This is a genomic window from Pseudomonas sp. 05N36, from assembly GCF_056397385.1.
In genome coordinates, this window is sequence record NZ_JBFTNH010000027.1 from 1 (window position 1) to 57,671 (window position 57,671).

General features: G+C 58.7%; 48 protein-coding genes and 1 pseudogene (1 of these 49 running past the window's edge). 18 read left to right on the top strand and 31 right to left on the bottom strand.

Features of this window, described 5'->3' with window-relative positions; all coding sequences use genetic code 11:
• Positions 1–135: pseudogene (locus AC1DIH_RS25675) on the top strand (IS110 family transposase); the annotation flags it as partial.
• Positions 136–259: 124 nt separating this feature from the next.
• Here the strand turns inward: AC1DIH_RS25675 and AC1DIH_RS25680 are convergent.
• From AC1DIH_RS25680 to AC1DIH_RS25695, 4 genes are all read right to left on the bottom strand, one after another.
• Positions 260–988: a dienelactone hydrolase family protein gene (locus AC1DIH_RS25680; RefSeq protein WP_477773760.1), complete on the bottom strand. Its 729-nt coding sequence runs from the start codon at positions 986–988 to the stop codon at positions 260–262.
• Positions 989–1,054: 66 nt separating this feature from the next.
• Positions 1,055–2,959 (bottom strand): molecular chaperone HtpG, encoded by a 1,905-nt coding sequence (htpG, locus tag AC1DIH_RS25685; RefSeq protein WP_477773761.1) that lies wholly within the window; start codon positions 2,957–2,959, stop codon positions 1,055–1,057.
• 89 nt (positions 2,960–3,048) lie between these two features.
• Positions 3,049–3,501 (bottom strand): PaaI family thioesterase, encoded by a 453-nt coding sequence (locus AC1DIH_RS25690; protein ID WP_477773762.1) that lies wholly within the window; start codon positions 3,499–3,501, stop codon positions 3,049–3,051.
• Entirely contained in the window at positions 3,498–3,974 is a 477-nt protein-coding gene (locus AC1DIH_RS25695; protein ID WP_477773763.1) for a PaaI family thioesterase, read from the bottom strand. The genes AC1DIH_RS25690 and AC1DIH_RS25695 overlap by 4 nt, the downstream gene beginning before the upstream one ends.
• Before the next feature lie 160 nt (positions 3,975–4,134).
• Between AC1DIH_RS25695 and AC1DIH_RS25700 the strand changes: the two genes are divergently transcribed.
• Positions 4,135–4,374: a hypothetical protein gene (locus AC1DIH_RS25700; protein ID WP_103319052.1), complete on the top strand. Its 240-nt coding sequence runs from the start codon at positions 4,135–4,137 to the stop codon at positions 4,372–4,374.
• Between the two features lie 66 nt (positions 4,375–4,440).
• On the opposite strand, the gene AC1DIH_RS25705 is transcribed toward AC1DIH_RS25700, so the two are convergent.
• The 12 genes from AC1DIH_RS25705 to sdhC all read right to left on the bottom strand — a co-directional run bounded on the left by AC1DIH_RS25705 (position 4,441) and on the right by sdhC (position 18,938).
• Entirely contained in the window at positions 4,441–4,842 is a 402-nt protein-coding gene (locus AC1DIH_RS25705) for an MAPEG family protein (RefSeq protein ID WP_477773764.1), read from the bottom strand.
• Positions 4,842–5,579 carry a DUF599 domain-containing protein gene (locus AC1DIH_RS25710; RefSeq protein WP_103319047.1) on the bottom strand — a complete coding sequence of 246 codons (738 nt, stop codon included), beginning with the start codon at positions 5,577–5,579 and terminating at the stop codon, positions 4,842–4,844. The genes AC1DIH_RS25705 and AC1DIH_RS25710 overlap by 1 nt, the downstream gene beginning before the upstream one ends.
• Positions 5,580–5,812: 233 nt before the next feature.
• The gene (brnQ, locus tag AC1DIH_RS25715) at positions 5,813–7,126 is read right to left on the bottom strand and encodes a branched-chain amino acid transport system II carrier protein (RefSeq protein ID WP_477773765.1); all 1,314 of its coding nucleotides are present in this window, start codon (positions 7,124–7,126) and stop codon (positions 5,813–5,815) included.
• A gap of 431 nt (positions 7,127–7,557) precedes the next feature.
• Positions 7,558–8,439 (bottom strand): succinate--CoA ligase subunit alpha, encoded by an 882-nt coding sequence (gene sucD / locus AC1DIH_RS25720; protein ID WP_017127973.1) that lies wholly within the window; start codon positions 8,437–8,439, stop codon positions 7,558–7,560.
• Positions 8,439–9,605 carry an ADP-forming succinate--CoA ligase subunit beta gene (gene sucC / locus AC1DIH_RS25725; RefSeq protein ID WP_007919879.1) on the bottom strand — a complete coding sequence of 389 codons (1,167 nt, stop codon included), beginning with the start codon at positions 9,603–9,605 and terminating at the stop codon, positions 8,439–8,441. Before sucC ends, sucD begins: the two co-directional genes overlap by 1 nt.
• A gap of 196 nt (positions 9,606–9,801) precedes the next feature.
• Positions 9,802–11,238, bottom strand: coding sequence for a dihydrolipoyl dehydrogenase (gene lpdA, locus AC1DIH_RS25730; RefSeq protein WP_019692318.1), 1,437 nt, complete (start codon positions 11,236–11,238; stop codon positions 9,802–9,804).
• A gap of 111 nt (positions 11,239–11,349) precedes the next feature.
• Positions 11,350–12,570, bottom strand: a complete 1,221-nt coding sequence (gene odhB, locus AC1DIH_RS25735) for a 2-oxoglutarate dehydrogenase complex dihydrolipoyllysine-residue succinyltransferase (RefSeq protein WP_477773766.1) — start codon at positions 12,568–12,570, stop codon at positions 11,350–11,352.
• 42 nt (positions 12,571–12,612) lie between these two features.
• Positions 12,613–15,444, bottom strand: a complete 2,832-nt coding sequence (locus AC1DIH_RS25740; RefSeq protein ID WP_477773767.1) for a 2-oxoglutarate dehydrogenase E1 component — start codon at positions 15,442–15,444, stop codon at positions 12,613–12,615.
• 262 nt (positions 15,445–15,706) lie between these two features.
• Positions 15,707–16,411, bottom strand: coding sequence for a succinate dehydrogenase iron-sulfur subunit (locus tag AC1DIH_RS25745; RefSeq protein WP_019692321.1), 705 nt, complete (start codon positions 16,409–16,411; stop codon positions 15,707–15,709).
• A gap of 11 nt (positions 16,412–16,422) precedes the next feature.
• Positions 16,423–18,198, bottom strand: a complete 1,776-nt coding sequence (gene sdhA, locus AC1DIH_RS25750; protein ID WP_427547163.1) for a succinate dehydrogenase flavoprotein subunit — start codon at positions 18,196–18,198, stop codon at positions 16,423–16,425.
• 3 nt (positions 18,199–18,201) lie between these two features.
• Positions 18,202–18,570, bottom strand: coding sequence for a succinate dehydrogenase, hydrophobic membrane anchor protein (sdhD, locus tag AC1DIH_RS25755; RefSeq protein WP_019692323.1), 369 nt, complete (start codon positions 18,568–18,570; stop codon positions 18,202–18,204).
• Complete coding sequence (gene sdhC / locus AC1DIH_RS25760) at positions 18,564–18,938, bottom strand: succinate dehydrogenase, cytochrome b556 subunit (RefSeq protein WP_081013689.1); 375 nt, start codon at positions 18,936–18,938, stop codon at positions 18,564–18,566. Before sdhC ends, sdhD begins: the two co-directional genes overlap by 7 nt.
• Positions 18,939–19,301: 363 nt before the next feature.
• On the opposite strand from sdhC, the gene gltA reads away from it, so the two are divergent.
• Entirely contained in the window at positions 19,302–20,591 is a 1,290-nt protein-coding gene (gene gltA, locus AC1DIH_RS25765; protein ID WP_019692325.1) for a citrate synthase, read from the top strand.
• A gap of 335 nt (positions 20,592–20,926) precedes the next feature.
• On the opposite strand, the gene AC1DIH_RS25770 is transcribed toward gltA, so the two are convergent.
• The 3 genes from AC1DIH_RS25770 to AC1DIH_RS25780 form a co-directional block, all read right to left on the bottom strand.
• Positions 20,927–22,585 carry a cation acetate symporter gene (locus tag AC1DIH_RS25770; RefSeq protein ID WP_477773768.1) on the bottom strand — a complete coding sequence of 553 codons (1,659 nt, stop codon included), beginning with the start codon at positions 22,583–22,585 and terminating at the stop codon, positions 20,927–20,929.
• A complete protein-coding gene (locus AC1DIH_RS25775) occupies positions 22,582–22,893 on the bottom strand; it encodes a DUF485 domain-containing protein (protein WP_123585369.1) in 312 nt (103 codons plus the stop codon). Before AC1DIH_RS25775 ends, AC1DIH_RS25770 begins: the two co-directional genes overlap by 4 nt.
• Before the next feature lie 226 nt (positions 22,894–23,119).
• Entirely contained in the window at positions 23,120–23,971 is an 852-nt protein-coding gene (locus tag AC1DIH_RS25780; protein ID WP_477773769.1) for a glycine betaine ABC transporter substrate-binding protein, read from the bottom strand.
• A gap of 288 nt (positions 23,972–24,259) precedes the next feature.
• Between AC1DIH_RS25780 and AC1DIH_RS25785 the strand changes: the two genes are divergently transcribed.
• Positions 24,260–25,855: a glycoside hydrolase family 17 protein gene (locus tag AC1DIH_RS25785; protein WP_477773770.1), complete on the top strand. Its 1,596-nt coding sequence runs from the start codon at positions 24,260–24,262 to the stop codon at positions 25,853–25,855.
• Positions 25,856–25,952: 97 nt separating this feature from the next.
• On the opposite strand, the gene AC1DIH_RS25790 is transcribed toward AC1DIH_RS25785, so the two are convergent.
• Positions 25,953–26,321: a hypothetical protein gene (locus AC1DIH_RS25790; protein WP_477773771.1), complete on the bottom strand. Its 369-nt coding sequence runs from the start codon at positions 26,319–26,321 to the stop codon at positions 25,953–25,955.
• A gap of 223 nt (positions 26,322–26,544) precedes the next feature.
• Between AC1DIH_RS25790 and AC1DIH_RS25795 the strand changes: the two genes are divergently transcribed.
• Positions 26,545–27,843 (top strand): serine/threonine protein kinase, encoded by a 1,299-nt coding sequence (locus AC1DIH_RS25795; RefSeq protein WP_477773772.1) that lies wholly within the window; start codon positions 26,545–26,547, stop codon positions 27,841–27,843.
• Positions 27,836–28,627 carry an MlaA family lipoprotein gene (locus AC1DIH_RS25800; protein ID WP_477773773.1) on the top strand — a complete coding sequence of 264 codons (792 nt, stop codon included), beginning with the start codon at positions 27,836–27,838 and terminating at the stop codon, positions 28,625–28,627. The genes AC1DIH_RS25795 and AC1DIH_RS25800 overlap by 8 nt, the downstream gene beginning before the upstream one ends.
• Positions 28,628–28,691: 64 nt before the next feature.
• Here the strand turns inward: AC1DIH_RS25800 and AC1DIH_RS25805 are convergent, their stop codons facing one another.
• The 6 genes from AC1DIH_RS25805 to AC1DIH_RS25830 form a co-directional block, all read right to left on the bottom strand.
• A complete protein-coding gene (locus AC1DIH_RS25805) occupies positions 28,692–29,561 on the bottom strand; it encodes a YncE family protein (protein WP_477773774.1) in 870 nt (289 codons plus the stop codon).
• A gap of 354 nt (positions 29,562–29,915) precedes the next feature.
• The gene (locus tag AC1DIH_RS25810) at positions 29,916–30,830 is read right to left on the bottom strand and encodes a DUF808 domain-containing protein (RefSeq protein ID WP_477773775.1); all 915 of its coding nucleotides are present in this window, start codon (positions 30,828–30,830) and stop codon (positions 29,916–29,918) included.
• A gap of 72 nt (positions 30,831–30,902) precedes the next feature.
• Positions 30,903–32,333: an efflux transporter outer membrane subunit gene (locus AC1DIH_RS25815; protein WP_477773799.1), complete on the bottom strand. Its 1,431-nt coding sequence runs from the start codon at positions 32,331–32,333 to the stop codon at positions 30,903–30,905.
• Positions 32,334–32,461: 128 nt separating this feature from the next.
• Positions 32,462–35,566, bottom strand: coding sequence for an efflux RND transporter permease subunit (locus AC1DIH_RS25820; protein ID WP_477773776.1), 3,105 nt, complete (start codon positions 35,564–35,566; stop codon positions 32,462–32,464).
• A gap of 5 nt (positions 35,567–35,571) precedes the next feature.
• Positions 35,572–38,637: an efflux RND transporter permease subunit gene (locus AC1DIH_RS25825; RefSeq protein ID WP_477773800.1), complete on the bottom strand. Its 3,066-nt coding sequence runs from the start codon at positions 38,635–38,637 to the stop codon at positions 35,572–35,574.
• A gap of 13 nt (positions 38,638–38,650) precedes the next feature.
• On the bottom strand, positions 38,651–39,778 hold the full coding sequence (locus AC1DIH_RS25830) for an efflux RND transporter periplasmic adaptor subunit (RefSeq protein WP_477773777.1): 1,128 nt from the start codon (positions 39,776–39,778) through the stop codon (positions 38,651–38,653).
• Between the two features lie 261 nt (positions 39,779–40,039).
• Here AC1DIH_RS25830 and AC1DIH_RS25835 point away from each other — a divergent pair, with 261 nt between their 5' ends.
• Entirely contained in the window at positions 40,040–40,648 is a 609-nt protein-coding gene (locus AC1DIH_RS25835) for a TetR/AcrR family transcriptional regulator (RefSeq protein ID WP_103319032.1), read from the top strand.
• Between the two features lie 109 nt (positions 40,649–40,757).
• On the opposite strand, the gene AC1DIH_RS25840 is transcribed toward AC1DIH_RS25835, so the two are convergent.
• Both AC1DIH_RS25840 and AC1DIH_RS25845 read right to left on the bottom strand, forming a co-directional pair.
• Positions 40,758–41,216 carry an REP-associated tyrosine transposase gene (locus AC1DIH_RS25840; RefSeq protein WP_477773778.1) on the bottom strand — a complete coding sequence of 153 codons (459 nt, stop codon included), beginning with the start codon at positions 41,214–41,216 and terminating at the stop codon, positions 40,758–40,760.
• 194 nt (positions 41,217–41,410) lie between these two features.
• Positions 41,411–41,851 carry a GlcG/HbpS family heme-binding protein gene (locus tag AC1DIH_RS25845; protein WP_477773779.1) on the bottom strand — a complete coding sequence of 147 codons (441 nt, stop codon included), beginning with the start codon at positions 41,849–41,851 and terminating at the stop codon, positions 41,411–41,413.
• A 268-nt stretch (positions 41,852–42,119) separates the two neighbouring features.
• Between AC1DIH_RS25845 and gcl the strand changes: the two genes are divergently transcribed.
• From gcl to AC1DIH_RS25885, 8 genes are all read left to right on the top strand, one after another.
• Positions 42,120–43,895 (top strand): glyoxylate carboligase, encoded by a 1,776-nt coding sequence (gcl, locus tag AC1DIH_RS25850; RefSeq protein WP_477773780.1) that lies wholly within the window; start codon positions 42,120–42,122, stop codon positions 43,893–43,895.
• 145 nt (positions 43,896–44,040) lie between these two features.
• Positions 44,041–44,823 (top strand): hydroxypyruvate isomerase, encoded by a 783-nt coding sequence (gene hyi, locus AC1DIH_RS25855; protein ID WP_429540308.1) that lies wholly within the window; start codon positions 44,041–44,043, stop codon positions 44,821–44,823.
• Between the two features lie 152 nt (positions 44,824–44,975).
• Positions 44,976–45,866 carry a 2-hydroxy-3-oxopropionate reductase gene (locus AC1DIH_RS25860; protein ID WP_477773781.1) on the top strand — a complete coding sequence of 297 codons (891 nt, stop codon included), beginning with the start codon at positions 44,976–44,978 and terminating at the stop codon, positions 45,864–45,866.
• Positions 45,867–46,015: 149 nt separating this feature from the next.
• The gene (locus AC1DIH_RS25865) at positions 46,016–47,296 is read left to right on the top strand and encodes a glycerate kinase type-2 family protein (protein WP_477773782.1); all 1,281 of its coding nucleotides are present in this window, start codon (positions 46,016–46,018) and stop codon (positions 47,294–47,296) included.
• Positions 47,286–48,701 (top strand): pyruvate kinase, encoded by a 1,416-nt coding sequence (gene pyk / locus AC1DIH_RS25870; protein ID WP_477773783.1) that lies wholly within the window; start codon positions 47,286–47,288, stop codon positions 48,699–48,701. The genes AC1DIH_RS25865 and pyk overlap by 11 nt, the downstream gene beginning before the upstream one ends.
• A gap of 150 nt (positions 48,702–48,851) precedes the next feature.
• Positions 48,852–49,772, top strand: coding sequence for an urea transporter (locus AC1DIH_RS25875; protein ID WP_477773784.1), 921 nt, complete (start codon positions 48,852–48,854; stop codon positions 49,770–49,772).
• A 21-nt stretch (positions 49,773–49,793) separates the two neighbouring features.
• Positions 49,794–50,618: an ion transporter gene (locus AC1DIH_RS25880; protein WP_477773785.1), complete on the top strand. Its 825-nt coding sequence runs from the start codon at positions 49,794–49,796 to the stop codon at positions 50,616–50,618.
• An 89-nt stretch (positions 50,619–50,707) separates the two neighbouring features.
• Complete coding sequence (locus tag AC1DIH_RS25885) at positions 50,708–51,706, top strand: sulfate ABC transporter substrate-binding protein (RefSeq protein WP_477773786.1); 999 nt, start codon at positions 50,708–50,710, stop codon at positions 51,704–51,706.
• A 62-nt stretch (positions 51,707–51,768) separates the two neighbouring features.
• On the opposite strand, the gene AC1DIH_RS25890 is transcribed toward AC1DIH_RS25885, so the two are convergent.
• From AC1DIH_RS25890 to AC1DIH_RS25900, 3 genes are all read right to left on the bottom strand, one after another.
• On the bottom strand, positions 51,769–52,398 hold the full coding sequence (locus tag AC1DIH_RS25890; protein ID WP_477773787.1) for a hypothetical protein: 630 nt from the start codon (positions 52,396–52,398) through the stop codon (positions 51,769–51,771).
• Between the two features lie 212 nt (positions 52,399–52,610).
• Positions 52,611–52,946: a ComEA family DNA-binding protein gene (locus AC1DIH_RS25895; RefSeq protein ID WP_477773788.1), complete on the bottom strand. Its 336-nt coding sequence runs from the start codon at positions 52,944–52,946 to the stop codon at positions 52,611–52,613.
• A 114-nt stretch (positions 52,947–53,060) separates the two neighbouring features.
• On the bottom strand, positions 53,061–55,055 hold the full coding sequence (locus AC1DIH_RS25900; RefSeq protein ID WP_477773789.1) for a polysaccharide biosynthesis protein: 1,995 nt from the start codon (positions 55,053–55,055) through the stop codon (positions 53,061–53,063).
• 327 nt (positions 55,056–55,382) lie between these two features.
• Here AC1DIH_RS25900 and cysC point away from each other — a divergent pair, with 327 nt between their 5' ends.
• The 3 genes from cysC to AC1DIH_RS25915 form a co-directional block, all read left to right on the top strand.
• Positions 55,383–55,976 (top strand): adenylyl-sulfate kinase, encoded by a 594-nt coding sequence (gene cysC, locus AC1DIH_RS25905; RefSeq protein WP_477773790.1) that lies wholly within the window; start codon positions 55,383–55,385, stop codon positions 55,974–55,976.
• Positions 55,973–57,355 (top strand): FAD/NAD(P)-binding protein, encoded by a 1,383-nt coding sequence (locus tag AC1DIH_RS25910; RefSeq protein WP_477773791.1) that lies wholly within the window; start codon positions 55,973–55,975, stop codon positions 57,353–57,355. Before cysC ends, AC1DIH_RS25910 begins: the two co-directional genes overlap by 4 nt.
• A gap of 192 nt (positions 57,356–57,547) precedes the next feature.
• Positions 57,548–57,671, top strand: the start of a protein-coding gene (locus AC1DIH_RS25915; RefSeq protein ID WP_477773792.1) for an SGNH/GDSL hydrolase family protein. 641 nt of this gene lie beyond the right edge of the window; only the first 124 of its 765 coding nucleotides appear in the window; it begins with the start codon at positions 57,548–57,550; its stop codon lies beyond the right edge, outside the window.

Genomic DNA, 57,671 nt, shown 5'->3' on the forward strand with positions numbered 1-57,671 from the left:
CTGGCCAGAGGTTTCAAGAAGACTCAGGCCCTGGTAATCCTTGCCCGCAAACTCGCCCGGGTGGCGTTCGCCCTGATGAAAAACCAGAGCGAATACCGACCGAATCGACCGCTGCAGGGTTGTCCTGCAACATAGAATCTCCCACATTAGATCGGCAGTGAACTCAGAATGTGTGTGCGCTGCGATTCAGTGTGGGAGCGGGCTTGCTCGCGAAGAGGCCCTCCCAGGCACCGAAACAACCAGTGCCTGAAACACAGCGTTAGCCGTTGAACACTTCATCCAGCAAGTTATGCATCGACACAAAGGCCCGCTTGGCGGTTTTGGCGTCGTACATCATCATGCCCGGCACATTGGCGTGCGGGTCGGTAAAGGAATGCACCGCGCCGCCGTAGCTGAGCAACTGCCAATCCACGCCCGCAGCGTTCATTTCAGCTTCGAAGGCCGGCAACTGCTCTTTCGCAACCAATGGATCGGATGCACCGTGCAGCACCAGCACCGAGCCTTTGATATTTTTCGCATCGGCGGGGTTCGGTGTGTCCAGCGTACCGTGGAACGACACGGCAGCCTTGAGCGGCGCGCCGGTACGGGCCAGCTCCAGAGCACAGCAACCGCCGAAGCAGAAACCGAACGCTGCCAGCTTCGAAGCATCGACCGCTGCTTCACCCTGGCTCTGCAACGCGGCAAATGCCGCCTGCATGCGCTTGCGCAGCAGCGCACGATCATTCTTCAGCGGCATCATCGCCGCGCCCGCCTCGTCGCCATTCTGCGGACGAATCGCCTGCCCATACAGGTCGGCAATCAACACCACATACCCCTTGGCGGCAACCTCCTGGGCAATCTTCTCGGCCCCGGCGCTGACCCCCATCCAGTTCGGCGCCATCAGCAAGCCCGGACGCGGGCCTGTGTGGCCGGCGTCGAACGCCAGGCGACCTTCGTAAGACTGACCCTCAATCTGATAGACCACGGAACGCACAGTAACTTGGCTCATGACTCACTCCCGTAAAGAAACGCCAGAATGAAAAAACCCGCCGAAGCGGGTTTTTCTACAACTCAGTTAAACCGACAGTTCAACCAGCAGCTTGTTCAGGCGGCGCACATAGGCGGCCGGGTCTTTCAAGCTGTCGCCGGCAGCCAGGGCCGCCTGATCGAAGAGGATGTGCGACAGGTCGCCAAAACGCTCTTCGCTCTGCTCGCCGTCGAGTTTTTCGATCAGCGGGTGAGCCGGGTTGAATTCGAAGATCGGCTTGGAATCCGGAACCTTCTGACCGCTGGCTTCGAGGATCTGACGCATTTGCAGGCCCAGGTCCTGCTCACCGATCGCCAGAATCGCCGGCGAATCGGTCAGACGGTGGGAAACCCGCACTTCGCTGACGGTTTCACCCAAAGCAGTCTTGATCCGCTCAACCAGGCCTTCTTTGCTCTTGGCGACTTCTTCTGCGGCTTTCTTGTCCTCTGCCGAGTCCAGGTTGCCCAGGTCCAGGTCACCGCGTGCCACGTCGACAAAGCTCTTGCCGTCGAAGTCGTTGAGGTAGCTCATCAGCCACTCGTCGATGCGGTCGGTCAACAGCAGCACTTCGATGCCTTTCTTGCGGAAGACTTCCAGGTGCGGGCTGTTCTTGACCTGTGCATAAGTTTCACCGGTCAGGTAGTAGATCTTGTCCTGACCTTCCTTGGCGCGAGCCAGGTATTCGGCCAGCGAGACCACTTGCTCGCCCTCTTCACCCTGGGTGGAGGCGAAACGCAGCAGGCCAGCGATTTTCTCTTTGTTGGCGAAATCTTCAGCCGGGCCTTCTTTCATGACCTGACCGAAGTTTTTCCAGAAGCCCTTGTATTGCTCAGGCTCGTTCTTCGCCAGTTTTTCCAGCATGTCCAGAACGCGCTTGGTCAGCGCCGACTTCATCGAATCGATGATCGGGTCTTTCTGCAGGATTTCACGCGAGACGTTCAGCGACAGGTCGTTGGAGTCGACCACGCCTTTGATGAAACGCAGGTACAGCGGCAGGAACGACTCAGCCTGGTCCATGACGAACACACGCTGCACGTAGAGCTTCAGGCCACGTGGCGCTTCACGCTGATACAGGTCGAACGGAGCACGGGCCGGCACGTAAAGCAGCGAGTTGTACTCCAGCTTGCCTTCGACCTTGTTGTGGCTCCAGCTCAGCGGGTTCTCGAAATCGTGAGCGATGTGCTTGTAGAACTCCTGGTATTCCTCGTCTTTGACTTCGGTACGCGGACGGGTCCAAAGAGCACTGGCGCGGTTGACGGTTTCCCATTCAACGGCTGGTTTCTCTTCGCCTTCGGCGGCTGCCACTTCTTTCGGCAGCTCGATCGGCAAAGCGATGTGATCGGAGTATTTCTTGATGATGTTGCGCAGACGCCAGCCATCGGCGAACTCGTCTTCAGCGGACTTCAGATGCAGGACGATGCGAGTACCGCGGTCTTCCTTGTCGATGGTGGCGACGTCGAATTCGCCTTCACCCTTGGACGACCAGTGCACGCCTTCGCTGGCAGCGAGGCCGGCACGGCGGCTGAACACGTCAACTTTATCGGCAACGATAAAGGCAGAGTAGAAACCCACGCCGAACTGGCCGATCAGGTGCGAGTCTTTCTTCTGATCGCCGGACAGGTGTTTCATGAAATCGGCTGTGCCGGATTTGGCGATGGTGCCCAGGTGGGTCACGACATCGTCACGGCTCATGCCGATACCGTTGTCTTCGAGGGTGACGGTTTTCGCGTCCTTGTCGAAGCTCACGCGGATTTTCAGTTCGGCGCCACCTTCCAGCCACTCAGGCTTGGACAGGGCTTCGAAACGTAATTTGTCGACAGCGTCGGAGGCGTTGGAGATCAGTTCGCGAAGGAAAATTTCCTTGTTGGAATACAGCGAATGGATCATCAGGTGCAGCAGTTGCTTCACCTCGGTCTGGAAGCCCAGGGTTTCCTTTTGAGTTTCCACGCTCATGGTCATCAAACTCCGATTGGATGGCAGTGGCCGCACCCTGAAGGGGTGACGGCGGGATGTCATCAGAGTTGGGGGCTATGCCGAGGATTTCAAGGGCTTGGCGTTTCTTCAATCTTGAAATGCGCACGCGCCGTGGCAATCGGCTCGGTTTGAGTGCTCTGCCACGCGGTTATCGCAACGTTGGCGACCCGCCGCCCCTGACGGCACACCTGGCATTTGGCGTAGGTGTCACGAAACTGCCCGGCACGCAGATAATCGAGGGAGAAGTCGATGATCTTCGGCACACCGGGGGAACCGGTAAAGATCAGCAAATGCAGGGCCGCCGCCAGTTCCATGAAGCCTGCAATCACCCCGCCATGAATTGCTGGCAGCAAAGGGTTGCCAATATTGTCCTTGTTCGCCGGCAAACGAAAAAGCAGTTCGTCACCCAGTCGCGAGCACTCGACGCCGATCAGCTTGGCGTAGGGAATCAGCTGCAGCAGCGAGGCGTAATCGCCACGCTCGTGAGCCTGCTGCAATTGCTCTTTGAAGTTATCAGTCATTTCGTCCCACCACTGATGACGCCACCAAAACCCTTGGTGCCTTTGACACCTTTGCCCATGCGCATGAAGGTCCCGACTACGTGGGCGATCGGCTTTTGCGGGTCATCCTGGTAAGCAAATCCGCGCGTGAAGATCACATCGGTCGTCACCCGGTAGCACTGGGCAAAACCATGCACTTCTTTATGCGGCTCGGCCGGGTGCATGTAGTCGATACGCAGATCCAGGGTCGGGCAAACCTCGAACTCCGGCAAAACACAGAGCGTTGCCATGCCGCACGCGGTGTCCATCAACGAGGTGATGGCCCCGCCATGAATCACACCGGTTTGCGGATTACCGACGATCTGCGGGCTGTACGGCAACGTGATTGTCAGCCCGTCATTGCTCGCGCTGTGCACACGCAACCCGAGCACCTGGCAATGCCTCAGCGCCGATAAAAACCGCGTCGCTCGCTCGAAAATGGGGTTGTCGATCATTCGGTAAAGGCTCTTTTTAGTGGTGTTGCATAGCAGGATAGGGACTAAGAAAAAGTTCCCTCCTAGATAAATCTTATATATCTGTAGGAAACATGGAACTTAACCCACGGTGGTGCGTTCGAAAGGGCAAGTAGATATTTTCCACCAGGAGAAACACCCCATGCGTAAGACTTTAGCTATTGCCTTGATGTTGACCGCTTCCCTCGGCATCGCTGCCTGCGGTAAAAAACCCGAGGACAAAGCTCAAGAAGCCACCCAAAAAATTGAACAAGCCCAGCAAAAAATTGGTGAAGCTCAGGATAAAGTGAACGACGCAGCGAAAGAAGCCGCTGATGCTGCCAAAGCTCAGGTAGATTCGAGCAAGACAGCTGCTGAACAAGCCGCACCTAAAACCAACTAATCGGTTTTAGAGCAGCAAAAATAAAGCCCGCCAAGTGCGGGCTTTATTGTGTTCGCCGCTAAAGCGTTAGAGCAACACCGCGCGAAAAGTCGGACTAACCATCAGCAGCAGCGAACAGACAAAGCCGACAAACCACACCAGGCTTCGTTGCCAGGCCAGGTCTGCCCAGTAGCACAACAAGTAGATCACCCGGGCAATCACAAAGATGATTGCCAACCCGTCAATCAGCCACCCCGCCGTTTGCGTGGTGTGCGCCATCAACACCCCGACCGCAAACAACAGGAAGGCCTCGAAACTGTTCTGATGCGCGACCAGTGCGCGAGCGCCGAAGCCTGTGAGCTGTACTTGTTGCGCGCGCGGCAGGTGATTGTTGTAACCACCCTGCTCTTTCATGGCCTTGGCCACCGGTATGCGGGCGATGAAAATCAGCAAGGCACTGATAAACACGCACCAGAACGGGATACTCATCAGGCTACCTCTTTGATCGCCTCAGGCAATGGCGCCTCTGTAGGGGTATAGACCATTACGTCGAGCACGTCGGAGTGAAACTCCCGGCGATACAACACCAGCACCACCCCCGCGCTCATCAACATGAACAGCCACGGGCTGACGAACCAGGCGAGCATGGTCATGCCGAAGTAATAGGAGCGCAGGCCGAAGTTGAACTGGTTGGCCGCCATCGAGATCACCCGCGCGGCACGCGAAGCGAAGGCCTTGCGCTCCTGCTCGGACACGTGGCGCTCACCGATCATCGGCGCCGAGCCGATCAGGATCGCCGCGAAGTTGTATTGGCGCATGCACCAACTGAAGGTGAAGAAGGCGTAGACGAACACCAGCGCCAGGCACAGCAGCTTGATTTCCGACATGCCTTGGGAAGCCTGTTGAACCATCGGAATGTCCGCCAGCAACGACAGCGCCCGCTCAGAGGAGCCCAGCACCGTGAGAATACCGGCGAGGATGATCAAGGTACTCGAGGCGAAGAACGAGGCGTTACGCTCCAGGTTGCCCACCACACTGGCGTCAGCAATGCGGTTGTCGCGCAGCAGCATGCGGCGCATCCAGTCTTCGCGATACAAGTGCAGCACGCTGGCCAGGCACGCGGTATCGCGGCCCTTCCAGATAGCGTAACGGGTATAACCGCCCCAGCAGATAACAAACCAGAGCGCGGCAAGAATGTGGATCAGATTGGTGTGGATGAACGACATGCGTATCCCTGTGGTGTAAGTATGGACGACCGGAACCTGTGGGAGCGGGCTTGCTCGCGAAAGCGGACTTTCAGTCAACATCACTATTGAATGTTATGCCCCCTTCGCGAGCAAGCCCGCACACATTTGATCTCCGTATGGCATTAATATCAGCCAATAAAAATGCCCCATATCGATTGATACGGGGCATTTCTATTGTTGCTCAACGCCCGCTTGTGGCGGGCCTTGAAGCGTCAGGCCAGGGCTTCGCTGCGCTTGCCCAGCAAGCGGTCGCACGCACATGCAACCACCAGGGTAAAGAAGCAAGGCACCAGCCATGCCAGACCTTGCTCAGCCAGCGGCAAGTGTGCCAATTGAGTCGGCATCCAGTCCGCCAGACCCGCGCCTTTAAGCGCGTCGATCATGCCGAACAGGAACGACACCAGCATCACCGGGCCAACGATGCGACCTTGCTCCAGCCAGAAATCCTTGCAGAAGCTCAGCGCCACCAAGACGATGCAAGGCGGGTAAATCGCGGTCAGTACCGGGATCGAGAATGCGATCAGCTTGGTCAGGCCCAGGTTGGACACCAGCAGCGAGAACGCCGCCAGGATGATCACCAGTGTCTTGTAGGACAGTGGCAGCACGCGACTGAAGTATTCGGCGCAAGCACAGGTCAGACCGACTGCCGTCACCAGGCAGGCCAGGGAAATCAGCACCGCGAGGAAGCCGCTGCCCAGGGAACCGAAAGTGTGTTGCACATACGCGTGCAACACCGCTGCGCCATTGGTAGCGCCGACGGCCACTTCATGGCTACCCGAACCCAGGCGGAACAGGCTCACGTACACCAGCGCCAGACCGACACCGGCAATCAGCCCGGCGATGATCGCGTAACGCGTGATCAGGACTGGAGACTCAACGCCGCGAGAACGAATGGCGTTGACGATCACGATGCCGAACACCAGAGCACCAAGGGTATCCATGGTCAGGTAACCATTGATGAACCCCTGGGAGAACGGTGCCGCCACGTACTCAGGTGTGGCGGTGCCGATGTCACCCGCCGGCAAGGCGAACGCGGCGATGCCGAGCACGGCCAGCGCGATGATCTTCAGTGGCGCGAGGAAACGGCCCACGGTGTCCAGCAGACGGCCCGGGTACAGCGAGATGAAGAACACCAGCAGGAAGTAAACCGAGCTGTAGAGCAGCAGCGCCAGCGGGCTTTCGCCGGTCAGCGGCGCCAGGCCCACTTCGAAGGACACGGTCGCGGTCCGCGGGGTGGCGAACAGCGGGCCCACAGCGAGGTAGCACGCGGCCGCCAGCACACCACCGGCGATTTTGCCGATCGGGCTGCTCAAAGAGTCCATGGCGCCACCGACCTTGGCCAGCGCGACAACGGTGATCACCGGCAAACCGACGGCAGTGATCAGAAAGCCCAGCGCCGCCATCCAGACATTAGGCCCGGACTGCAAACCGACGATAGGCGGGAAGATGATGTTACCGGCCCCGACGAACAGGGCAAACGTCATGAAGCCGAGTGCCAGGATGTCCTGGCCTTTCAACACTTTCATTAAGGAAATACCACACTACTGAATCGGAATTTAGAGAGGGATTTCCCTTATGGGTGAGGGAAATGCTGTCGGTCCGTATAGGACTGACCCGTTTAGCGCGCAGCGTCCTTGTGGGCAGCAAACGCAAAATGGCGGCTAGCGTAACTAATTTGTCTGACAAACGCACTATTACAGGGCGAACTATCCGATGCGCGACATATCCATGTCGTGTTTTTGCATCTGAATGGTTGTCGACTGTCAGTAAGCCATCGCGAGCAGGCTCGCTCCCACGAGGGACTTTCTGTGTGAATAGGATGTGTGGGCACTCGAGATAAATGTGGGAGCGAGCCTGCTCGCGATGGGGCCCTCACCGACACCACAGAAACGTCAGAAACGACAAAGGCCACCCGAAGGTGGCCTTTGTCTGGTGGAGCGTCAGCTAAGCGCGAGGCTTACTTGACAGCCCAGCCAGTCAGCTCGGCCAGGGCCTTGCCGATGTCTGCCAGCGAACGCACGGTTTTAACGCCTGCGTCTTGCAGAGCAGCGAATTTCTCGTCTGCAGTGCCTTTGCCGCCAGAGATGATTGCGCCAGCATGGCCCATGCGCTTGCCCGGAGGAGCAGTCACACCAGCGATGTAGGAAACAACCGGCTTGGTCACGTGTGCCTTGATGTAGGCAGCCGCTTCTTCTTCAGCCGAACCGCCGATCTCACCGATCATGACGATCGCTTCGGTCTTCGGGTCTTCCTGGAACAGTTTCAGGATGTCGATGAAGTTCGAACCCGGGATCGGGTCACCACCGATGCCGACGCAAGTCGACTGACCGAAACCGGCGTCAGTAGTCTGCTTCACAGCTTCGTAGGTCAGGGTGCCGGAACGCGAAACGATACCGACCTTGCCTGGCAAGTGAATGTGACCTGGCATGATGCCGATCTTGCATTCGCCTGGAGTGATCACGCCTGGGCAGTTAGGGCCGATCAGGATCACGCCCAGTTCGTCGCACTTGACCTTGGCATCCAGCATATCCAGGGTAGGAATGCCTTCAGTGATGCAAACGATCAGCTTGATGCCGCCGAATGCTGCTTCCAGGATCGAGTCCTTGCAGAAAGGAGCTGGAACGTAGATCACGCTGGCGGTGGCGCCAGTGGCAGCTACAGCATCTTTCACGGTGTTGAACACTGGCAGACCCAGGTGCTCGGTGCCGCCTTTGCCTGGAGTCACGCCGCCAACCATCTTGGTGCCGTACTCGATGGCTTGCTGGGTGTGGAAACTACCTTGCGAACCGGTAATACCCTGGCAGATAACTTTGGTGTCTTTATTGATCAGGACGCTCATTATTTGCCCTCCGCAGCTTTAACGACTTGTTGAGCAGCGTCGGTCAGGCTGGTAGCAGCGATGATGTTCAAACCGCTTTCTGCCAGTACTTTAGCGCCCAGCTCAGCGTTGTTGCCTTCAAGGCGAACAACAACCGGGATTTTCACGCCGACTTCTTTCACAGCGCCGATGATGCCTTCGGCAATCATGTCGCAGCGAACGATGCCGCCGAAGATGTTGACCAATACTGCAGCGACGTTAGTGTCGGACAGGATGATCTTGAACGCTTCGGTAACGCGTTCTTTGGTAGCACCGCCGCCCACGTCGAGGAAGTTGGCTGGTTTGCCGCCATGCAGGTTGACGATGTCCATGGTACCCATGGCCAGGCCAGCACCGTTGACCATGCAACCGATGTTGCCTTCCAGCGCTACGTAGTTCAGTTCGAACTTGGCAGCGTGCGCTTCGCGCGGATCGTCTTGCGACGGATCGTGGAAAGTCTTCAGCTTAGGCTGACGGTACATGGCGTTGGCGTCGATGTTGATCTTCGCGTCCAGGCAGTGCAGATCGCCGTCAGCCTTGATCACCAGCGGGTTCACTTCCAGCAGAGCCAGGTCGTGATCCTTGAACAGTTTGGCCAGACCTACGAAGATCTTGGCGAACTGAGCAACTTGCTTGCCTTCCAGACCCAGCTGGAATGCCAGCTCGCGACCCTGGAATGGCTGAGCGCCAACCAGTGGATCGATAGTGGCCTTGAGGATTTTCTCAGGGGTGTCGTGAGCGATTTTCTCGATGTCCACGCCACCTTCGGTGGAAGCCATGAACACGATGCGACGGCTCGAACGGTCAACGACAGCGCCCAGGTACAGCTCTTTAGCGATATCAGTGCACGATTCAACCAGGATCTTGGTGACTGGCTGACCATTGGCATCAGTCTGGTAAGTCACCAGACGCTTGCCCAACCACTGTTGAGCGAATGCTTTAGCGTCTTCTTTGCTGCGAACCAGCTTGACGCCGCCCGCTTTACCGCGACCACCGGCGTGAACCTGGGCTTTGACAACCCACTCGCTGCCGCCGATTTTGTCGCAAGCTTCTGCTGCTGCTTCCGGGGTGTCTACCGCGTAACCGGTCGATACTGGCAGGCCGTACTCAGCGAACAGCTGCTTACCCTGATACTCGTGAAGATTCATGCTTATTACCGTCTTCGTTAGGTACTGCGCATTCGGTGCTGCACTCATTCAAGTGCCGCACCACCTGTGACTGCTGCTTGCGTAGCCTTTCCGGATACCCGGTACAGCTACGCAAGACTGCGTCCAGCGGATATTCCGCGGTGAGTCTTGCAGGCAAGGCTCACGACGGGCCATTCCGCCGTGGTTTCTTATTGTCTTAACGCTTCTTGCGGTTGGCGATGTGAATGGCGCCGCCATTCACTGCCAGAGCTGCTTCGTGCAAAGCTTCGGACAGGGTCGGATGGGAGAAAACCATCATGCCCAGGTCTTCGGCGCTAGTGCCGAATTCCATGCCGATTGCGCCCTGCTGTACCAGTTCTGCTGCGCTCGGGCCAATCACGTGGACGCCCAATACGCGGTCAGTCTTGGCATCGGCGATCACTTTGACGAAACCGCCGGTATCGTTGGCTGCCATGGCACGGCCAGAGGCTGCGAACGGGAAAGTGCCGACGTTAACTTCAACGCCTTCAGCTTTCAAGGCCTGCTCGGTTTTACCCACCCATGCAATTTCCGGGTGAGTATAAATAACAGAAGGGATCAGGTCATAGTTCATCTGGGCTTTATGGCCCTTGATGCGCTCGACAACCATGATGCCCTCTTCCGAGGCCTTGTGCGCCAGCATCATGCCGCGAACCACGTCACCGATCGCATAAACGCCTGGAACGCTGGTCGCGCACTGGTCGTCAACGAAGATGAAGCCACGCTCGTCGATGGTCACGCCGCTATCGGCAGCCAGCAGATCGGTGGTCACCGGACGGCGACCAACGGCTACGATCAGCTTGTCGAAGGTGATGGTCTGTTCGCCGTTGGCGTCGGTGTAGGTCACCACGACTTCTTCGCCGTTGACTTTGGAACCGGTAACGCGCGCGCCCAGCTTGATGTCCAGACCTTGTTTGGTCAGGGTTTTCAGCGCTTCCTTGGAAACGGCGGTGTCAGCAGCCATCAGGAACGTGTCCAGGGCTTCCAGGACAGTCACTTGAGCGCCCAGACGGGACCATACCGAACCCAGTTCCAGACCGATCACGCCAGCGCCGATCACGCCCAGACGTTTTGGAACCGATTGGAATTCCAGAGCGCCCGTCGAATCGACGATCACTTTCTGGTCAACCGGAGCCGGTGGAATATCGATCGGACGCGAGCCCGAAGCGAGAATCACGTTCTCGGCTTCGATGATTTCGACGCTGCCGTCAGGCTTGGTCAGTTCGACTTTCTTGCCGGCCAGCAGTTTGCCGTGGCCTTGCAGGGAGGTCACGCCATTGGCTTTGAACAGGGTGGCAACGCCAGAGGTCAGGCCTTTGACGATGTTGGCCTTGCGGCCGACCATTGCTGGCACGTCCATGGTCACGCCAGCGTGGTTGATGCCGTGGATCGCGAAGCCGTCTTGAGCTTCGTGAAACTTCCAGGAGCTGTCCAGCAGCGCCTTGGACGGAATGCAACCGACGTTCAGGCAAGTACCGCCGAGGGCCAGTTTGCCCTCTTTGTCGGTGTATTTCTCGATGCAGGCAGTCGAAAGGCCAAGTTGCGCCGCTTTAATGGCAGCTACGTAGCCGCCAGGGCCCGCACCGATCACTACCACGTCGAATTTCTGAGTCATGTGTCATTCCTTCTCGAATCAAACCGGACGATCCCGTTCAGGGGACCGTCGTGGGACGAAGCTGGTCATTACAGATGGACCGCTCATCGCTGAGCGGCCCGTGCAACGAAATCAGATATCCAGCAGCAGACGAGCCGGGTCTTCCAGCAGGTTCTTGATGGTAACCAGGAAGGTCACAGCTTCTTTGCCGTCGATCAAACGGTGATCGTAGGACAGAGCCAGGTACATCATCGGACGGATAACAACCTGACCGTTGATCGCCATCGGGCGCTGCAGAATGTTGTGCATGCCCAGGATAGCCGCTTGCGGCGGGTTGACGATCGGGGTCGACATCATCGAGCCGAAGGTACCACCGTTGGTGATGGTGAACGTACCACCAGTCATTTCGTCGATGGTCAGCTTGCCGTCGCGAGCTTTCTTGCCGAAGTTGGCAATGCCGCCTTCGATTTCAGCCAGGCTCATCAGTTCGGCGTTACGCAGAACCGGCACCACCAGGCCACGGTCGCTGGACACGGCAACGCCGACGTCAGCATAGCCGTGGTACACGATGTCGCCGCCGTCGATGGAAGCGTTGACTGCCGGGAAGCGTTTCAGCGCTTCGGTGGCCGCTTTCACGAAGAACGACATGAAGCCCAGGCGCACGCCATTGTGGGACTTCTCGAACAGGTCCTTGTACTTCGAACGCAGGGCCATGACTTCAGTCATGTCGACTTCGTTGAAAGTCGTCAGCATCGCCATGTTCGACTGGGCTTCAACCAGGCGCTTGGCCACGGTTGCACGCACGCGGGTCATCGGTACGCGCTTCTCGGTGCGGTCGCCAGCGGCGAACACAGGAGCAGCAGCAGCCGGGGCAGCAGCCTTGGCAGGTGCGGCAGCCGGAGCAGCGGCCTTGGCAGCCACTGCAGCAACCACGTCTTCCTTGGTCACACGACCGCCTTTGCCAGTACCGGCAACGGAAGCGATGTTGATGCCGTTTTCTTCAGCCAGCTTGCGAGCAGCCGGTGCAGCAACAGGATCGTCTTCGCCAACAGCGGCCGAAGCAGCAGCCTGTGCAGGCGCAGCGGCAGCAGCAGCCGGAGCGGCGGCAACAGCACCGCCCTCGCCGATGGAGCCCAGGACTTCGTCGGACAGAACGGTGTCGCCTTCGTTCTTGACGATAGCGCCCAGTACGCCATCAGCGGTAGCCAACACTTCCAGTACGACTTTATCGGTTTCGATGTCGACGATCAGTTCGTCGCGCTTGACCGCGTCGCCCGGTTTTTTGTGCCAGGTGGCAACGGTGCCATCGGCAACCGATTCCGGGAAAGTGGGGGCTTTGATCTCGATAGCCATTGTCTGTGGTTCCTTAAATTCGGTTTCAGGTGCGCGAAGGCGTTAAACAGTAAAGGCGTCTTGCAGCAGTTTTTCCTGCTGTTCGGCGTGCATCGATGCATAACCACATGCAGGTGCAGCAGAAGCGTCACGGCCCGCGTACTCGAGTACGAGAGACTTGTTGTGACCGCCAACGATGCGGCGCATGTGATGCTGGCTGCAGTACCAGGCACCCTGGTTCATCGGCTCTTCCTGACACCAAACGATATGCTTGAGGTTGGAATAAGGAGCCAGGACTTCAATCAAGTCGTCCTCAGGGAATGGGTACAGCTGCTCAAGACGCACGATGGCGATGTCGTCACGACCTTCGGCACGGCGTTTTTCCAGCAGGTCGTAGTAGACCTTGCCGCTACACAGTACGAGACGAGTGACCTTTTTCGGATCATGCGCATCGATTTCCGGAATAACGGTCTGGAACGAACCTTCGGCCAGATCTTCCAGGGTCGAGATGGCCAGCTTGTGACGCAGCAGCGACTTAGGAGTCAGCACTACCAGTGGTTTGCGCAGGGGACGAATCACCTGGCGACGCAGCAAATGGTAGATCTGGGCCGGCGTAGTCGGCATGCACACCTGAATGTTGTGCTCGGCGCACAGCTGCAGGTAACGCTCCAGACGAGCCGAAGAGTGCTCCGGACCCTGACCTTCATAACCGTGTGGCAGCAACATGGTCAGGCCGCACAGACGGCCCCACTTGTGCTCACCGCTGGTGATGAACTGGTCGATAACCACCTGGGCACCGTTGGCGAAGTCGCCGAACTGGGCTTCCCAGATCACCAGCGCGTCAGGCGTGGTGGTGGAGTAGCCGTATTCGAACGCCAGTACGGCTTCTTCGGACAGGAACGAATCGTACAGGTCGAAACGTGGCTGGCCTTCGTACAGGTGTTGCAACGGGATGTAGGTGCCCGCGTCTTTCTGGTTGTGCAATACCGCATGACGGTGCGAGAACGTACCGCGGCCGATATCCTGGCCGGTCATGCGAATCGGGTGACCTTCGAACGCCAGGGTCGCGTACGCCATGGTTTCGGCGTAACCCCAGTTGATCGGCAGGCCGCCGGCTTGCATTTTCTGACGGTCTTCGTAGATCTTCGCAACCTGGCGCTGAACCACGAAGCCTTCCGGAATTTCCAGCAGCTTGGCGGACAGCTCTTGCAGGGTTTTCAGATCGAACGTGGTGTCGTGACGCGCAGTCCAGGCGTGGCCCAGGTACGGACGCCAGTCGACGAACAGCTCTTTGTTCGGCTCCTTGACCAGGCTTTTCACTACGTGCAGACCGTTGTCCAGCGCGTTGCGGTATTCGTCGACTTTCGCCTGAACACGCGCAGCGTCAAGCACACCGCTCTGGGTCAGACGATCGGCATACAGCTCACGCGTGGTGCGCTGTTTGGTGATCTGCTGATACATCAGAGGCTGGGTGCCGCTTGGCTCGTCCGCTTCGTTGTGACCGCGACGACGGTAGCAGACCAGGTCGATCACTACGTCGCGCTTGAACTGCATGCGGTAGTCGATAGCCAGCTGGGTCACGAACAATACGGCTTCCGGATCATCACCATTCACATGGAGGATCGGTGCCTGGATCATTTTCGCAACGTCAGTGGCGTACTCGGTGGAACGCGAGTCCAGCGGGTTGCTGATGGTGAAACCAACCTGGTTGTTGATCACGATGTGCACGGTACCGCCGGTCTTGAAACCGCGGGTCTGCGACATCTGGAAGGTTTCCATGACCACGCCCTGACCGGCGAATGCCGCGTCACCGTGGATGGAAATCGGCAGAACCTTCTCACCGGTCGGATCGTTACGACGATCCTGACGGGCACGTACCGAACCCTCGACCACTGGCGAAACGATTTCCAGGTGGGACGGGTTGAATGCCATGGCCAGGTGGACTTCGCCGCCTGCGGTCATCACGTTGGAAGAGAAGCCCTGGTGGTATTTAACGTCACCGGAACCCAGCTCGACCTTCTTCTTGCCTTCGAACTCGTCGAACAGCTCGCGCGGGTTCTTGCCGAAGGTGTTGACCAGCACGTTCAGACGGCCACGGTGGGCCATGCCGATAACGATTTCCTTGGTGCCGTAGGAACCGGAACGCTGGATCAGCTCGTCAAGCATCGGAATCAGGCTCTCGCCGCCTTCCAGGCCGAAACGCTTGGTGCCCGGGTATTTGGTACCCAGGTATTTTTCCAGGCCTTCGCCGGCGGTGACGCGCTCAAGCAGATGGCTCTTGATGTCGGCCGAATACACCGGACGACCGCGCACACCTTCCAGACGCTGCTGGAACCACTGGCGCTGCTCGGAATCGACGATGTGGGTAAATTCAGCGCCGATGGTGCGGCAATATGTCTGCTGCAACGCTTCGTGAATTTCGCGTAGGCTCGCTTCCTCTTTGCCGATGAACAGGTCGCCGGCACGGAAGGTCGTATCAAGATCGGCATTGGTCAAGCCGTAATGATTGATCGACAGGTCTGCAGGTGCAGGACGCTGCCACAGCCCCAGCGGGTCAAGCTGGGCTGCCTGGTGGCCACGCATCCGGTAGGCCTGGATCAGTCGCAGTACTTCAACTTGCTTCTTCTCGTGCTCACTGCTCACGCTGCCGGCGGAAACCGGTTGGGCGCGGCGCTGGTTCTTTGCCAGCAGCACGAAATGATCGCGAATCGTCGAGTGCGATACATCGGTGGCAGCGTTGCCGTCAGCGGGCAACGTCTGAAATTTGGTGCGCCACTCTTCTGGCACAGCGTTAGGGTCGTGCAGGTAGAGCTCATAAAGCTCTTCCACATAGGCAGCGTTACCACCTGAAAGATAGCCGCTGTTCCACATGCGCTGCATCACGCTTTCTTGCATGCTTGGTCACCCTCGGTTAGGGGAACACCATCGGCGAAGACACCGAGCAAGCTTGCAGAAGTCCGAATGCAGCGACCAAAACAAGCCACTTAGGATCACGCTGATAGTCCGGGTACCAGCCCGGATGCCCCTGCTTGTCTCATTTCTTCAAAATAAGAGCCGCAGCCTTGTGGGCTGCCACTCTGGTTATAGCCAAGACGCGGGTTGAAGCCCGCGCCTTAGCCTCTACGGGTACAGCAGTTCTACGGGTACAACAGCTGAATCACACGCCGCTTTGCAGCAGCATGTTACGGATGTGACCGATGGCCTTAGTCGGGTTCAGGCCTTTCGGACATACGTTGACGCAGTTCATGATCCCGCGGCAGCGGAATACGCTGAACGGGTCATCCAGCGAAGCCAGACGCTCGGAAGTCTTGGTGTCACGGCTGTCTGCCAGGAAGCGGTAGGCTTGCAGCAGAGCAGCTGGACCCAGGAACTTGTCCGGGTTCCACCAGAAGGACGGGCAAGAGGTCGAGCAGCAAGCGCACAGGATGCACTCGTACAGACCGTCGAGCTTTTCACGCTCTTCAGGAGTCTGCAGACGCTCGATGGCCGGAGCCGGCGTGTCGTTCTGCAGGAAAGGCTTAACCTTTTCATATTGCTTGTAGAAGATGCTCATATCGACGACCAGGTCACGGATAACCGGCAAACCTGGCAGAGGACGAACGATCAACTTGTTACCTTTGACGACGGCAGACAGCGGCGTGACGCAGGCCAGGCCGTTTTTGCCGTTGATGTTCATGCCGTCGGAACCGCAAACACCTTCACGGCAAGAGCGACGATAGGAGAAACCTTCGTCCTGCTCTTTGATCAGGGCCAGCACGTCCAGCACCATCAGGTCTTTACCACCGGTGTCGACCTGGAATTCCTGCATGAACGGCGCGGCGTCCTGATCAGGGTTGTAGCGATAAACACTGACTTGCAACATGGCGGCCACCCTTAATAAGTCCGAATCTTAGGTTCAAAAGTCGGAACAGTCTTCGGCGAGAAGTTCACGGCACGTTTGGTAACGCGCTTTTCACCCGGGAAGTACAGGGTGTGGCACAGCCAGTTTTCGTCGTCGCGATCTTCGTAGTCTTCACGGGCGTGAGCGCCGCGGGACTCTTTGCGGATTTCTGCAGCGATGGCAGTAGCTTCGGCCACTTCCAGCAGGTTTTGCAGTTCCAGCGCTTCGATACGAGCGGTGTTGAACGCCTGGCTCTTATCGTTGATCTTGACGTTGGCGATACGGCCACGCAGATCAGCCAGCTGAGCAATACCCTTCTGCATGTATTCGCCGGTACGGAATACACCGAAGTAGTTCTGCATGCAGCTTTGCAGCTCTTTACGCAGGGTAGCGACGTCTTCGCCTTCGGTACGCGAGTTCAGGCCATCGAGACGCGCCAGGGCTGCGTCGATGTCGGACTGGCGAGGGCGAGCGTAGTCGACGCCTTCTTTCAGGGTCTGCTCCAGGAACAGGCCGGCGGCACGGCCGAATACCACCAGGTCGAGCAGCGAGTTGCCGCCCAGACGGTTGGCACCGTGAACCGATACGCACGCCACTTCGCCTACCGCGAACAGGCCAGGAATGATCTGGTCCTTGCCGTCGGCGTCCTGAGTGATTGCCTGGCCATGAATGTTGGTGGCAACGCCGCCCATCATATAGTGGCAGGTTGGAACAACCGGGATCGGCGCTACGGCTGGATCGACGTGAGCGAAGGTCTTGGACAGTTCCATGATGCCTGGCAGACGGCTGTGCAGAACTTCTTCACCGAGGTGATCGAGTTTCAGCATCACGTGGTCGCCATCCGGACCGCAACCGTTGCCGGCGATGATTTCTTTAACCATCGAGCGAGCAACCACGTCACGACCAGCAAGGTCTTTGGCGTTCGGAGCATAACGCTCCATGAAACGCTCGCCGTGCTTGTTGATCAGGTAACCGCCTTCACCGCGGCAACCTTCGGTAACCAGTACACCGGCGCCGGCGATGCCGGTCGGGTGGAACTGCCACATTTCGATGTCTTGTACCGGCACGCCAGCACGCAGAGCCATGCCGACGCCGTCACCGGTGTTGATCAGGGCATTGGTGGTGGACGAGTAGATACGACCTGCACCGCCAGTCGCCAGAACGGTGGCGTTAGCGCGGACGTAGGAGGTTTCGCCGGTTTCGATGCAGATGACGATCATGCCGACAAAGGCACCGTCTTCGTTCTTCACCAGGTCGACGCCGTAGTATTCGTTGAGGAATACGGTGCCGGCCTTCAGGTTGGCCTGGTACAGAGTGTGCAACAGAGCGTGACCGGTACGGTCGGCAGCGGCGCACGTACGGGCAGCCTGGCCACCTTTACCGAAGTCTTTCGACTGACCGCCGAACGGACGCTGATAGATGCGACCCTGTTCGGTACGGGAGAACGGCAAGCCCATGTGCTCGAGCTCGAAGACCGCTTCCGGGCCTACGGAACACATGTATTCGATAGCGTCCTGGTCACCGATGTAGTCGGAACCCTTGACGGTATCGTACATGTGCCAGCGCCAGTCATCGTTCGGATCAGCGGACGCGATGGCGCAGGTGATGCCACCCTGGGCAGATACGGTGTGCGAACGAGTCGGGAAAACCTTGGTGACTACGGCAGTCTTGTGACCACCTTGTGCCAGTTGCAGCGCAGCGCGCATGCCAGCACCACCGCCGCCGATGATGATGGCGTCGAACGAAAGCGTATTTACTGAGTTAGACATGAATCAGATACCCCAGAGAATCTGCACACCCCAGACGAAGTAAGCGAACATCGCAACGCCGCATACTGCCTGGAAAAGGAAACGTACTGCAGTCGCGGACTTGCCCAGCGCCATCGGCGTCAGGTAGTCGGTCGCGATGGTCCACATGCCGACCCAGGCGTGAGCGCCAAGGGCAACCAGGGCCAACAGACTGAAGATGCGCATCCAGTTGTTTGCGAACAGCAAGTGCCATTGGGCGTAGCCAAGGCCAGGGTGCGCAACAAGGTATCCGATCAGGAAAATGAAATAAGCCGCGAGAACGACCGCAGACACACGCTGTGCCATCCAGTCATAGAGGCCCGAACGCGATAGGTTCGTAACGCTGGTTACCATATCCAAACTCCCGCCAGAACGATCAACACCACGGAAATGGCGATGATAATTTTCGAGCCCAGCTTGCCGCCTTCCAGCGTCTCACCGATGCCCATGTCCATGATCAGATGGCGTACACCGGCCACCATGTGATACAGCAAGGCGGACAGCAGGCCCCATGCTACGAACTTGGCCAGCGGACTGGTCAAGCATGCCTTCACCTCGGCAAAACCTTCCTCGGAACCCAGGGATTTGCTCAATGCATACAGCATGATGCCAAGGCCCAGGAAGAGGATGATGCCGGAAACACGGTGAAGAAACGACGTAACGCCGGTGATGGGGAGTTTGATGGTCCTTAGGTCTAGGTTTACAGGTCGTTGGCTTTTCACGGCTTTTTTTTCACACTGAAGAGCCCCTAACAATCAGGGCAAAGTTGTTGGGGAGTGCACTGGTCAGGTAACCACCACCCAGGGATGCGACCCCCAATAAAGCAGGCCCAAAAGCCCCTGGCGGTCGGTGGCCGAGTATAGACAGTTAGGCTACTAATGACAACGCGTTCACCTTCCCCTAATAGCTCATTGCGCAAGCGGGATAAAAGGCGTAAACGGCAGGCAATTTCGAGGAAAAAGTCCGGTTAAAGCCTTCTGGAGCAAGACTTTAGGCAAATTGACATTCGAATTTATCTCACTATAGTGGTGCGGGCCCTGCGTGGGGGGTCTGTCTGATGATTTCAAGCATAAATAGGAGGCCACATGGCTGACAAAAAAGCGCAGTTGATCATCGAGGGCGCAGCCCCCGTCGAGCTGCCCATTTTAACCGGCACCGTTGGTCCCGATGTAATCGACGTTCGGGGCCTGACGGCCACGGGCCGCTTCACTTTTGACCCGGGTTTCATGTCGACCGCCTCTTGCGAGTCGAAGATTACCTATATCGACGGCGACAACGGCATTTTGTTGCACCGCGGCTACCCGATCGAGCAACTCGCCGAGAAGTCGGACTATCTGGAAACCTGCTACCTGCTGCTCAACGGCGAATTGCCGACTGCAGAACAGAAGGCCCAGTTCGTCAGCACCGTCAAGAACCACACCATGGTTCATGAGCAACTGAAGACCTTCTTCAACGGCTTCCGCCGCGACGCCCACCCGATGGCCGTCATGTGCGGTGTAGTCGGCGCTCTTTCGGCTTTCTACCACGACTCCCTGGACATCAATAACCCGCAGCATCGCGAAATCTCCGCGATCCGTCTGGTTGCCAAGATGCCGACCCTGGCAGCGATGGTTTACAAGTACTCCATGGGTCAACCCATGATGTACCCGCGCAACGACCTGTCGTATGCGGAAAACTTCCTGCACATGATGTTCAACACCCCGTGCGAGATCAAACCGATCAGCCCGGTACTCGCCAAGGCCATGGACCGGATCTTCATCCTCCACGCCGACCACGAGCAGAACGCATCGACCTCCACCGTACGCCTGGCAGGTTCCTCGGGTGCCAACCCGTTCGCCTGTATCGCTGCCGGTATCGCTGCACTCTGGGGCCCGGCTCACGGCGGCGCCAACGAAGCCGTGCTGACCATGCTCGACGAAATTGGCGATGTGTCGAACATCGACAAGTTCATCGCCAAGGCCAAGGACAAGAACGATCCGTTCAAACTGATGGGCTTCGGTCACCGGGTTTACAAAAACCGCGACCCACGCGCTACAGTCATGAAAAAGACCTGCGACGAAGTGCTCAAGGAATTGGGTATTCAGAACGATCCGCAACTCGAACTGGCCATGCGCCTGGAAGAGATCGCCCTGACCGACCCGTACTTCATCGAACGCTCGCTGTACCCGAACGTCGACTTCTACTCGGGGATCATCCTCAAGGCGATCGGCATTCCAACCAGCATGTTCACCGTGATCTTCGCCCTGGCGCGGACCGTCGGCTGGATCTCCCACTGGAAAGAAATGCTCTCCAGCCCGTACAAGATTGGCCGCCCGCGCCAGCTGTACACCGGCTACGAGTCGCGTGACATCACTCGGCTTGAAGACCGCAAGTAAGACCTGTCTTGCGATAACGTCTTGGTTGCACCGGAAACGGCCTCTGCCTCTGATACAAGAGCAGAGGCCGTTTTTGTTTGCCCCGGATTCACCCCTGTAGCAGCTGCCGAGCCTGCGAGGCTGCGTTCGGCTGCGCAGCAGTCGCAAATCAGGCGCATCGTTTCTTCAGGGGCATCGTGCATGTAGGGATTACGGCCGCTACGCAGCCGAACGCAGCCTCGCAGGCTCGGCAGCTGCTACGAAGAGCGTACCCCTCATAAAAATGCCCCGATCTCTCGACCGGGGCATTTCTGTTTAACGCTACTTATATAGAGACGCTTATACAGCCCTATACGTTAGTGCGACACCGCCCCGCTCGCCCCCAACCCGGTCTGCGAACGAACGAATTGCGGGAAGAACAGCGCCCGCTCATTGTCAGCCGCTGCGGACTTGTCAGTGATGGAGAAGAACCAGATGCCGACAAAGGCAATGGCCATCGAGAACAGCGCCGGGTACTCATACGGGAAGATCGCCTTCTCGTGCCCCATGATCTGCACCCAAATGGTCGGGCCCAGCACCATCAGGCCCACCGCACTGACCAGCCCCATCCAGCCACCGACCATCGCACCGCGCGTGGTCAGCTTCTTCCAGTACATGGAAAGCAGCAGCACCGGGAAGTTGCAGCTGGCAGCGATCGAGAACGCCAGGCCCACCATGAACGCGATGTTCTGGCTTTCGAACAGGATGCCCAGAACAATCGCCAACACGCCCAAGGCAATCGTGGTGATCTTCGAAACGCGGATCTCATCCTTCTCGTTGGCCTTGCCCTTCTTGATCACGCTGGCGTACAGGTCGTGAGACACCGCCGTGGCCCCGGCCAGGGTCAGGCCGGCAACCACCGCCAGAATGGTGGCGAAGGCCACCGCCGAGATGAAGCCGAGGAAGATACTGCCGCCCACCGCATTGGCCAGGTGCACCGCCGCCATGTTGTTGCCGCCCAACAGCGCCCCCGTAGCGTCCTTGAAGGCCGGATTGGTGCTGACCAGCAGGATGGCGCCGAAGCCGATGATGAACGTCAGGATGTAGAAATAGCCGATGAAGCCGGTGGCATACAGCACGCTTTTGCGCGCTTCCTTGGCATCACTCACGGTGAAGAAACGCATCAGGATATGCGGCAGGCCAGCGGTACCGAACATCAACGCCAGGCCGAGGGAGAATGCCGAGATCGGGTCTTTCACCAGACCACCCGGGCTCATGATCGCCTCACCTTTGGGGTGAACCTTGACCGCCTCGGAGAACAGCGTATTGAAGTCGAAGTGAACGTGCTTCATTACCATCAGCGCCATGAACGACGCACCGGACAACAACAGCACGGCCTTGATGATCTGCACCCAGGTGGTCGCCAGCATGCCGCCGAACAACACATAGAGGCACATCAGGATCCCCACCAGAATCACCGCAACATGGTAATCCAGGCCGAACAGCAGCTGGATCAGCTTGCCGGCACCGACCATTTGCGCGATCAGGTAGAACGCCACCACCACCAGCGAACCGCAGGCGGACAAGGTGCGAATCTGGGTTTGCCCAAGGCGGTAGGACGCCACGTCGGCAAAGGTGTATTTGCCCAGGTTGCGCAGACGCTCGGCGATCAAAAACAGAATGATCGGCCAGCCCACCAGGAAGCCGATCGAGTAGATCAGGCCATCGTAGCCCGACGCGAACACCAGCGCGGAAATCCCCAGGAAGGACGCCGCCGACATGTAGTCACCGGCAATCGCCAGGCCGTTCTGCAAACCGGTGATCCTGCCACCCGCCGCGTAGTAGTCGGCAGCCGACTTGTTGCGCTTTGAGGCCCAGTAGGTGATGCACAGCGTTGCGCCGACGAACACCACGAACATCAGGATCGCCGACACGTTGAGCGGTTGTTTGTGCACTTCGCCGGTAAGCGCCTCGGCCGCCCAAACGGCCGGTGCGAAGGCGTTAATGCCTAAAGCTGCCAATAGACGCCGGATCATTGCTGAGCCTCCTTGAGAATCGCATTGTTCAGGTCGTCGAATTCGCCATTGGCGCGTCGTACGTAGATGGCCGTCAGGACGAAGGCCGAAACAATCAGCCCTACACCAATCGGTATGCCCCAGGTAATCGATGACTCAGGGCTGATCTTCGCCCCCAGTACATGCGGCCCATAAGCAATCAACAAGATGAAGCCCGAGTAAAGCCCAAGCATGATCGCCGAGAGAATCCAGGCGAACCGCTCTCGTTTACGAACCAGCTCCTTGAAGCGCGGGCTGTTTTGAATCGAGAGGTAAATGCTGTCGTTCATTGTTTTTATCCTCGCAGCACAGATTTTAGTTGGAACGTATCCACTCTATGCGGCTGCAGAACAGGTTCCAGACGACCTTAGTATTAGAACGACATGACGATTTCGCCAATTTTGAGCCGATAAAAAACAACGGTAATACACCGTTAACCTGCCTGAAACACAAAGGGCCGCTTGGCATAAATGCCAAACGGCCCTGGAAAGTACTGACTAGACGCGTCAGATCAAATTACTTGGTCCACTCGGCGACGCGCGCAGGGTGTTTGGCTACCCAGTCCTTCGCTGCCACTTCAGGTTTGGCACCATCCTGGATCGCCAGCATGACTTCGCCGATTTCGTCTTTCGACGCCCACTGGAAGTTCTTCAGGAACTTCGCAACTTCCGGCGCTTTGGTTGCCAGTTCTTTGCTACCGATGCTGTTTACGGTTTCAGCTGCGCCATAAACGCCTTTTGGATCTTCCAGGAAGCGCAGTTTCCACTTGGCGAACATCCAGTGAGGTACCCAACCGGTGACCGCGATGGATTCGTTTTTCTTCTCGGCACGGGTCAGCTCGGCAATCATGCCGGCACCGGAACTGGCCTTGAGGGTGTAGTTGCTCAGACCGTAGTCCTTGATCGCCTGATCGGTCTTGAGCATCACGCCTGAACCGGCGTCGATGCCGACGATACGACCTTTGAAGCTCTCGTCGGTTTTAAGATCCTCGATGGTCTTGGCCTTGACGTACTCCGGCACGATCAGACCGATTTTCGCATCCTTGAAGTTCGGGCCGTAATCGACGACCTGATCCTTGTTCTTCGCCCAGTATTCGCCATGGGTCACTGGCAGCCAGGCCGACAGCATTGCATCGAGTTTACCGGTGGCGACACCCTGCCACATGATCCCGGTGGCCACGGCTTGCAGTTTCACGTCATAGCCGAGCTTTTGCTTGATTACTTCCGCAGCCACGTTGGTGGTGGCGACGCTGTCCGACCAGCCATCGACATAACCGATCGTCACTGCCTTGCTTTCGGCGCTGGCCACAGTAGAGCTGATCGCCAGCACCAAAGCCGCACCTGCGCCCAAGAGTAGTCGCATCTTCATCGTTACTTCCCCGAAAGTGCTGCGCCCGACGGATGCCGAGCAGCGTCAATGTATTGTTATGGTGCCCAGCGCCCCCATCACGCCTCACCGCAAACCCGTTCGAACATCAGCGGAGTACTGACGAGTCGATAATCAACCTCGCGCCTGCGGCGACCTGCTCTGCCTGCGACCTCAAGGCATCGAGAAACGACATCAGAACGCCAGTAATCGCGCCCTGCAAAAATGCCCCTGCGAATCCCGCCTGAACTTTGCATGTCAAAACCATGCAGGTCACCAAGCACGGGGCAAATGCAGGTAAGATGCGCGGCTTTGTTCCCAGACGGCCTGACCATGCCCGCCACCTCGCGCTTCCCCCTCTCTGCTTATCTATTTGCCTGCCTGCTTGGCCTGTTTGCCCTTGGTGGTTACTGGTACGGGCTCGGTCAACCGGTGGTGCTGCCGGACGTGGCCAGCGCCACGCACAAATTGCAGTGCGCCTCGTACACACCGTTCGACAAGGACCAATCGCCGTTCGATCAGCCGTTCAAACTGCGCCCTGAACGCATGGACGCCGACCTCGCGTTGCTGGCAACCCGCTTCGAGTGCATTCGCACCTATTCGATGACCGGTCTCGAAGCGCTGCCGGACCTGGCGCGCAAGCATGGCCTGAAGCTGATGATCGGCGCCTGGGTCAACAGCAATCCGGTGGACACTGCCAAGGAAGTCGAACTGCTGATCGCCGAGGCCAACGCCAACCCGGACGTGGTCAGCTCAGTGATCGTAGGCAACGAAACCCTGCTGCGCAAGGAAGTCACCGGCGCGCAATTGGCCAAGCTGATCAACCACGTCAAGAGCCACGTCAAACAGCCGGTGACCTACGCCGATRTCTGGGAGTTCTGGCTCAAGCATCCTGAAGTCGCCCCGGCGGTGGACTTCCTGACCATCCACTTGCTGCCGTACTGGGAAGATGATCCGTCCAACATCGACGCCGCCCTGCAGCACGTTGCCGAGGTTCGGCAGATCTTCGGCAGCCGCTTCGCGCCCAAGGACGTGCTGATTGGCGAAACCGGCTGGCCGAGTGAAGGCCGTCAACGGGAAACCGCCGTACCGAGCCGCGTCAATGAAGCCAAATTCATTCGTGGTTTTGTGGCGATGGCCGAGCAGCAAGGCTGGCACTACAACCTGATCGAAGCCTTTGACCAACCGTGGAAACGCGCCAGTGAAGGAGCGGTCGGCGGTTACTGGGGGCTGTTCGATGCAAACCGTCAGGACAAGGGCGTACTGGCAGGCCCCGTCACCAACCTGCCGTTCTGGCCGCAATGGCTGGCAGTCGGTGGTCTGATCTTCCTCGGTACGTTGATGCTGGGCGGCCGCGTACGCAGTACCCGTGCAGCGTTGATGTTGCCGCTGCTCGGTGCAGTCGCTGCGTGCTCCATTGGCACCTGGGGTGAGCTGGCTCGCGCTACCAGCCGCTTTGCCGATGAGTGGATCTGGGCTGCGTTACTGACCGGTCTGAACTTCTTGGTACTGGCCCACGCGGCATTGTTCCTCAGCGCCAGAACCGGTTGGCGTGAACGCGCCTTCAATGCGCTGGAACGTCGCGCTGGCTGGCTGCTCGCTGCCGCCGGATTTGCTGGCGCAGTGATGATGCTGGGGCTGGTGTTTGAACCGCGCTATCGCAGTTTCCCAAGCGCCGCCCTGCTGCTGCCAGCGCTGGTCTATCTGATTCGTCCGGTCAATGCACCACGCCGGGAAATCGCGCTGCTGACCTTCATCATCGGCGCCAGCATTGCCCCACAGCTGTACCGTGAAGGCCTGTTCAACCAGCAAGCCTGGGGCTGGGCGCTGGTTTGCCTGCTGATGGTTGCCGCGTTGTGGCGCAGCTTGCGGGTTCGCAACATTTAATTTGTATAGAGCACCTATCGGTGCTATCGCGAGCAGGCTCGCTCCCACAGGTTTGTGCAATCCATGTGGGAGCGAGCCTGCTCGCGATGACGGTCTATCAGGCTGCGCGTGGCGCCCGCACCAACCGCAACCCCGCAATCACCACGGCAAATACCGCAATGCCGGTGTTGTACAACGCCAATGCCGGAAACCCGAACACCAGCGACAGCACCGCCAGCCACCAACCCGCCCGCCCCGGCACCACAAAGCCGAGCACCGCTGCCACCAATGCAGCCCCGCCCATCACCTTGAAATGAATCAGCAAGCCAAGGGTCGAGCGCGCCTGGCATTCCCAACGGCTTGCCTCATCAACGCAGAGACCCACCCACTGGGCGTCCTCCATCAGGACATAACGCAGGCCATAACTGGCGGCCAGCCACAGCGGCAAGGCGATAAGCAGAATAATGACGGGCAGACGGCGGGACATGAAGCACTCCGATAAACGAAAACGGCGCCCAGCTTAATCGCCCGCCAGCCGTAAGCAAGCGAGACCATCAGAAATCTGTTCAGCCAACCGCTGCAAAGTGTATCGTTCAGCCGCTATTGATCCGAATTCAGCCTCTTTAGTGCCGCCGCATGGCACTTTGGCGTAACACCGGTGGTCATAGCCTGCGAACCTCATCAGGCACCTTCCTCTAAGGGATTTAGTCATGCTCCGTTCCTTGCGCTTTGCTGCCTTGATAGGCGGCGTTATTTTGAGTGCGTCCGCACTGGCGGCGGACATCGACGCCGTCAGTTATGGCTACCCCTTGACCAACCCGTTCGAGGCGACCATCGCCACGACCCCGCCGGAGTTGCGTCCCGAGTTGCCGTCCGATGACGCGATCCATCAATCCGACTACACCCTGAAGCTGCGCCCGGAACGCGAGTTCGACCTGCCGGACAATTTCTGGCCAGTGAAAAAGCTCACCTATCGCATGGCCACGCAGGATCACGCCGCACCGCTGATTTTCCTGATTTCCGGCACCGGCGCACGCTTCGACAGCAGCATTAACGAATACCTGAAAAAGCTCTATTACAAGGCCGGTTATCACGTCGTACAGCTGTCCTCACCGACCAGTTTCGACTTCATGAGCGCCGCTTCCCGCTTCGCCACCCCTGGCGTGTCCAAGGAAGACGCCGAGGACATGTACCGCGTGATGCAAGCGGTGCGTGCGCAAAACCCGAAGCTGCCGATCACCGACTACTACCTCACCGGCTACAGCCTGGGCGGACTGGATGCGGCATTTGTCAGCAAGCTGGATGAAACCCGACGCAGCTTCAACTTCAAGAAAGTCTTGCTGCTCAACCCTCCGGTCAACCTCTACACCTCTGTCACCAACCTCGACAAGCTTGTACAAACGGAGGTCAAGGGCATCAACAACAGCACCACGTTCTATGAACTGATGCTCAACAAGCTGACGCGCTACTTCCAGCAAAAAGGCTACATCGACCTCAACGACGCGCTGGTCTACGACTTCCAGCAATCGAAACAGCACCTGAGCAACGAACAGATGGCCATGCTGATCGGCACCTCGTTCCGCTTTTCGGCTGCCGACATCACCTTCACCTCGGACCTGATCAACCGACGCGGCCTGATCACCCCGCCCAGGTTTCCGATCACCGAAGGCACCAGCCTCACGCCGTTTCTCAAGCGTGCACTGCAATGTGATTTCGACTGCTACCTCACCGAGCAGGTGATCCCGATGTGGCGCGCCCGGACCGATGGCGGCAGCATCTTGCAGCTGATTGACCAGGTCAGCCTCTACGCGCTCAAGGACTACCTGCACGACAGCCCGAAAATTGCCGTGATGCACAACGCCGACGATATGATCCTCGGCCCGGGCGACCTCGGTTTCTTGCGTAAAACCTTCGGCGATCGCCTGACGGTTTACCCTCACGGCGGCCATTGCGGCAACCTCAACTACCGCGTCAACGCCGACGCCATGCTGGAGTTCTTCCGTGGCTAAACACCTCCTTCTGCTCGCTGCACTGCTTGGCGCAGTCGGCTATGCCCATGCCGACAACAGCAAGGCCAACTCCACGACGGTGGTTGATCAGGACGGTTTCACCGAGCCCATGACCAAACTCAAGTTCAACCCGGGGCTGGACCAGCGTGAATTCGAACGCTCGACCCTGAATGCGCTGAGTGTCTATGACCCGCTGGAGTCGTGGAACCGTCGGGTCTACCACTTCAACTACCGCTTCGACCAATGGGTGTTCCTGCCGGTGGTCGACGGTTATCGCTACATCACCCCAAGCTTCCTGCGCACGGGCGTCAGCAACTTTTTCAACAACCTGGGTGACGTGCCCAATCTGCTGAACAGCCTGCTGCAGTTCAAGGGCCAGCGTTCGCTGGACATCACCGGGCGACTGCTGCTCAACACGACCCTCGGCATCGGCGGCCTGTGGGACCCGGCCACCGCCATGGGCCTGCCGCGCCAGGTCGAAGACTTCGGCCAGACGCTGGGCTTCTACGGGGTTCCGGGCGGCGCTTACTTCGTACTGCCAATCCTCGGCCCTTCGAACCTGCGTGATACCGCAGGCCTCGCGGTCGACTATACGGCGGAGTCGGCGATCAACTACCTGAACGTGTCGAAAGTCAGCGAAAACCACCCGGAAATCTGGGTCCTGCGCAGCATCGACAAGCGCTATCAGACCAACTTCCGCTACGGCCAGCTGAACTCGCCGTTCGAGTACGAGAAGGTGCGTTACGTGTACACCGAAGCGCGCAAGTTGCAGATTGCCGAGTAATTTATCGGCACCCAAAAAAAGACCATTCAACTCGAATCGAATGGTCTTTTTTTCAGTGTCATCCTTACGTCGACCACCGATTAGTTCTCAACGCCTTTAATACACTGCCATTAGTAAGATAAACGTGCGTTCCACTCGCATTCACCTTCACCGACTTCGGCTCCCCACCAACAGTAATCTCAGTGACCACCTTATAGTTATTTTTTACATCCACCACTGTCATTTTTGCACCGTTCGTCCTAAGTATAAACGCGAGTGAGTCATCCGGAGTCAAGGCAGCAGCAGCGGCCGCCCCTTTAAATTCAGCAATAACTTTCTTATTGACGAGATCATACACCTGAACCCAGTCATTTTCAGGACTACTCAAATAGAGATGAGAGCCGTCCGAATTGAGTGCCAATACGTTCCCGCCACGAAAAACGTTAACGCGTACATCACTCCACTCACGCAGGTTCAGAGCATAAATAAAATCGCCGTCGCTTACACTGGCATGCTTGCCATCCCCACTGAGGGCACTGCTATGGGGCGCGAGACTGATAGAGAGAGTTTGTTTAATATGTGGATTACCGCCCAAATCAAGCTCCACAAAGTCACGCCCAAACATTGCATACGCACTTAAAGGTTTCAGATTCGATAGCATTTGGTATACACGCAGAGGTACTTCCCTCACTTGCCTCCAATCGGAAGTAGACAACTCCAAGATTACGTCCCGGTCTACAAAATCAATATAGACTCTCGAATCATCTGAACTAAAGACAACACTGCGCGCTCGCCCCTGCACACCCAACCTCTTAGTAACGAGACCATCAGCGGCGTTTACTATTACCACTTCCCCTGATGCAGGAACACATACCGCAATAACCCTGCCGTTTGAACTGACAGCGAGATTCTGCCCTCCAGCGAGATCAATCGTCCCATCAAAGTCACTAGACATAAAAACGCTCCATTATCTAAAAGTCCGAATTGGACGTCGCACACGCGTCAATCAGACCTCTATTACTGAGCACTGCCTACTGTCATAAATACCAGTCACGACAAACGGTAAACACAAGAATGCCAACCGTGAAAGCTGTCGATCACCCGAGTAGTTCATCGGCCAAAAAAAAAAGACCATTCGAATCGAATCGAATGGTCTTTTTATAGGTATCTCAAACACCACAAATCCACTGTGCGAGCTTGCTCGCGATAGCGCTCTAACCGTCAACATTGATGCTGAATGTTATGGCCTCATCGCGAGCAGGCTCGCTCCCACATTTGATCTGCATTGCCTTTGGACAGTGTCCAGGCCTCAGCCTTTTACTGCTTTCCAGATTTTGCTGACGACCATCACACCCGCCAACACCACCGCCCCCGCAACAATCCCTGCCGCCGCGTTGAGCAAGCCCGGCACGATCCACGACAAGCCGCCGACGCTCTGACTGACGCCTTCAATCCAGTGATGCACCACCGGCACGCCATGAGTGAGAATCCCGCCGCCGACCAGGAACATCGCCGCCGTACCGATCACCGAGAGGCTTTTCATCATGTACGGCGCGGCGCGCAGGATCGCGCCGCCGACGCTTTTGGCCATTTGCCCGGGCTTGCGGGTCAGCCACAGGCCAAGGTCGTCGAGTTTGACGATACCCGCCACCAGGCCATAAACGCCGGCGGTCATGACGATCGCGATGCCTGACACCACGATCACTTGCTGCATCAGCGTTGCACCGGCCACGGTGCCGAGGGTGATGGCGATGATTTCAGCCGAAAGAATGAAGTCGGTGCGCACCGCGCCTTTGATCTTGTCCTGCTCGTACGCCACCAGGTCTGTCGCCGGATCAGCGACGGCTTCGACCAACTGCGCATGTTCCGCCTGATCTTCAGCCTTGCTGTGCAAAAACGAGTGGGCAAGCTTTTCAAAGCCCTCGAAACACAAGTAGGCGCCACCGACCATCAACAACGGCGTGACCAGCCAAGGAATGAATGCACTGATCGCCAGCGCCGATGGCACCAGGATCAGTTTGTTGCGAAACGAGCCCTTGGCCACGGCCCAGACCACCGGAATTTCCCGCTCGGCGCGGACACCGGATACCTGCTGGGCGTTGAGCGCCAAATCGTCGCCGAGTACGCCGGCGGTCTTCTTCGCGGCCATCTTGGTCATCAGCGCGACGTCGTCGAGTACGGCGGCGATATCGTCGATCAACACCAGCAAACTGCTTCCAGCCATGGGTAAAGCTTCCCTACACAAATAAAAAGTGCGCGGAGCATAACGCGCCCGGCGCGGGGGAAGCGAGACACCTCAATGATCGGTTTGAGCTGTCGACTGCACCTGCCAGCCTCCGCCCAGGCTCTGGAACAACGCGACACTGCCCTGACTCAGCAAACCTTGGGTATCGCGCAGGTTCTGCTCGGCTTGCAGCAGGACCAACTGCTGGGTCAGCACCGTTTGCTGACTGACAGTGCCCGCGCGCTTTTGCGCCTCCTGGCTGCCGAACAATTGCCGGTTGCGCTGGTAGATCTGCTCGAAGGCCTGGGCCTGGGTGTGCAGGTGATTGATCGCCGAGAGGTTGTCTTCAACGTTTTGCAACGCATTGAGCACCGTACCGCGATAGTTCGCGACATCCTGATCGTAACTGGCCCGGGCCTGCTGCGCCGCGGCTTCCCGGGCACCGCCCTCGAAAAGGGTTTCGGCCAGCGCCGGGCCGAGGGTCCAGACCCGGTTCGGTACGCTGAACAGGCCACCCAGCGCCGTACCGCGATAGCCGACCTGACCGGTCAAATTCAGCGTCGGGAAAAACGCCGCCTCGGCCACGCCGATCTTCGCATTCGCCGCCGCGGCCGCACGCTCGGCAGACACTACATCGGGACGGCGCTGCAACAGGCTCGACGGCAGGCTCAGCGGCGGCATGGGCAGCACGAAGCGATAGTTCGCCGTCGGCGGCAGATTGAATTGCGCCGGCGCCACGCCCACCAACACGGCCAGCGCATGTTCGAACTGCTCACGCGAACGCTGTGCGGTTTGCAAGGCCGCGACCACGCTGGTCAGTTGATCCTGGGCCACCAGCAATTGATCGTTGGTCGCGGTGCCTTGCACGGTCTGCACCTGAATCATCGTCAGCAACTGCTGATTGATCGCCTGCTGCTGTTGCAACAAGCCGACGTCAATGTCCAGTTGGCGCAAGCCCAGGTAGTTACTGGCGACACTGGCGCTGATGGACAGGCGCACACCTGCCAGCAGCGCATCGGAAGCCTGGGCCGACGCCTGGCTCGACTCGATGCCGCGCCGCACCAGGCCCCACAGATCCGGCTCCCAGCTGGCACTCAACGTGGCACTGACCGTTTGCACGACACCGCCAGCACTGCTGCCAGATGAAGTATTCGTGCCCGTGCCGTTACTGCTACTGCCGCCTGCGCCAACACCTCGCGATCCGGACAACCCGACGCCCACCGTTGGCCACAACCCGGCGCGGCTCGACGCCACCTGGGCCTGCGCCAATCGATAGGCAGCCTCAGCGGCGATGATCGACTGGTTGGCCCTGGCTGAACGCGCAATCAAATCGTTGAGGATCGGATCCTGATATGAAAGCCACCACTGGCTGTCCAACGCGCCCTGCGGATTGGCCTGCGCACGCTGCCATTGCGCGCCCTCCTTGAAGCTCATCGGCAATTCGATAGCCGGCTTTTGATAGTCCGGGCCGACCATGCAACCGCCAAGTACCACCCAAAGCATCACGCCGCTGACCTGTAGCAGCTGGCGAAGCCTGCGTTCGATCGCGCAGCGGTCGCCAAAAGGCTCACGGCGACTTCGTCCCCGAACGCAGGCTTCGCCAGCGGCTACAAGGGATTTGCGTTCACTGCTCATTCACGTCTCCCCAGGCGCCGGGACGCCCGATCGAGCCAGAGGTAGATCACCGGGGTGGTGTAAAGCGTCAGCATCTGGCTGAACACCAGCCCGCCAATAATCGAAATGCCCAGCGGCCGACGCAGCTCCGAGCCGTAGCCGCTGCCGAGTACCAGCGGCAACGCACCGAGGATCGCCGCCAGCGTTGTCATCATGATCGGCCGGAAGCGGATCAGGCACGCCCGGCGAATCGCTTCCTTGGCGCTGAGCCCCTGCTCCCGACGCTCGGTGATTGCAAAGTCGATCATGATGATCGCGTTCTTCTTGACGATGCCGATCAGCAAAATCACGCCCACCAAGGCAATGATCGACAGCTCGGTGCCGGTCAACAACAAGGCAATCAGCGCGCCGACGCCGGCCGACGGCAAGGTCGACAGGATGGTCAACGGGTGCGTCAGGTTTTCGTAGAGGATGCCCAGCACGATGTACACCGACAACAACGCTGCGCAGATCAGCAACGGCTCGCTGGCCACCGATGACTGGAACACCTGAGCCGTCCCGGCGAATTGCCCGACCACGCTGGCGGGCATTCGCAGCTGTGCCACGGCATTATCGACCAATGCCGTGGCCTGGCCGATGGACACGCCGGGCGCCAGGTTGAACGACGCTGTCACCGCTGGGAACGTGCCCTGGTGGCTGATGGAAATGGCCGTGCGATCCACCGAGTAATCGGCCAGCGCCGACAACGGCACCAACTGCGGGTTGGCGTTGGCACTCAGGTTCGGCACAACGCTGCGGCCCCTGCTCACCGCGAGCGTGCCGACCGGCACATAGATCGAGCCGAGCGTTGCCGGGTCAGTCCAGTACGGCGGCGCCACTTCCATCACGATATGGTACTGATTGGCCGCGCGATAAATAGTCGAGACCTGGCGCTGGCCAAAGGCGTCGTACAGTGTCTGGTCGATAGCCGAAATACTGACCCCGAGCCGTGCCGCCACATCGCGGTTGATCTTTATATTGGCCCGCAGGCTGTTGTCCTGCTGATCGGTGTTGAGGTCGGTCAGTTGCGGTAACGCATGCAACGCCGCCAGCACCTTGGGCACCCATTCATCCAGCGCGCTCTGGTCATCGGCGGTCATCGTGTACTGGTACTGCGCACCACTCTGGCGACCACCGACGGTGATGTCCTGAGACGACTGCAAATACAGGCGCGTGCCCGGCATCTCGCCGAGGGTGCGGCGCACTTGCGTAATCACCTGATCGGCGCCGTCCCGGCGTTCGGCCAGCGGCTTGAGGGCAATGAACAACTGCGCCGTGTTGATCGCCCCGCCACCGCCGACAAAACCGCCCACCGTCAGCACGTTCGGGTTGCCCAGTACCTTCTGGTTGATCTCCCTAAAACTGCGTTGCATCGTCACGTAGGAAACGCTTTGTGGCGCGACGATGCTGCCGGACAAACGCCCGGTGTCTTCCTGTGGAAAAAAGCCCTTGGGCACCCACACATACAACACCCCGGCGAACGCAATCACCAACAGCGTGAGCAGGCCCATCAGCACCGAGTGCTCGATGACCCAGCCGAGGGTACGGTCGTAAAACCGGTGAAATCGCGAATCGGGTTGATCGCTGTCCTTCGTCGCCTGCTTCTGAGTGCGCAGCAATAAACTGGAGAGCATCGGCGTGACCGTCAGCGAGATCAGCATGGAAATCATGATCGCCACCGACAAGGTGATCGAAAACTCGCGAAACAGCCGCCCGACAATCCCGCCCATCAACAGCAATGGAATGAACACCGCCACCAGCGATACGCTGATGCTCAGCACGGTGAAACCGACCTCCTGCGCACCCACCAGAGCGGCCTGTAGACGGCTTTCGCCTTTTTCCAGGTGACGCATGATGTTCTCGACCACCACGATCGCATCGTCCACCACGAACCCGGTGGAAATGGTCAGCGCCATCAGCGACAGGTTGTTCAGGCTGTACCTGAGGAAATACATCGCGCCAAAGGTCCCCAGCAGCGACAACGGCACTGCAATGGCCGGCACCAGGGTGCTGCGCCAATCGCGAAAGAAGCCGAACGTCACCAGCGTCACCAGCACAATCGAGGCGATCAACGACAACTCGACATCGTGCAGCGACGCACGAATGGTGGTGGTGCGGTCCATCAGGATATTGAGTTTGATGCTCGCAGGAATCGAACTCTGCAGGAACGGCAGTTCGGCTTTCACCGCATCCACGGCACTGATGACGTTCGCCCCCGGCTGCTTGAACACCACCAGCAGCACCGCCGATTTGCCGTTGGACAGACCGAAATTGCGCAAGTCCTCGGCGTCCTCACGCACATAGCCAAGGTCTGATAGATGCACCACATCGCCGTTGTGTTGCCTGACCACCAGCGGCGCGTAGTCGTCCATCGTGTAGAGTATGTCGTTCGCCGCAATGCCGTGGGATTGCGCCCCGATGGCCACCGAGCCCTTGGGCAGGTTGGCGTTGGAGGTGGCGATCACCGCCCGCACCTGCTCCAGGCTGACGCCGTAGTGATTGAGCCGATCCGGGTTCAGCTCAATGCGCACTGCCGGCAAGGCGCCGCCGCCGACGATGACATCGCCGACGCCTTTGGTTTGCAGCAGGCGTTGCTCCAGCAGAGTCGAGGCGACATCGTACATTTGCCCCGGCGTGGCGGTGTCGGAGGTCAGGCTGATGACCAGAATCGGTGAATCGGCGGGGTTGACCTTGCGGTAGGTCGGGTTGCCCGACAAGTCACTCGGCAGGTTGGTCCGCGCCGCATTGATCGCCGCCTGCACGTCCCGCGCGGCGCCGTTGATGTCGCGGTTCAAATCGAATTGCAGGTTGATCCGGGTCGCGCCCAAGGTGCTGGACGAAGTCATCTGGGTGACCCCGGCGATCTGTCCGAACTGGCGCTCCAACGGCGTTGCCACCGAGCTGGCGACGGTGCTCGGGTCGGCTCCGGGCAGCGATGCACGGACGCTGATGGTCGGGAAATCCACCTCGGGCAAGGGCGCCACCGGCAGCAACAGAAACGCCAGGATCCCGGCCAGCGCCAGCCCCGCCGCTAACAGGGTGGTGGCAATCGGGCGCTGGATGAACGGCGCGCTGAGGTTCATCGCCGTCAGCCTTCAACGACCGGAGGCCGCCCACTAAAACGGCGCTCCAGTTTATGCATGGCGAGGAAAATCACCGGCGTGGAGAACAGCGTCAGCAATTGGCTGAGCAGCAGCCCGCCGATGATCGTAATTCCCAACGGATGCCGCAGCTCGGAGCCGATCCCGGTGCCCAGCGCCAATGGCACCGCACCGAACAGCGAGGCCATGCTGGTCATCAGAATCGGTCGGAAACGCAGTTCGGCCGCCTGCCGGATCGCCGCCTGCGGGCTCAAACCACCCTTACGCTGCAGCTCCAGCGCAAAGTCGACCATCATGATGCMGTTCTTCATGACGATGCCGATCAGCAGCACGATGCCGATCAAACCAATGATGTCGAACTGCGTGCCGGTGATCAGCAGCGCCAGCAACGCACCCAGCGCCGCCGACAGCAAGGTCGAGAGGATCGTCACCGGGTGCACGAAGCTTTCGTAGAGAATCCCCAGCATCAGGTACACCACGACAATCGCCGCGATCACCAGGAACACCTGATTGGATAATGACGCCTCGAAGGTCGCCGCCGCACCTTCCAGCGACGCTTGCACGGTCGGCGGCAAGCCGAGTTGCGCCTCGATGTCCTTGAGTTGATTCACCGCTGAGCCCAGGGTCTGGCCGGGCGCCAGGTTGAACGACACGTCGGCGTAGGGAAACTGTCCGAGCCGGTTGATGGTGATCGGCGTGCGCACCACTTGCATGCTGGCCATGCTCGACAGCGGCGCCACCCCTCCCCCCGGAATGTTCACGTAAAGGCCGGTGAGCAGATCGGCCAGGTTATGCGGCGGATGATCAGTGGCCAGCACCACATGATATTGATTGAGCTGGGTGTAGAGGGTCGACACCTGACGCTGGCCGAAGGCGTCGTACAGCACATCGTCGATGGCTTGCGGCGTAATGCCCAGGCGCGAAGCGGTGGCGCGGTCAAAGGTCAGCTGGATCTGATTGCCGAACTGCAAGGCCTGGCTTTGCACGTCGGTGAACATCGGCTCGTGCTTGAGCGCGGTCAGCAATTTGCCGGTCCACAGCGCCAGCACCTGCGGATCGATGGCTTGCAGGCCGAGTCGATAGCTGGTGGTCGACACCGTGGCATCCAGCGTCAGGTCCTGCACGGCGTGCAGGTACAGACGAATGCCGGCGTCATTGCTGTTCGCATCAGAAAGCCTGCGGATCACCGCCGCGCTGCTGTCGCGCACTCCATGGGGTTTGAGGTTGATCAGCAGGTTGCCCTGGTTGATCGTCGGGTTGGTCTGGTCGATGCCGACAAAGGACGACAGGCTCTCGACTGCCGGATCTTGCAAAATCCTTGCGGCCAGTCGCTGCTGCTCGAGCTGCATCTGCTGGAACGAAATGGTCGGCGAGGCCTGGGAGATGCCCTGAATCAGTCCGGTGTCCTGCTCGGGAAAAAAGCCCTTGGGCATCACCACAATCATCAACAGGGTCAGCAACGCGGTACACACCACCGAGATCAGTGTCAGCACCTGGTGGTCCAGCACCCAATCCAGGCCGCGCAGGTAATGGCCATTGATCCGGTCGAAAAAGTCGACCCGCCGCTCCTGCTGCCGGGGCTTGAGCATCCGTGCGCACATCATCGGTGTCAGGGTCAGCGAGATCAGCGCCGAAATAATGATGGTCACCGCCACGGTCATGGCGAATTCGCGAAACAGCCGCCCCACCACATCGCCCATGAACAGCAGCGGGATCATCACCGCAATCAGCGCCACCGACAGCGAAATGATGGTGAAGCCGATTTGCGCCGAGCCCTTGAGCGCGGCCTGCAACGGCGGCTCTCCGGCCTCGATGTAGCGCGTGATGTTTTCGATCATCACGATGGCGTCATCGACCACAAAACCGATGGCGATAGTCAGCGCCATCAGCGTCAGGTTGTTCAGCGAGAAGCCCAACGCGTAGGCCACCGCCAGCGTGCCAATCAGGGTCAGCGGCACCGTGACGGCGGGGATTACCGTCGCCGGGATCTTGCGCAGGAACAGGAAAATCACCAGCACCACCAGCACCACCGCGACCGACAATTCGTACTGCACGTCGGTGACCGAAGCGCGGATGGTCTGGGTGCGGTCGGTAAGCACAGCAACTTTCAACGTACCCGGCAGACTGGCGCGCAGTGTCGGCAACAGTCGCTGGACCCGGTCCACCACATCGATCACGTTGGCCCCGGGCTGGCGCTTGATATTCAGCAGAATCGAGGGCGTGCTGTCGGTCCAGGCCGCCTGACGCGGATTCTCCGGCCCCTGAAAGGAACTGGCGATTTGCGCCAGACGAATCGGCGCACCGTTTTTATAAGCGATCACCAGATCCTGATAGTCATCGGCCGACTGCAACTGATCGTTGCCGCCAATCGAGTACGCCTGGAACTTGCCATCGATGTTGCCTTTGGCCTGATTGACGTTGGCATTGCCCAGCGCCGTGCGCAGCTCTTCCAGTGACAATCCCAGGTTGTTCAGCGCCGAGGTATTGGCCTGAACCCGCACCGCCGGGCGCTGTCCGCCGCTGATGGTGACCAGGCCGACGCCGGTGATCTGCGAGATTTTCTGCGCCAGTCGAGTGTCGGCAAGGTCTTCGATTTTGGTCAGGGGCAGCACGTCGGAGGTCAGCGACAGCGTCAGCACCGGGGCGTCTGCCGGGTTGACCTTGCTGTACACCGGCGGGTACGGCAGGTTCGTTGGCAGGAACGTCCCGGCCGCGTTGATGGCGGCTTGCACCTCTTGCTCGGCGATATCCAGCGACAACGCCAGATCAAATTGCAGGGTAATCACCGAGGCGCCGTCGGAGCTGGTGGAGCTCATCGATTTGAGCCCCGGCATTTCGCCGAGCTGGCGCTCCAGTGGCGCGGTGATCGACGAGCTGACCACCTGCGGACTGGCGCCGGTGTATTGGGTAAACACCTGAATGGTCGGGTAATCGACCTCGGGCAGTGCCGACACCGACAGAAAGTGATAACCGAGTATCCCCAGCAACAACACCGCCACCATCAACAGCGTGGTGGCGACCGGCCGCTCGATAAAGGGCCGCGAGACGTTCATGGCTGCCGGCTGTTCATTGGGCAACGACCTTCACCGGCGAGCCATCATCGAGCTTGTCCGCGCCCTCGGTGATCACTTGCTCGCCGGGCTTGAGGCTATTATCGAGAATCGCCGTGACGTCGCCCATCGACGGGCCGGCCTTGATGTTGCGCAAGCTGGCCTTGTCAGCGTTGACCACGAACACGAAGTCACCTTTGCTGCCGTGTTGAATCGCCGTGGTCGGTGTCACCGGCACCTGGTTCAACGTGTCAGCCTTGAGCCGGGCGTTGACGAACTGGTTGGGAAACAACGCATTGGCAGAGTCGTCGAACTGCGCCTTGGCCTTGATCGTGCCAGTGCTGGTGTCCACCTGGTTATCCAGCGCCAGCAGACTGCCGGTGCCCAGCAGGCCGTGTTTGTTGCGGTCGTAGGCGAGCACCGTCACCGGCCCTTTGGCCATCGCCTGATGGATCGCCGCCAAATCATCCTCGGGCACCGCGAACACCACCGTCGCCGGGCGCATCTGGGTAATCAGCGCAATGCCCGTGGTAGTGGCGGTGGTCACGTAGTTGCCCGGATCGACCAGCCGCAACCCCACCACACCATCGACCGGCGAGGTAAGGGTGCAGTAACTCAACTGGACTTCGAGGTTCTGCACACTGCCTTGATCGGCAGCGACCGTGCCTTGTTGCTGTTGCACCAGGGACGCCTGGGTGTCGAGGGTTTGCTGGCTGGTGGAACCGATCTTGATCAGTTCGCGAAAACGCGCCAGATCACGCTGGGCATTACTCAACAGCGCTTGATCGTGAGCCAGCGTGCCTCTGGCCACCGCCAGTTGCGCCTTCAGCGCCCGGTCGTCGATCCGCGCGATGACCTGGCCCTTGCGCACCTGCTGGCCTTCCTCGAACTCGACCGAGGCAAGAATGCCGTTGACCTGCGTGATCACGGTCACACTGCGGGTGGGCGTGACCGTCCCCAGGGCGTCGATGTACACCGGGATATCCTGCAAGGTCACTGCCGCAACCGCCACCGGCTCGGCAGGCGCAGGCGGCTTGCCTTTGTGTTGCCCACTCTCGCGGTAAAACCACAGGGCGGCGGCCAACAACACCAGCAGCACAGCCCCGATCAGCAGAGCACATTTGCCTCGCCTGCTCCTCACCACGGTTTCTCACTCAAACGGACTGAACACCAAACGCAACGATGCGAAGTGAATGCCGGGCCGTTTACACAAGAAATGGCCAAAAGGCCTGATCGCTCACTTGAACTTTAGCAGTGCGCCTGCCATTCACTCGCCCATCCAGCCGTTTGTTCAGCCCTGAGACAGGCGCAAACGACGAGGGGCAGCAGGCGGCATTCTTGAGCGCCGCGCGAGGCCGGTGCTACCATGCGCAACCGCCAGTATCGGCAAGGAATCACCTGGTTTATGAGCACTATCCGCGAGCGCAATAAAGAACTGATCCTGCGTGCCGCCAGTGAAGAGTTTGCCGACAAAGGCTTCGCTGCGACCAAAACCAGTGACATCGCGGCCAAGGCGGGGTTGCCCAAGCCCAACGTCTATTACTACTTCAAATCCAAGGAAAACCTCTACCGTGAGGTCCTGGAAAGCATCATCGAGCCGATTCTCCAGGCCTCGACGCCGTTCAACGCCGACGGCGTGCCGAGTGAAGTGCTCAGCGGCTACATTCGTTCGAAGATCCGTATCTCCCGTGACCTGCCGTTCGCATCCAAGGTGTTTGCCAGCGAGATCATGCACGGTGCGCCGCACCTGAGCGCCGACCTGGTCGAACAGCTCAACGCCCAGGCCAAGCACAACATCGACTGCATCCAGACCTGGATCGATCGCGGCCAGATCGCCCCGATCGAGCCCAACCACCTGATGTTCAGCATCTGGGCCGCGACCCAGACCTACGCCGACTTCGACTGGCAGATCTCCGCCGTCACCGGCAAGGCCAAGCTGGACGAAAGCGACTACGAAGCGGCGGCGCAGACCATTATTCGGTTGGTGCTCAAGGGCTGCGAGCCGGACAGGTAGACCGCAGCGCGCCCATCGCGAGCAGGCTCGCTCCCACAGGGGATTTGTGAACACTACAGATCCAATGTGGGAGCGAGCCTGCTCGCGATGGGGGCAACTCGGTATTCGGTCAAACCCAGATAGCATCCCACAGCGGATAATCGCCCAGTCGCTCAACCAGCCCCGCCCGCAATGGGTTGGCCACAACATACCGAGCCAGCTTTACAAGATCTTCCTCACGGCGCAGCGCACGATCATGAAAGCCTTTCTGCCAAAGGCTGACCTTACGACCGGTAGACCGGTTCACCGCTTTAGTACTCAATGACTTGGTCCTTTGCATCAATCCACTCAGCGCCCCCTGCTGCAACTCGATCAACCAGTGAAAGTGATCGGGCATGACTACCCAGGCCAATGAGTTGGCACAGCCTTGGTCTTGCGCGGCGCGAAACTGTGCGATGACTAATCTACCCAAGACAAAGTCGTTGAAAACAGGCTCTCTACCAAACGTGTTGGCAGTCAGAAGGTAAATTCGGTTGGGCTCGGCATACCGGCCAATGCGCAAGCGATGTGAAGCGGGTAAATCAGGCATTCCCTTGCCCCTTTCATGATCAAGTCATGAAGAAGGCTAGACCTGTGAATGCCGGATAGTAGGGCGGACTTTTAGCTGGATGTGTCTGGTAGATAGTCATCGCGAGCAGGCTCGCTCCCACATTGGATCTCCTGTGTTCACAAATCCCCTGTGGGCGAGCCTGCTCGCGATAGCGGTAGATCAGGCAACTCAGATCAAGCCGTCACCCCCGCATCCGCCCGCAGCCCCTGCTCTTCAATAGCGCTGATCGCGCATTGTTCATCAATGTCCGAGGTGTCGCCGCTGATGCCGATGGCCCCCAGCACAACCCCATCCTGATCACGAATCAGCACCCCGCCCGGCGCGGGTACCACGCTGCCCTGCCCCAGGCTGTTCAACGCGGCGATAAACGCCGGGCGCTGTTGTGCGTCCAGCGCCAATAGCCGCGAGCCCTTGCCCAGCGCGATCGCGCCCCAGGCTTTGCCGATGGCGATCTGTGGACGAAGCAGGCTCGCGCCGTCTTCGCGTTGCAAGCTCAACAAATGCCCGCCCGCATCGAGTACTGCAATGGTCAGCGGTGCCGCGGCGATCTTGCGCCCGGAGGCGATGGCCCGATTGGTCAGGCTGACTGCGACTTTCAAGGTTAAAGCGCTCATGGGTGCCGTCCTTATCTTGTTATGGGAAAGCCTTTGGGGTTCTGTTTGCTTCGAAGCCCGATGCAACAAATAGAACACAATGAATTATTTTTTTGTATACAATAATTCTCGAAATGCGGCTCATGCGACGAAACGCCACAGTGTTTATGGCCCTCCGACGAATGAAACAACCGCTTGAGAAAATGGATTGACCTGCGCCGTCCGCCGTGAATACACTCTGCGCAAAGCCACTTGTATACAATTACAAAACGTAAAGAGGCACAATACCATGAGCAAAATGAGAGCAATCGAAGCCGCCGTTCTGGTGATGCGCCGTGAAGGGGTTGATACCGCTTTTGGCATTCCCGGCGCTGCAATCAACCCGCTGTACTCCGCCCTGCAAAAGGTCGGCGGCATCGATCACGTCCTCGCTCGCCACGTTGAAGGCGCCTCGCACATGGCCGAGGGTTACACCCGCACCAAGGCCGGCAACATCGGCGTGTGCATCGGCACTTCCGGCCCTGCCGGTACCGACATGGTCACCGGGCTCTACAGCGCCTCGGCCGACTCGATCCCGATTCTTTGCATCACCGGCCAGGCACCCCGCGCCCGCATGCACAAGGAAGACTTCCAGGCCGTCGACATCACCAGCATCGTCAAGCCGGTGACCAAGTGGGCGACCACCGTTCTGGAGCCGGGCCAGGTGCCTTACGCGTTCCAGAAAGCCTTCTATGAAATGCGCTCCGGCCGTCCAGGCCCGGTACTGATCGACCTGCCGTTCGACGTGCAGATGGCCGAAATCGAATTCGACATCGACGCTTACGAGCCACTGCCCTTGGCCAAGCCAGCGGCAACCCGCAAGCAAGTCGAGAAAGCCCTGGCCATGCTCGATCAGGCTGAACGTCCATTGCTGGTAGCCGGCGGCGGCATCATCAACGCCGATGCCAGCGATCTGCTGGTGGAATTCGCCGAGCTGACCGGTATTCCGGTTATCCCGACCCTGATGGGCTGGGGCACGATCCCGGACGATCATCCGCTGATGGTTGGCATGGTTGGCCTGCAGACTTCGCACCGTTACGGCAACGCGACGATGCTCAAGTCCGATGTGGTGCTGGGTGTGGGTAACCGTTGGGCCAACCGTCACACCGGTTCGGTCGACGTGTACACCGAAGGCCGCAAATTCATTCACGTCGACATCGAACCGACCCAGATCGGCCGCGTGTTCACTCCAGATCAAGGCATCGTTTCCGACGCGGGCCTGGCACTGAAAATGTTCATCGAAGTCGCCCGCGAGTGGAAAGCCGCCGGCAAACTGAAGGACCGTAGCGCCTGGCTGCAAGACTGCCAGCAGCGCAAGGCCAGCCTGCACCGCAAGACTCACTTCGACAACGTGCCGGTCAAACCGCAGCGCGTCTACGAAGAGATGAACCAGGTGTTCGGCAAAGACACCTGCTACGTCAGCACCATCGGTCTGTCGCAGATTGCCGGCGCGCAGTTCCTGCACGTCTACAAACCGCGGCACTGGATCAACTGCGGTCAGGCCGGCCCCTTGGGCTGGACCATTCCGGCAGCACTGGGCGTGGTCAAGGCTGACCCGAGCCGCAAGGTTGTAGCACTTTCGGGCGACTATGATTTCCAGTTCATGATCGAAGAACTGGCGGTGGGCGCGCARTTCAAACTGCCGTACATCCACGTTGTGGTGAACAACTCATACCTGGGTCTGATCCGTCAGGCGCAGCGCGGTTTCGATATGGATTACTGCGTGCAGCTGTCCTTCGACAACCTCAACGCACCGGAGCTCAATGGTTATGGGGTTGACCACGTAGCGGTTGCCGAAGGCCTGGGTTGCAAGGCGTTGCGCGTGTTCGAACCGGCGGGCATCGCCCCTGCCCTGCGCAAGGCTGAGGAGTTGATCGAGGAGTTCAAGGTTCCGGTGATCGTCGAGATCATCCTGGAGCGCGTGACCAACATTTCCATGGGTACCGAGATCAACGCCGTCAACGAATTCGAAGACCTGGCGCTGGTCGGCAGCGACGCACCGACGGCGATTTCGTTGCTGGATTAAGAATGACTTGTCACCTGTAGCAGCTGCCGAGGCACGAGGCTGCGTTGCGTGTCCGCAGGACCGCCGTCGGGGGCCGCTTCGCAGCCCAACGCAGCCTCGTGCCTCGGCAGCTGCTACAGGCACATATTTTTTACAGGAGACCACCATGCCGCGTTTCGCAGCCAACCTGTCCATGCTGTTTACCGAGCAGGATTTTCTTGCCCGCTTCGAAGCGGCCGCCAAAGCCGGCTTCAGCGGTGTCGAATACCTGTTCCCTTACGATTTCAGCTCCGCCGATATCAAGGCTCAACTGGATGCCAACGGTCTGACTCAAGTGCTGTTCAACCTGCCGGCCGGTGACTGGGCCAAAGGTGAGCGCGGGATCGCCTGCCATCCGGATCGCGTGGAAGAGTTCCGCGCCGGCGTCGATCTGGCGATCGCTTATGCACAGGTTCTGGGCAACACCCAAGTCAACTGCCTGGCCGGTATCCGCCCACAAGGCGTCGACGATGCCACCGTGGAAAAGACCTTTGTCGCCAACCTCAAATATGCCGCCGACAAGCTGCAAGCGGTGGGCATCAAACTGGTGATGGAAGCCATCAACACCCGCGACATCCCGGGCTTCTACCTGAACAACACCGCCCAGGCACTGTCGATTCGCGAACAAGTGGGCAGTGCCAACCTGTTCCTGCAGTACGACATCTACCACATGCAAATCATGGAGGGCGACCTGGCCCGCACCATGGCCACGCACCTGGAAGAGATCAACCACATTCAACTGGCCGACAACCCGGGCCGCAACGAGCCGGGCACCGGTGAAATCAACTACCGCTTCCTGTTCGAACACCTGGACCGCATCGGTTACCAGGGCTGGGTCGGCTGTGAATACAAGCCGCTGACCACCACGGAAGCGGGTTTGGGCTGGTTGAAAACCCACAACGCAATCTAAAGCAAAACCTGTGGGAGCGAGCCTGCTCGCGATGAGGCCATAACATTCGACATCACTGTTGCCTGTTCCACCGCTATCGCGAGCAGGCTCGCTCCCACAAAAGCGGCGCTCCCCTATTTGCTTGAGCAACATAAAAACAAGAGGATTTTCTCATGGCTAAAATCGGATTTATCGGCACCGGCATCATGGGCCACCCAATGGCGTTGAACCTGCAGAAAGCCGGTCACAGCCTGTTCCTGTCGGCGCACCACGACCCTGCTCCGGCTGACCTGGTCGCCGCTGGCGCGGTCGCTCTGGCGAGCCCGAAAGAAGTCGCTCAGGAAGCCGAATTCATCATCATCATGGTGCCGGATACCCCGCAGGTCGACGACGTGCTGTTCCGTGCCGACGGCGTCGCCGCCGGGGTTGGCAAAGGCAAAGTGGTCATCGACATGAGCTCGATCTCGCCGACCGCGACCAAAGCCTTCGCGGCGAAGATCAACGAGAAAGGCGCGCAATACCTCGACGCTCCGGTGTCTGGTGGTGAAGTCGGCGCCAAGGCCGCGACCCTGAGCATCATGGTCGGTGGCGACAACGATGCGTTCGAACGTGCGCTGCCACTGTTCCAGAGCATGGGCAAGAACATCACCCTGGTCGGTGGCAATGGCGACGGTCAAACCGCGAAGGTGGCGAACCAGATCATCGTGGCGCTGAACATCCAGGCCGTGGCCGAAGCGCTGCTGTTCGCCTCGAAGAACGGTGCTGATCCCGCCAAGGTCCGTGAAGCGCTGATGGGCGGTTTCGCCTCCTCGAAGATCCTTGAAGTGCACGGCGAGCGCATGATCAAGGGCACCTTCGATCCAGGCTTCCGCATCAGCCTGCACCAGAAGGACCTCAACCTGGCGCTGGCCGGTGCGCGCGAGCTGGGCATCAACCTGCCCAACACCGCAGGCACCCAGCAAGTGTTCAGCACCTGCGCGGCCCTCGGTGGCAGCAACTGGGACCACTCGGCGCTGATCAAAGGTCTGGAACACATGGCGAACTTCTCGATTCGCGATAAGTAAGCCCTGCACAAAACCTGTGGGAGCGAGCCTGCTCGCGATGAAGTCACCGCGGATACACCTGAAACACCGTGGTGCCTGAATCGCGAGCAGGCTCGCTCCCACAGGGAACCGAGTTGCCCTCCAAATAACAAGAATTCCGGGAGCCCGCCATGTCGGTCGATCCGCAACAATTCCTGCGCGAGCTGTTTGCCACAGCCATCGACGCCGCCCATCCGCAGCAGGTCCTCGAAGCCCATCTACCGAAAGATCGCAGCGGTCGGGTGATCGTCATCGGTGCCGGCAAAGCCGCCGCAGCCATGGCCCAGGTGGTCGAGCGCTGCTGGCAGGGCGAAGTGTCTGGCCTGGTGGTCACCCGCTACGGTCACGGCGCCCCCTGCGAAAAAATCGAAGTGGTCGAAGCCGCCCACCCGGTGCCTGATGCAGCCGGTCTGGCCGTGGCCAAACGGGTGCTGGAACTGGTCAGTAACCTGAGCGCAGACGACCGGGTGATCTTCCTGCTCTCGGGCGGCGGTTCGGCCCTGCTCGCCCTGCCCGCAGCCGGTATTACTCTGGCCGACAAACAGGCGATCAACAAAGCCTTGCTCAAATCCGGCGCGACCATCGGCGAGATGAACTGCGTGCGCAAGCACCTCTCGGCGATCAAGGGTGGCCGTCTGGGCAAGGCCTGCTGGCCAGCGACGGTTTACACCTACGCGATTTCCGATGTCCCGGGCGACCTCGCCACCGTGATCGCTTCCGGCCCGACCGTGGCCGATCCGAGCACCTCGGCCGAAGCCCTGGCGATCCTCAAGCGCTACGCCATCGAGGTTCCGGCGTCGGTACGCAGCTGGTTGCAAAGCCCTGAATCGGAGACGGTAAAACCTGGCGACCCGAGCCTTGCCCGCAGCCATTTCCAGTTGATCGCCCGCCCCCAGCAATCCCTGGAAGCGGCAGCGGTGAAAGCCCGCCAGGCCGGTTTCAGTCCGTTGATCCTCGGCGATCTGGAAGGCGAATCCCGCGAAGTGGCGAAAGTCCACGCCGGGATCGCCCGCCAAGTGGTGCTGCACAGTCAGCCGTTGGCGGCGCCCTGCGTGATTCTCTCCGGCGGCGAAACCACCGTCACCGTGCGCGGCAATGGCCGTGGCGGACGCAACGCCGAGTTCCTGCTGAGCCTGACCGACAGCCTCAAAGGCCTGCCCGGCGTCTACGCGCTGGCCGGCGATACCGATGGCATCGACGGCTCCGAAGACAACGCCGGCGCAATCATGACCCCGGACAGCTACACCCGTGCTGCCGCCCTGGGCTTGAGCGCCAGCGACGAGTTGGACAACAACAATGGCTACGGCTATTTCGCCGCGCTCGATGGGCTGATTGTCACCGAGCCAACGCGCACCAACGTCAACGACTTCCGCGCCATCCTGATCCTCGAGAGCCCTGAACATGACGCCTGATAAAAAGGTCAAAATCCTCGCCACCCTCGGCCCCGCCACCGAGGGTATTGATGACATCCGCGAGCTGGTCGAAGCCGGAGTGAACATCTTTCGCCTGAACTTCAGCCATGGCGATCACGCCGACCACGCCAAGCGTTACCAGTGGATTCGTGAAGTCGAGCGCCAGCTCAATTATCCGCTCGGCATTCTGATGGACCTGCAAGGCCCGAAACTGCGGGTCGGCCAGTTTGCCGAGGGCAAGGTGCAACTGGTGCGCGGTCAGGCCCTGCGCCTGGACCTCGATGCCACGCCGGGTGACGAGCGTCGGGTCAACCTGCCGCACCCGGAAATCATCGCCGCGCTGGAGCCCGGCATGGACCTGTTGCTGGACGACGGCAAACTGCGTTTGCGCGTCGTGACCAAGTACGCCGATGCCATCGACACCACGGTGCTCAATGGCGGCGAGTTGTCGGACCGCAAAGGCGTCAACGTGCCGCAAGCGGTGCTCGACCTCAGCCCGCTGACCGCCAAGGATCGTCGCGACCTGAGTTTCGGTCTGGAGCTGGGTGTCGATTGGGTCGCACTGTCATTTGTGCAGCGCCCTGAAGACATTCGTGAAGCCCGCGCGCTGATCGGCAACAAAGCCTTTTTGATGGCGAAAATCGAGAAGCCGTCGGCCGTTGAACAACTGCGCGAAATCGCCGAACTGAGCGACGCGATCATGGTTGCCCGTGGCGACCTCGGCGTGGAGGTGCCGGCCGAGAGCGTGCCGCAGATCCAGAAAGACATCATCAGCACCTGCCGCCAGCTCGGCAAACCGGTGGTGGTGGCGACCCAGATGCTCGAGTCGATGCGTTTCTCCCCGGCGCCGACCCGGGCCGAAGTAACCGATGTCGCCAACGCCGTGGCCGAAGGGGCTGACGCAGTAATGCTGTCGGCGGAAACTGCCTCAGGCGATTACCCGCTCGAAGCGGTGCAGATGATGAGCAAGATCATCCGCCAGGTCGAAAGCGGCCCGGATTACCAGGCGCAACTGGATGTCAGCCGGCCAAAAGCCGAAGCCACGACTTCAGACGCCATCAGCTGTGCGATCCGCCGCATCAGCAACATTCTGCCGGTGGCGGTGCTGGTGAACTACAGCGAGTCCGGCAGTTCGAGTTTGCGCGCGGCGCGGGAGCGGCCAGCGGTGCCGATCCTCAACCTGACGCCGAACCTGCAAACTGCGCGGCGCTTGAGCGTGGCGTGGGGCGTGCACTCGGTGGTCAACGATCGTTTGCGGCAAGTCGACGAGGTGTGCTCCACCGCCCTGGAAATCGCCCAGGCGCAAGGCATGGCCAAGCGTGGCGACACCTTGTTGATCACTGCGGGCGTGCCTTTCGGCCAGCCGGGATCAACGAACTCGTTGCGTATAGAGACGTTGATTTAGCGCCTGTTCCGGCCTCTTCGCGAGCAGGCTCGCTCCCACATGGGTTTTGTGTTGTTCGCAGATCCAATGACTGAACGCAGATTCAGGGTGGGAGCGAGCCTGCTCGCGATGCAGGCGACACGGTTCACCTGAACTCCACAGACCCCCATCATGCCTGCCAACCACTTCAACACCCACCGCCCCGACTGGGCTACGGCCCTGCTCAACGGCTTCAGTCAGATTTTCCTCCAGCGCCATCCGCTGTGCGGTCTGCTGTGCCTGTTGGCCATCCTGTTTACCGCTCCGACGTTGCTCGGCGGCGCCCTCTTGGGTGGCGTGGCCGGTTTGCTCACCGCGCAACGTCGCGGCTACGCCAAGGCTGATCGTCAAGCCGGGCTCTTCAGCTACAACGGCGTCTTGCTCGGCCTCTTGCTGAGCCTGCAGTTCAACTGGTCGGCCATGCTGCCGCCACTGATCATTGCGAGCAGCGGACTGAGTGCAATCGTCACCCAGCAATGGCTCAAGCGCACTCGCAACCAGCATTTTCTGCCCGCCTACACCGCACCTTTCGTGGGATTGGGCTGGATACTGCTGAGCATTGCTGGCCCGGCCCACTCGGCACCTGCACCACTGCCGGAACTCGATGCCCTGAACCTGCTCGGCGCAGAGTTCAAAGGCCTGGGCCAAGTCATCTTTCTCGACCATCCCCTGGCGGGTGTGTTGATCGCCGCCGGGCTGCTGCTTGCCAACCGCCGCGCCGCGCTTTGGGCACTGGTGGGTTCCGCCGCGGGTCTGCTCTGCGCCGTGTGGCTGAACCAGACACCCGACGCATTGCTCGGCCTTTATGGCTACAACCCGGCGCTGGCCGCCCTCGCCCTCAGTCAACAACCCCGCCAACCCTGGCTGCCGCTGCTGGGCATTGCACTGGCGATCCTCCTCACACCGGCGTTCGCTGCCATGGGGTTGTCGACCCTGACCGCGCCGTTCATTCTCGCCTGCTGGTTGCTGCGCCCGGGTATTCGCCTGCTGCGCCAAGCGACCACAGACAGTGCGCCTTGCCAAACCTCGGAGAATCAACCTAGGCTGCGCTGATTTATGGCCAAGGCGATTTGAATGGACAGCAACGACTCGTGGCGTAAGCGCCTGTACGTGATGATTTTCCAGACCGACACGGTGGCCGGGCGGCGCTTCGATAAAACGCTGCTGCTGATCATCCTTGCCAGCCTGGTGGTGGTGATCCTCGACAGCATCGATGACGTTCATCAGAACTTCGCCAACACCCTGGCGTACATCGAGTGGGGTTTTACCCTGATCTTCCTGATCGAGTACATGTTGCGCTTGTACTGCTCGCCCAGGCCGCTGCGTTACGCCTTCAGTTTTTACGGGCTGGTGGATTTTCTGGCGATTGTTCCCGGCATCCTTGCGCTGTATTACAGCGACGCGCAGTACCTGCTGATTATCCGGATCATCCGTATGCTGCGGATCTTTCGCGTGCTCAAACTGCTCCCCTACCTGAAGCAGGCCCATTACCTGCTCGACGCCCTGCGCGGCAGCAAACAGAAAATCATCGTATTCCTGCTCAGCGTCTGCACGCTGGTAACGGTGTTCGGCACGCTGATGTATGTGGTCGAAGGCCCGGAGCATGGCTTTACCAGCATTCCCAAAGGGATCTATTGGGCTATCGTCACCCTGACCACCGTCGGCTACGGCGACATCGTGCCCAGGACTGCGCTTGGGCAGGTCATCTCGGCGATGGTGATGGTCACCGGTTACTCGATCATCGCCGTCCCCACCGGGATTTTTACCGCCGAACTGGCCAACGCCATGCGCGGCGAACAGCTGCAACATGACTGCCCGGTGTGCCGCAAAAACCAGCATGAACACAGCGCGGCATTTTGCTCACGCTGCGGTAATGCACTGTTCAAGAAAATAGAATAAGCAAAGTACTTTTTAATCTTTAAAGGGATATGTAGCCCCGGCTATAGTCGACGGCAAATTGCCTTCATCTCGAACAAAAGGAATGTGCAGTGAAAAAGATCTTTGGCGCCTCACTCCTGGCCKCCGGCCTGACCCTCGCGAGCGTGGCCCATGCCGCACCGACCCTGCTCAACGTGTCCTATGACGTGATGCGCGATTTCTACAAGGACTACAACACTGCCTTCCAGAAACACTGGCAAGCCGAGCACAACGAAAACATCACCTTGCAGATGTCCTTCGGCGGCTCCAGCAAACAGGCCCGCTCAGTGATCGATGGCCTGCCGGCTGACGTCATCACCATGAACATGGCCACCGACATCAACGCCCTGGTCGACAACGGCAAACTGGTCCCGGACAACTGGGTGACCCGCCTGCCGGACCACAGTGCGCCGTTCACTTCCGCCACCGTGTTTATCGTGCGCAAGGGCAACCCGAAAGCCCTGAAAGACTGGCCCGACCTGCTCAAGGACGGCGTGCAGGTGATCGTGCCCAACCCGAAAACCTCGGGCAACGGCCGCTACACCTATTTGTCGGCCTGGGGTTATGTGCTGAAAAACGGCGGTGACGAGAACAAGGCCAAGGCCTTTGTCGGCAAGCTGTTCAAACAAGCCCCGGTACTCGATACCGGCGGCCGCGCCGCCACCACCACCTTCATGACCAACCAGATCGGCGACGTGCTGGTGACCTTTGAAAACGAAGCGGAAATGATCGCCCGCGAGTTCGGCCGCGACCAGTTCGAAGTCATCTACCCAAGCGTCTCAGCCGAAGCCGAGCCGCCAGTCAGTGTGGTCGACAAAGTCGTCGACAAGAAAGGCACCCGCGCTGCCGCCGAGGAATACCTGAAGTACCTGTGGTCCCCGGAAGGCCAGGAAATTGCCGCCGCCAACTACCTGCGTCCGCGTGACCCGGCCGTTTTGGCCAAGCACACCGACCGCTTCCCGAAAGTCGACTTCCTGTCGGTGGAGAAAACCTTCGGTGACTGGCGCACCGTGCAGAAAACCCACTTCAACGATGGTGGGGTTTTCGACCAGATTTACAACGGGCAGTAAGTGCCGGACCAGCAATGAAAAAGGCGACCTCAGTAGTCGCCTTTTTCATACCCGCAGATAACTCACATCGGTGGCGCCACGCCATCCTTGCCGGCCGAAATCGATTGCGCCGTCAGGGTGCCGTCAGCGCTTTGGGTAGCGAACAACACGACCTTGACCCCGACTTTGAGCAGGCTGCGGTCAGCCGGTGTCAGGTTGACGATCGGCACATCTTCCGGCACCAGGATGGTCTTCTGGCCACCCTTGTAATTGACAGTCAGGACTCGGCCATTGCTGACCACCAGATCAGCGACGATGCCATTGGTCATGCTACTGCCCTTGACCAGATCGAACGGACGATGACCGTCGCCGGTTCCGGCCATTTCAGGTGGAAACACATGCACTTCCAAAGCCTTGAGCGTGCCATCGTCTTGCGGTATTGCCGCTGAGCCAATATAGCTGCCGGGCTTGATGTCTTCGATGTTGGCCGGCGTTACGGCGCGAACCTGGGTGTCCTTGGTCAACTGGATGACCACGTTCTCACCCGTATTGGCATGTAACTTCAAGACCTCTTCGGACACCCCGGTGATTTCACCGCGCACGCCGACACGCATACCCGGTGCCTCCTCGGCCAGAGCAGCAGCGGCAATCAGCACGCTGCCCAGGGAAATCAGGCCAATGTTGCGTATCAGGCTACCAAACATCGTTTTCATGGGACCGATTTCCACTGATGAAACGTTGAAAATGACTGATACCAGAGGGCTCGACCGCCCACACAAATCATAGGCGCTACGGAGCAAGATGAAAGTTTTGCGGGCACCGTCACCTTCTCCCACTGCTCCCTAACACCCGCTGCCAGAAACAATTGGGCGTTCCAACAAAAGAGGCCGGTCAATGACCGGCCTCTGGCACTAGCTTCTACGAATCAGTTCACCTCAAGCTTGTCACGATTCTTGTCCAGAATCGCCTTGCCGATGCCTTTGACTTCCAACAACTCATCCAGCGATGCAAACGGTCCATTACTTTCACGATATGCAACAATCGCCTTGGCMTTGGCCTCACCTACTCCGGCGAGTTCCCGCTGCAGTGTCGTTGCATCCGCTGCATTGAGATCCACTTTTGCAGACTCCCCGGACGGCGCAACCTGTACTGCCAATGGCGCCGTGACAGCCTCCGTGTTTGTCGCAGGTGCAGCGATAGCGGCAATAGAGGCGCTGGTCAGCAGGGCAAAAACCAGAGAGTAGAAATAGCCTGTACGCATAAGTGACGCTCCATGACATCGATAGGAAAGAAGCAGCTTTTCCGAAGCTGCCTCCCAAACCTAGGTCATGTCGTGAGGCTGTCAAAAATGTATCGGTTACAGGGTGTGTAACAATCAGGGTTCGAGACGGCGTTGCTGGTAGATCCAGTCGACAATTTCACCGTCGGGGGTGTAGCCGCTGACGGTTTCGCGTAACAACTGACGAACCCGTGAGTAGTCATCCCGCTCGACAGCGCCGAGCAGCTCGGTCAGCCGCGTCTTGAGTACGTCCCAAGGCAGATGGTCTTCATTGGCACTCATGATCATCGGGTGCTGAGTCGCCGCGACGTTGTCGCCGATCAACAACTCCTCGTAAAGCTTCTCGCCAGGGCGCAGGCCCGTAAATTCGATGGCGATGTCGCCTTGAGGATTGCGCTCCGAGCGCACACTCAAACCGGACAGGTGAATCATTTTTTCCGCCAGTTCGACAATCTTCACCGGCTCCCCCATGTCCAGCACGAACACATCGCCGCCCTGCCCCATCGAGCCCGCCTGGATCACCAGTTGCGCTGCCTCGGGAATGGTCATGAAGTAACGCGTGATCTTCGGGTGAGTGACTGTCAATGGTCCGCCCGACTTGATCTGGCTATGGAACAACGGGATCACCGAACCGGAAGAGCCCAGCACATTACCAAAGCGCACCATCGTGAACCGGGTCTTGTTGACGCGCGATACATTCGCCTTGTCACCCAGCAGTACCGGCGCAATCTCACGACTAAGCGCCTGCAGCGTCATTTCGGCCAAGCGCTTGGTGCTACCCATCACATTGGTCGGACGCACGGCTTTGTCGGTGGAGATCAGCACAAAGTTGGCAACACCTGATTGCAAGGCAGCTTGTGCGGTATTGAGCGTACCTATCACATTGTTCAACACGCCTTCGGCGATATTGTGCTCGACCATCGGCACATGCTTATAGGCCGCTGCGTGGTAAACCGTTTCCACTTTCCAGGTTTTCATCACGTCCAGAAGCTTGTCCTGATGCCGGATAGAACCGAGGATAGGCAGCAGGCGAACAGACAGGGATTCACGACTGGCTCGTTTCTCCAACTCGGAAAGAATGCTGTAAAGATTGAACTCGCTGTGTTCAAACAGGATTAGCGTCGTAGGACCAAGAGAAAAAATCTGCCGGCAAAGCTCCGCACCGATAGAGCCGCCCGCACCGGTCACCATGACCGTTTTGCGCTTGATACAACGCTCCAGCAAGTCAGGCTGAGCCGGTACCGAGTCACGCCCCAGCAAGTCGGCAATGTCGACTTCCTGGATGTCCTCGACCTTCACCCGACCACTGGCCAGGTCAGTGAAATTCGGAACACTTCGTATGTGCAATGGGAAACTCTCAAGCATATTGAGAATTTCCCTACGCCGCGCACGCGTCGACGACGGCAGCGCCAGAAGAATTTCCTGCGCCCCCGTGACATCGATCATCTGCTGAATGTGCTTGGGCTTGTAGACCTGTAGACCAGAAATAGAACGATCCGCGATACTCGCATCGTCATCGATGAAGGCCACAGGCCGCATCACCCGCCCCATGCGAAGCGCCGCGACAAGCTGATTGCCCGCGACACCGGCACCGTAGATGGCGACTTTGGTCAAACCATCGTCGCGGTTGGTGAACGGTACGTGCTGAGCGGCGGTAAACCAGTCGCCCATGAAATATTGGCGCATGCAAAGGCGCAGGCCACCGATGATGACCAGGCTCAGCCACCAGTAGTTGAAAATAATCGAGCGCGGGACTACAGATTCGTGATTGCTGTACCAGTAAACAACCACGGCTAAAATCAGGGAGGACAAGCTGACGGCTTTGACGATTGCGATCAGGGCGTCATTACCAAAATAACGCATGACCGCGCGATACATGCCAAAGCGTATGAATAGCGGGATAGCGATGATCGGGGCGCAGATAAAGAGCCAAGCCTGGGCCTTGAGCGGGTTGTAAATATCGTCGATGCCCAGGCGCACGATGAAGGAGAGCCACAAGGCGACCCAAACCAAAACGACGTCGGTAGCGACCTGTATCAGTCGCTTTTGTTTGCGAGGCAAACCAAGCAAAACAGTCCGCACTTTATCCATTCACCCGTTCGAGCACGTAGCCCCCTCCTTATCCAGTCGACGATTGGTATTGTAACCTCAGTGCTTGAACTATCATCTGAATACTTGATCGGATACTCAGGCGACCAAGCCGGGAGCCGAGGTCCCGTCCACGATTCAGCACGAGCATTTTGCTCATAGCATAGCTACAATTCATCGACCACAGAAAAAGCAAGACGTTCGTGGATTTGTGGATAAAGGTCTTCAGCCGATCGGTCGGAGCAATGAAGGCGGGGCTCCTCCTGCTCCCAGACGTTCTGAACTCATCAGATATCATTTTTTGAATTTTTCAGTTTTTAACGAGACGACATGCCCGAAAATCTTGTAGCTCACCTGCAAACCGTGGACGCCAAGCGCCGCAGCGCCATCAAAAACCAGCTCCCTATTGTGGTATGGCTAACCGGGCTGAGCGGCGCAGGCAAATCATCCATTGCGAACGTTTTGGAGCTGGCACTGTGCGATGCCGGCCGTCATACCTATTTACTTGACGGTGACAATGTTCGGCTAGGGCTTTGTCATGACCTGGGATTCAGCGACACCGATCGCGTTGAAAACATACGACGTATTTCAGAAGTCGCGAAATTGTTCATGGATGCAGGCCTGATCGTGATAACGGCGTTCATTTCACCGTTTCGGCGTGACCGCGCCTTGGCCCGCGAGGTGATTGGCGAAGCAAATTTCATTGAGGTTTTTATCGATACACCGCTGAACGAATGCGAGCGAAGAGACCCCAAGGGCCTTTACAAAAAAGCCCGGGAGGGACTGATAAAAAACTTCACCGGCATAGATTCCCCTTATGAACCGCCAGTGAATCCGCAAATCCGGATCAATACGTTAGAAGACGATCTGGAAACCGCAGCACAGCGCATTGTCGACTTTATCAACAAGCACTCGCCACGATGAAAACCTTAGTCATCATTGGTGCGGGGTTCAGTGGAACCGTCGCCGCCATAGAGTTTTTACGTTCCGCTCCCCACGGTGCCAAACTAGTCATCATCAACAGGTCCGGCGCCGTTGCCCGCGGCCTGGCCTACGGCACCAGCAGCTCAAAACATCTGCTGAACGTTCCCGCTGGCAATATGAGTGCATTGCCCGACGAGCCCGACTCTTTCTTGCGGTATTGCCAATCCTGTTTGCCAGATACAACTTCAGGTTCTTTCGTATCCAGAAAGCTGTACGGAAACTACCTGGCTTCTCTTCTGGATAGCGCCGAAAATGACGCCAAAAACCATATCGACGTCGAACGTATAACCGCTGAAGTCAAGAATCTCAGCCCTCATGAGAAAGGGGCGTATGTTGAACTGTGCTCAGGCGAAAGAATATTTGCCGATCAGGTCATTTTAGCATTTGGTCATTTCCCACCCCGCAACCCTGCCGTCCTTGACGGTGTGCTGGACTCCTCAACCTACACAGCAAATCCTTGGAGTGGGGCAGTATCTTTGCCCGAGAATCCAGACTCGTCGATTCTGTTGATCGGAGGGGGCCTCACTGCTCTCGATGTAATTTCCAGTCTGAGACAAGAGCCCGGTACCGGCCAGATTTACATGCTGTCCCGTCGTGGACTTTTGCCACTGGCGCACCGCACAACCAAAAGCGGATCGCAACCACCGGCATCACTTCATGATGAACTACTGAATACGACACCGACGGCCCTGAGTTATTTACGGTCGATCAAGGCACAGGTGAAGGCCAGCGCAGAGTCTGGCACCAACTGGCGAGATATCATCGCGGCTGTACGCCCGATTACATCCCGTCTTTGGATTCGACTTTCCAAGCATGAACGAAGCAGGTTTTTACGCCACGCCCAACCTTACTGGGATGTTCATCGCCACCGAGTAGCACCGGAAACCTACCAACATTTCGACGACGCACTGAAACTCAAGAAAATCGTCCCTATAGCCGGTCGAATCAAGTCCATTGAGCTCGACAATGGCAAAACGCTCGTTACCATCCAGTCCCGTGGCACACAGGACGTAAAGAAACTGCACGTCGATCGCATCATAAACTGCACGGGCCCCAACTCGAACCCCGGGTTGATTGAGGAGCCGCTGATACAACAGCTGATACGAGACGATCTGATTTCTGTCGATAGTCTGGGCTTGGGGCTACTGGTCGATAACAGCCTGGCTGTCGAAAGCAAAGATGGCACCCCATCCGAGTGGCTGAGTTATGTCGGCCCCATGTTGAAAGCCAACTTCTGGGAGGCGACAGCGGTGCCGGAACTACGCCTCTATGCTTCAGCGCTCGCCAGAAAAATATCGGAAAAATTCAGCAGCCAATAAGATTGACCGTTGAATGACCAAGGCCGCCCCGCTGATGTAGCCGACCTACTCAGCGGGCACCGGCTCCCCACCCCGCCGCACACGAATAAAAACCGCGAATTGCAAGAGCTTACAGACGCCTCGAGTCTGTACAATTTATAGGCGTAGGCCGAAACGTCATCTCAAAGAACTGAATCAGGAACCTGTCAGATAATGAACCCTGTACTTGTACTCGGCGACTCTCATGCGTTGGTTTTCAGCTCTGAAAAAATGAAAGCCCTATTTCCTGAGTACTCATTTGAAGTGATGTCCGTAGGCGGCGCCACCGTATCCGGAT

Coding starts and splice junctions, on each gene's coding strand:
- AC1DIH_RS25680 (WP_477773760.1), bottom strand. CDS start 988: ATGAGCCAAGTTACTGTGCGTTCCGTGGTCTATCAGATTGAGGGTCAG.
- htpG (WP_477773761.1), bottom strand. CDS start 2,959: ATGAGCGTGGAAACTCAAAAGGAAACCCTGGGCTTCCAGACCGAGGTG.
- AC1DIH_RS25690 (WP_477773762.1), bottom strand. CDS start 3,501: ATGACTGATAACTTCAAAGAGCAATTGCAGCAGGCTCACGAGCGTGGC.
- AC1DIH_RS25695 (WP_477773763.1), bottom strand. CDS start 3,974: ATGATCGACAACCCCATTTTCGAGCGAGCGACGCGGTTTTTATCGGCG.
- AC1DIH_RS25700 (WP_103319052.1), top strand. CDS start 4,135: ATGCGTAAGACTTTAGCTATTGCCTTGATGTTGACCGCTTCCCTCGGC.
- AC1DIH_RS25705 (WP_477773764.1), bottom strand. CDS start 4,842: ATGAGTATCCCGTTCTGGTGCGTGTTTATCAGTGCCTTGCTGATTTTC.
- AC1DIH_RS25710 (WP_103319047.1), bottom strand. CDS start 5,579: ATGTCGTTCATCCACACCAATCTGATCCACATTCTTGCCGCGCTCTGG.
- brnQ (WP_477773765.1), bottom strand. CDS start 7,126: ATGAAAGTGTTGAAAGGCCAGGACATCCTGGCACTCGGCTTCATGACG.
- sucD (WP_017127973.1), bottom strand. CDS start 8,439: ATGAGCGTCCTGATCAATAAAGACACCAAAGTTATCTGCCAGGGTATT.
- sucC (WP_007919879.1), bottom strand. CDS start 9,605: ATGAATCTTCACGAGTATCAGGGTAAGCAGCTGTTCGCTGAGTACGGC.
- lpdA (WP_019692318.1), bottom strand. CDS start 11,238: ATGACTCAGAAATTCGACGTGGTAGTGATCGGTGCGGGCCCTGGCGGC.
- odhB (WP_477773766.1), bottom strand. CDS start 12,570: ATGGCTATCGAGATCAAAGCCCCCACTTTCCCGGAATCGGTTGCCGAT.
- AC1DIH_RS25740 (WP_477773767.1), bottom strand. CDS start 15,444: ATGCAAGAAAGCGTGATGCAGCGCATGTGGAACAGCGGCTATCTTTCA.
- AC1DIH_RS25745 (WP_019692321.1), bottom strand. CDS start 16,411: ATGTTGCAAGTCAGTGTTTATCGCTACAACCCTGATCAGGACGCCGCG.
- sdhA (WP_427547163.1), bottom strand. CDS start 18,198: ATGTCTAACTCAGTAAATACGCTTTCGTTCGACGCCATCATCATCGGC.
- sdhD (WP_019692323.1), bottom strand. CDS start 18,570: ATGGTAACCAGCGTTACGAACCTATCGCGTTCGGGCCTCTATGACTGG.
- gltA (WP_019692325.1), top strand. CDS start 19,302: ATGGCTGACAAAAAAGCGCAGTTGATCATCGAGGGCGCAGCCCCCGTC.
- AC1DIH_RS25770 (WP_477773768.1), bottom strand. CDS start 22,585: ATGATCCGGCGTCTATTGGCAGCTTTAGGCATTAACGCCTTCGCACCG.
- AC1DIH_RS25775 (WP_123585369.1), bottom strand. CDS start 22,893: ATGAACGACAGCATTTACCTCTCGATTCAAAACAGCCCGCGCTTCAAG.
- AC1DIH_RS25780 (WP_477773769.1), bottom strand. CDS start 23,971: ATGAAGATGCGACTACTCTTGGGCGCAGGTGCGGCTTTGGTGCTGGCG.
- AC1DIH_RS25790 (WP_477773771.1), bottom strand. CDS start 26,321: ATGTCCCGCCGTCTGCCCGTCATTATTCTGCTTATCGCCTTGCCGCTG.
- AC1DIH_RS25795 (WP_477773772.1), top strand. CDS start 26,545: ATGCTCCGTTCCTTGCGCTTTGCTGCCTTGATAGGCGGCGTTATTTTG.
- AC1DIH_RS25805 (WP_477773774.1), bottom strand. CDS start 29,561: ATGTCTAGTGACTTTGATGGGACGATTGATCTCGCTGGAGGGCAGAAT.
- AC1DIH_RS25810 (WP_477773775.1), bottom strand. CDS start 30,830: ATGGCTGGAAGCAGTTTGCTGGTGTTGATCGACGATATCGCCGCCGTA.
- AC1DIH_RS25815 (WP_477773799.1), bottom strand. CDS start 32,333: ATGCTTTGGGTGGTACTTGGCGGTTGCATGGTCGGCCCGGACTATCAA.
- AC1DIH_RS25820 (WP_477773776.1), bottom strand. CDS start 35,566: ATGAACCTCAGCGCGCCGTTCATCCAGCGCCCGATTGCCACCACCCTG.
- AC1DIH_RS25835 (WP_103319032.1), top strand. CDS start 40,040: ATGAGCACTATCCGCGAGCGCAATAAAGAACTGATCCTGCGTGCCGCC.
- AC1DIH_RS25840 (WP_477773778.1), bottom strand. CDS start 41,216: ATGCCTGATTTACCCGCTTCACATCGCTTGCGCATTGGCCGGTATGCC.
- AC1DIH_RS25845 (WP_477773779.1), bottom strand. CDS start 41,851: ATGAGCGCTTTAACCTTGAAAGTCGCAGTCAGCCTGACCAATCGGGCC.
- hyi (WP_429540308.1), top strand. CDS start 44,041: ATGCCGCGTTTCGCAGCCAACCTGTCCATGCTGTTTACCGAGCAGGAT.
- AC1DIH_RS25860 (WP_477773781.1), top strand. CDS start 44,976: ATGGCTAAAATCGGATTTATCGGCACCGGCATCATGGGCCACCCAATG.
- AC1DIH_RS25865 (WP_477773782.1), top strand. CDS start 46,016: ATGTCGGTCGATCCGCAACAATTCCTGCGCGAGCTGTTTGCCACAGCC.
- pyk (WP_477773783.1), top strand. CDS start 47,286: ATGACGCCTGATAAAAAGGTCAAAATCCTCGCCACCCTCGGCCCCGCC.
- AC1DIH_RS25875 (WP_477773784.1), top strand. CDS start 48,852: ATGCCTGCCAACCACTTCAACACCCACCGCCCCGACTGGGCTACGGCC.
- AC1DIH_RS25880 (WP_477773785.1), top strand. CDS start 49,794: ATGGACAGCAACGACTCGTGGCGTAAGCGCCTGTACGTGATGATTTTC.
- AC1DIH_RS25890 (WP_477773787.1), bottom strand. CDS start 52,398: ATGAAAACGATGTTTGGTAGCCTGATACGCAACATTGGCCTGATTTCC.
- AC1DIH_RS25900 (WP_477773789.1), bottom strand. CDS start 55,055: ATGGATAAAGTGCGGACTGTTTTGCTTGGTTTGCCTCGCAAACAAAAG.
- cysC (WP_477773790.1), top strand. CDS start 55,383: ATGCCCGAAAATCTTGTAGCTCACCTGCAAACCGTGGACGCCAAGCGC.
- AC1DIH_RS25910 (WP_477773791.1), top strand. CDS start 55,973: ATGAAAACCTTAGTCATCATTGGTGCGGGGTTCAGTGGAACCGTCGCC.